Source organism: Xenorhabdus thuongxuanensis (genome assembly GCF_001908095.1).
Lineage (GTDB): Bacteria > Pseudomonadota > Gammaproteobacteria > Enterobacterales > Enterobacteriaceae > Xenorhabdus > Xenorhabdus thuongxuanensis.
Genome location: NZ_MKGR01000002.1, coordinates 141,282 through 197,232, shown reverse-complemented (window position 1 = coordinate 197,232; position 55,951 = coordinate 141,282). Strand labels below are relative to the sequence as shown.

The following is a 55,951-nucleotide window of genomic DNA, read 5'->3' as shown; positions in this document are numbered from 1 at the left end:
GCCTGAGCATCATAAGCCCCGTCTCCGGCCTGATTGGCTTTGTTCGCCACATTGCCTAAATCCGTGCCTTGCTGAACAACATAGAGAAAATAAGGCTGAGAGAAGTTATCGGGAAGAAGCGTGGCATCAATGCGGTTTGCCTGTATTTCGACAGGATTTTTGAGATTATCATCGGCCATATTTACTCCAGTCTAATCTGGCAACCGGTTAGCGTTACCGGTGATTTGGTAATGATACGCACCTTAAAGCCAATGTTTTTGCGTACCCTACCCACACGCCGCCACAAGATGCGTTTGTCATAGAGAAAGGGGGCGTTCTGACTCATCATCTGCTCCCGACCGTAGTTGATACCATCGGTAGTGGCAGACAGGAACAAGCGATCAGCGTATTGCGCAACGCCCGTCGAGGCTTCCAGTTCAAAATCAAATACCCTGGCATTATCCGCTTTGAACATGGGCGTATACAGCAAGTGTTCCTGCTGCTGGCCGTATTGCTCTGAAGAAGAAAAATTAAGCTGTCCGCTCACGCATTCTTTTTTATCCCCCACCGTGATTTGATTGCCCTCAAACATAAAATCAATACCACGGTAGATATCATCATATAACCCGGTCTTTAGGATGCTCCATTGTGGCGCATTCTGACTGGCAGCAGCGTCATAACACAACACATGGCGGGGAAGATGAATAATCAGTAGCTCATGTGCATCAAAGCGAACGGTTTCCATAACACCGACTGCCAGTTCATCAGCCGTGTATTCTCGCAGTATTTTCTCTATGGATGCTGTAGCAATGGAGGCAACTTGTCCTTGCCGGATCACATAAACAGAGGGTAATCCTGTCGCTTGATGGCTGATAATGGAGTGCGAGTCACCGAATACCGTTTTGCAATGTATGCCTGCAATACCCTTTTGTACCATCAGGGAAGGTTGAGCCACATAAATTGCTGCTTGCGCGTCAGTAGCCCCCGTCAGCGAAAAATACTCAATGGTGGAGGAGCCGAAACACACAACAAAATCCCGCCATGTATCAATGCCGATAATACCATCAGGCTGAGACTCAGCACGGTACAACGCGCGGTATCGGTCTGGGTGGGATTCATCTTCCAAATCGGTCACACCGAAAGTATCAGTACCCTCTTTCGCCCAGATGTAACGACCCCGGGATCGGCAAATATCACGCACGGAACCGATATCATATTGTGGGTACCCAGACGAAGCAGGCCAGTTCTCCAGTCGCTTAACCGTGCCATCATAACGATAAAGTGACATGACACCATTAGCAGAAACAGCCTGACTGTGATAGCTGTGCGCCATACTGACACGACCAGAACCGGAAACATTGCCGATAGTATCAGATCCTCTATACAGTTTATTCCCCAGAACGCGATACACTGCCGACTCCTTAGTATTGAACTCAGCACCGCGCGATACGCCTGCTACATCATCATTGCACTGAGTGATACCGGGGAAAGAGCGGAGATAGCCGGATGCACCTAATATTTCCTTCGGTGTGGCCAACATATTAACCGGCAGCAGATCAACATAATCAGCATCATGGTAGTTTTTACCATTCCCTTTCATCAGCGGGAGTTGTTGTATTGGCATCACTCACCTATGTAGTAGGGTTATTTTTTTCGATATAAAAGCGATCCCATGAAAAGGCTTTTCGATTGCCAGACCCTGTCGGCATATCATTGCGCCTTTCCAGTGGTGGAACCGCAGTCAGAGCAATGCAAATGGCCTGATAAGCTGAATCTGCCGCTGTCAGCAACGCATCTGATGGCTGGATCACGTTATCCATGCACATCTGCACAGCCAGCTTTAAAGAAACGCTATCATTAGCCCAGGCGGGTATCCCTGAATCATCATCCGGCATGGGCTGAACGCTATTGGCAGAGTCAGCAAACCGATAGCCTAATTCAATGCCTTTCACCTGCCATTGCGCCATCATGTCCTCTAAGTCTCCGATGGAATCTTCAACAGACTGCGGCTCTGCCTCCGTCAGCGTAGCATCAGAATACAGCCCGGCTTTTCTCAGTGCCTTAAGGACTAAATCACCCTTGGTTTTCGCCATCGTTTACCACCTCATTACGCTTAGGCTTCTCTACGGTTTCGTGTGGGTGTTTTACCCAGCCTTGCTTTAAGCTGCCTTCGATTTCTTCATTAGCAACAACAAGATAATCCAGTGAATAAGGGCCGCAGGTGATCATTGTGCCCTGTTTATACAGCATGGTTTTCATGTATCACCCCAAGATAATCCAATCGTTAGCTAAGAGATCAGTTTGACTAGCAAGCCATCCCACGACTAGCTTGTTATCAGCAGTTTTCATGCAAATTGAATCAACGAAAGCAGGTTCGCCTAGATATTCGCCATAGCCATATTCAAGTCCTCTTTGTAATTCAGTTCCTTTAATTAAATACAGTAACATCCCTTTTCCGTTCCAACCATTACGGGCGATACGCTTACCTTGTTTCAGGGCGTCTAATGCTTCATTAAATGTAATCATTGTAATTTTTCCAAAATCAGAAAGGGGCATAAGCCCCTCAGGTTACTGTCCCGCAATGACCAACCCGACATACTCCGGCACCAGTACGGAGCAACCATACAGCGTGGTGAAGCGGGTGGTGGTGACGCCTTTGATGTGGTCAAAGAAATAAGACATGATCAACGTTGCACCCTGTTCAGTGGTGGCGGTCATGACTTGTGGGCCTTGTCCGGTAGGAAAGGCCAGTTTGCCGTACATCAATTCGACAGAGCCATCAGCCCAGAACAGGTTAGTTGGCGCAGCATTCTTGTTCAGAAGAGTGATTGCCGCCCCGTTTGCCGCATTCGCATTAACGTTGGCATAAGGCTGGCTGGCCACATCAGCATTATCAGGCGGTAAAATCTGCGGAGAAATAGTCGCTGTAGAGCCACTGACAGCGAGAACACGGAAAACCTGTGGCTGATCGGTGGTGTCTTTTGTTATCTGATGCACGGAATACACATCAGCAATGGTGAAAACATCGCCAACCTGCAAGCCTTCACCGGACAATGTGATCTGCCCCTGACGGTTATCAACCGGCATATCATTCATATCTTTTGCCACGACTTTATGCTTGGGAGCGGCTGCCAGTGTTAATGCCGCTGATGTGCCTTTTGGCACACGGCCTGAGATATCGGTCTTATAGCTGTCAAAGCTGGCAACCGGGGGGATCTGGGCTTTTTCATAAGCCGTCAGCGTTGTGCCCTGCGCATAGGCACGCATCCCTAACTCACCTGCCAAGTCTTTATAGTTGAACGGGTTCCAGAAACTGCGGCGGTTAATGCCCTGTGGAACACCAATGGCGGTCATGGTGGCATCAATACCGGCTGCGCAGTTCCATAAATCACGTCCCTGGCCGCCAGACGTGTTATTCGTCATCGCAATCACATTAGTGGCGCGCTGGGTTGCCACCTGAATAAGATCAGAGTCAATTTGTGCCGCGAGACGTTGACCTGCTGCACGACCTGCCTCTGTTTTATGCTCCGGGTCACGCATCTCTCTTGCGTCCAGTGTGTACAGAATGTTTTTAGGTTCTTTGAACACAGACGGAACGAGACGCTGAACTAACGCCGTGGGTTGCTTATCGGAGAGATCAAGTCCTTCTTCTACGTTCATGTGGTAGTGCTGAGGGCGATAAATCACATCACCGGCCCGCTGCATGGCGGTATCGCCGGGGCGGAATTTCTTCGCATTACGGGAGACTACGCCAGCGGCTTCAAAGCCGTCCACGTAGTTTTCAAACATGATTTCTAAGTCTTTTGCTAATTGATTAGCCATATTTCATCTGCTCCGATGGATTATTTCCTGGCTCTTTTGGCGGCGAAGTATTTATCCCAATTGCCGCTTTCGAGTGCGTCTGATTTCAGTTTTTCTAGGTTATTCAGGGCAGCACCATTCCCGCCTTTAACTTCCGGCGTAGTGGCTGCGTTATTTTTGGGTTTTGGCATCATTCTCGCTTTTGATTCAATGGAACCAATCAAGCGACCAATTACCACGGGGTCAGTGGCATTTGCCATTTGCTGGCGCAGTTCTGCATTGCGTCCCAACGCTAAGACGACCATTTCCGGCTTCTCAGCAAAATGCAGGATCATGGCCTGAATCACTTCCGGCACATCATCAATCACTGCCTGTTCAGCTTGTTGATAGCTGGGCACTTTCAGCGATTTCACTCGCGCCTGATAAGTCGCCATTTTCTGCTGATGCGCTTGCTGCAATGCCTGCTGTTGCCGGTCTTGTTCTGCCTTTTGATTAAGATACTGGCTGTTTTTATCGGCCCATTCGGTCATCCTGGTTTGATAAATATCCTCATCCCAATCAATGCCTTCATCAGACAATTGCGGCATACGTGGCGGCTGGATAACTGGCTGTTGCAACTCAGGCTGCTGGGGCGGTTGCTGCTGGCGACGAAACGCTTTCAGCGCTTTATCTTTTTCCCTGATGGTGCTGCGCAGATGTTTAACTAACCCCTGATCCTTTTCTTCATCACTGGACGGCGAACCCAGCTCTTCTTCACCAAAATAAAATACCTGTTCTGAATCAATATCGTTAGCTTCAGCGCTGGTATCGACAGTGTTGTTATCGCCAACGTTGTTACTATCAGTATCATTCAGTACGTCGCCGCCCGGAATTTGCTCAGGCGCGGTGTTATTCAGATCATTTTCTGCTGGTGTGTTTTCTGCCGTATCAAACATAAATACCCCTTAGTTACTCGATATAAGCCCATCGGAAGGCAATAGACTGCCCGGCCTCATCAAGACGACCTGAGCGGGATTAGGTTGGTTATTGGTTAAGTTGTTGCGTAGTGGGTTGCATAGACTGGGCTAAATCCATGCTTTGGGTGTGATTTTGCGCTGTCCCTTTCAGCATCAGTTCAGCATCAGCACGGGCATTGTCTCCTTGCTGTTGCTGGAACTGAGAAAGCAGTTTGAGCGCTTCACGGATATCGGATTTTTGCTGACTATCTGCTGAGGCGAGGATCTTAACCACGTTTGCCGCTGCAACCTGAGCATCTGCCTGAGCCTTGAATGCTTTAACCTGTATCTCAGCCTGTTCATTCATGGCTTTCTGCATTTCTGCCTGTGCCAGCTTATCCTGCGCCATGGCTGCGATCATTGCCGGGTCAGGCTGTGATTGCTGTTGCTGAGCCTGAGCAACCCTTTGTTCTTCTTCGGGGTTTCTTGGCTTCACTACCCCGGACAAAAGAAGCTGCTGACGGTTGTACTCTTTCAGATCGTCCAGACCTTCACCATCCATGTTATCCAGCACAATGGAAGAAAGCAGATCATGCTTTGGCGTTCCCGGAGGCACAAGCGCAAGCATATCAAGCAGACTTTTAACCGTAGAATCCCGTCGATTAGCGAATGACTGACCCACATCCACGGTAACCTCATATTTGCCCTGAGAGAGGTCATTAAGCGCAACAGCCTCACCGGTTTGGCGGTCAATCACTTCACCGCTCATCAGGGCAACATCATCTGTGCCATCTTCATTCACAACCCGCATTGGCGTGTCGCTACCATAGACCTCCCGCGCCATTGAGAGCCAAATCACACCTGCTCGACGCAATGACTTAGCCATATTATCCATATAGATATAGCTCTGCGTATCCATCCGGTTAAAGATGCTATCAACGGTATCGGTGGCAATGTTGCTTGGCATATTCTCAAGCTGACTGGCGCCGGTGATTTGTTGGATAGCGGTGCCGGTGTATTGCAAAAGCCCGGCAAGCGCGGGCGGCATCTGAGTAGGCGGCGTATAACTACTGACTTGCGCCTGTGCAGTAATCTCCCCTGATTTGTTTTTTAAGCTCACCATGGGCAGATAGGCGGGACGCTTTTTATTACGTTCAGCCCAATGACTGGCAAGCGGTCCCGGTATCATATCCACATCAACGACCGGAATACCGTCTCCGCCTGCCTGCGTCGCGTTATCGGCAATCATGGACACCATCAGGTTCTCAAGGCGCTGGGCATCCATGGCTTTGGCGGCATGGCCCTCTATGCGTTCCTGATTATCCACAAACGAACGTCGACCGTAGACAGGCACCAAAGGGATATGCTCACCGGGAATTCTTTTCGGCTCTTCTAACCAGTCAGAACCGGACAACAATCCGCAGTAAACACGGCGTTTCTTAACCTGTCGCTCACCCAGCTTTTCAAAGTCACCCTCTGCCAGCTCATCAATAATGTCCTTGATTTGCTCTGAATCATAAACCGCCGTCGCACCCGTGATGGGATTACGCCATGCGCTAATCTGGGTTTTCTCTATGCGAACCTCGTAATAACGGGCTACATAGATAGCCTCTGGCGTTGACCAGTCATACTGTGTTCCGGTGTCATCCCGGTTAAGGCTGGCCATATTGGATGTAGGATACTCGGCTTTAAATGCCTCTGGCGTCATCGAGAACATTTCCAGCGCCCACATGGCATCACTCCGGTCATACTGCTTGCTGTCCTGATCGAAGAAAACACAAGTGGCCGGGTCGTAGATGGGCACTAAACTGATCCGGCGCTGCTCATTGCTGGGGTCCATCTCGTCTTCATAGTCAGCGCACAGACGAAAGCAACCAAAGCCACCGACGACAGCATCATCGAACGCATTATCACACGCCTCACCACCTGACGTTTCCTGATAATCAGCCCGGAACTTGCCGTTCATTTTTTCTGCTAATGCTTCAGAGGCCTGATTGTCTTTCGGCCTGAATTTCACGCTGATACGGTTCTGTCGGTATTCGCCAATAATGCGATCACATTCACGGGCGATTTTGTTTAATTCAAAGCGGGGATAATGCTCAAAGCGGCCTTCCTCAAATGAATAACCTGCATTGGTACTGCCTTCCCACTGAGCACCTGCAACACGCACAAAGCGCTGAGCCTCAACCACCTGCTCGCGCATACTCTGACTGCCGGCATAGGCTTTATCGAAATTACGCAAGACCTTCTGATGCCAGTCAGCCAATTCATTTGTTGTTTTACCTTCGTTTGCCATATCAACCTACACCACAAGGAATTTTGTAATCAGCGTAATCATGAGCCTTTGGCCTGCCGACTTCGCCATGACGGATAGCATAACGCCGCATCATGTAGGCATATCTGACGGCATCCAGAATGTCGTCCCGAACCTTTACAATCCTGCCTTTTTCATCACGATGATAAAAATTGTATTCTTCGAAGAAGTCACGCAGACCAGAGAAAACTTTCAATTTTCCCCGCCTCATCAGGTCGTATATTTCAAATAATCCCGGCTCGACTGAACGACTGCCATCTTCCCACTGGGCAGGCTCAAGCAACATATCGAAACCCGCTTCTTCATAGTATGATTTCTGCTGTAACCCTGAGCCTTTCTCGGTTTGTAATCCATCGTTAGGCCATGCCGTGGGAACGCCATCAGCCCATGGCTTAACGGCACTGAATGCCTCGGCGGGTGATACCTGCCTAGCTTTGTAAGCTCGGGTGACATAGAACGTTTCATTCTCAGTGTCCCATGCCAATTGCACGTGAGCTTGTGGGTGATCCCAGCCAAAATCCATACCATCAATCACAAACCAGTGTTCAGGGATAGGAAATGGGTCACATTTAATGTAATCCTCGCCTAAATCATAGATTCGACCATGACCCAGCATAGGAATACCTTTAGTTCGCATATCACGCTGATGAGGAGGAAATGAGGCTAACAAGTCCTCTTTAACCTTCTCACTCAAATGCGGCGCATCATCCCAACCCACATTCATACAAGTCTGGGCAACTGAAGGGTTATCCATGAAGCCGATAACTAAATCCGTTCTGCCGTTTTCGGGTGTAAAAGTCAGAATCCCCCTGCCACCCTGACCTTGGTCACCTGTCGCGGTACGGGTTAAAACCTGCGGATAAATCGTCGGGTCTTTTGGCTCTTCATCAATATGAAACCAATCAACACTGTCACCCATGAGGGCATGTTGGCCTTGTGAGTAGGACCAGAATTGAATTTTTGCCACACCACCAGATTTATGCCTGACGTAGGCTGTTCTTATTCCATTGGGCGTGCCTTGCATTGGCTCGGTATCAATAATCAATTCGCCGGGGATCAATCCGCCAGACCAACCAATATCAGTCTTCCTGCCAAGGATAGGGGTTTGGAGCAGATCCCGGCATTTCTCACCCGAGTAACCCAGGCACCAAATCAGCGGAGCATGGTCAAACTGATAGCCTGACCAATCATCAGGGTAATCACCCATGGCGTGAATGGCATCAACGTAAGTCGCTGTATCTGTCTTGCCAACACGGTTAGCCGCAATCAAAGCCACCTGAGAGTATTCAATGCTCAGTGCTATAAACTTTTTTTGCCAAGGGTAACGGGTTTCATAGTAGGATTTGTAACGATAGACTTTTGCTCGGCGTTCTTTCTCTTCAAGGAGCCTGAGAAGCTCAATTTTCTGCTCCCTTGTCATGGTTCAGCTCCTTAATACGCTTATCTATCTCATCGTCGGTTAAATCGGTCACCGTTTGGTTAACCACTTTTTTCTCGGCCAATCCTAAATCTCTAGCGATGATATTAGGGTTAAGGAGATCTGCCGCCGCTCCAGCGAATTTTTGGTCATATATCACCCTGTCAGCTCGCGAAACGACAGCAGATAAATCTTCTCTGACTCGGTATTGACGCCATGTTTCTTCAGTGATATCCAAAAACAAGCAAAGGCCGTTCAATGTCATCGCCCTCATCTTGGGTATCTTCTCTTGAGTCACTACACCTTGAAAGGCAAACGGCTTAACTTCCCATAATGGATTTTGCTCTACCCATTCGAAATATTCACAACATGCGGTCCATAATTGCTCCGGGCTTTCGAATTTAGGCTTGCATCCATGGCTACTTCTCATCTCCCAAAATCGATTTCCTTTTGGTGCTGCCATATCTCCTCCTTAATTCATTATTCAGCCCACTCGATGAATAGGCTGTGTGATGAACTAATTGAATAAGCTCAATGCCTCTTGAGCATTACGGACGGCTTTATCTGCTCTGGCCACAACACCGGATTCGGTTTGCACGAGTGTGTATTGATCTTTGAAGAGTTCAAACTTCAACGTGTTATCACCAATAAACTCTATAGCTTTCTGGGCGGCTGCCGTGTCATTCATCACGAGACGTAAGACATCCAGCCGCATTTGCTGTGACAAGGTAAGTTCTGTCATTTTTGGATTCCTTAAAAAAGAAAAACCACCACGAATGTGATGGTTGGGAGTATTCCTATCAGTACTCAAGAAATGGATGCGGTATAAAAACGCATAATTTCACGGGATAAAAAAGTAAAATATTTTTATTAATCTTTTAATGAACATACTTGAAGACCCAAAAACAATCACCATATAACAATTGTCACTTTATGGTGAAGTGACTCTGTAATCGTTTTAGGAGCATCAATATGTCTAAAAAACCCGGTTCTAATACCGGAAAAGATGGCGGCACTTACCAAGAAGTTGGTCCTCGTGGTGGTAAAAAAGATAATTACTCCACAGTAAAGGATAATGAGAAGCTACCTCCAACAACCAAGCCTGGGCATGAATGGGAACTCATTAATCGAACACCCGATAGCCCTCGTAAAAAATAATTAGTATTTAATTAAGGCTAGATTATGTCGTACTGGCCTTTTCGATTTGTTCCACCATATAGTTATTAACGTGTTCGGCTACCCATCCAGTAACATATGCCAAGGGTTCCTGATTTGCAAAGCTCACTTTGACTCTCACCAAATCCAAAACGTGCCAAGCCACATGCACACATTCATGAGCCAATATTTCAGTACCGTAGCTATCTAAATCTTTAAATGTAAGCGTTATGATATCAATGCCGGACTGGTCATCATTTACTACGCGGACTTGGGCAGCATAGTTATGGTAGAGATAGTCACCACCAAATCTTTCCCTTGCGTCTTCAGCTCTACTGAAAACCAGCACTTTTACTTTGTATAGAGGAACCGTTAATTCCAGAAATGATGTTTCATTCATTTCGTTACTCCGCATTCAGTCTTAACATAATCCTGCAAATACTTAGTTTGTCGTTCGTTCTCCGCCATCATTCGGAGGAGATCGTAATAATCTTGTTTAGCTGGTTCGGTAAGTTGTGGGGTTCCTGCATCGCCCACGCTGCCGGAGGAAGTGGACTCACGCACGGGGCAGGTGGCTTGGATGCGCAGCTTGCGACGACCAGCGGCAATATCAGCCCGAAGAGTGTTGATTTCAGTCTTGGCATTGGCGAGTTCCTGAGTGTGTTTGCTGTCTAGCTCATGCAGCATATCAATGTGCGTGTTTTGGTAGTTGATGGTGTCGGTCAGTTGCTGGATTTCGGTTAGCTGGTCGTTATTGATACCGAGCTGTTTCTTGTAGCCAGAGCGATAGAGGTAAGCGGCACCGGAAGCAACAATCAGCGCAATAACCACACCGTAGGTAACATTGAGCTTCATGACAAAAACATCTGGCGTTCAGATGCCCTGCGCTTAGTCAGACCGTTCATCACCTTACCCACTGCCTTATTCCATCTCTGGAATTCATCGGCTGTACCTTGATAGTCACCCGCATTGAGTTTCTTCAGCAAGGTAGAACGGACAAAGTTACCGGCACCACAATTGAAGATGAACGAGCACAGGGCATCAAACTGACCCTGACTCAGTGATACCTTCACGGCTAATTCAATCGTGATGTAGATAGGCTGAAGGTCATCATGCAGGAATGCTTCGGCTTGCTGTTCGGTGATAACTTGCCCCGGCTTGACGTCTTTTGTGTGACCGTAGCCAATCGTCCACGGAATGCCTCCAGTAGCCGGATCGGGATAAGCTTTCAGTTTCAAGCCTTCATATTGCTTAATGCACTCCAGACCTTTATTGCTAATTTCCATCAGAAGTGCCTCCTGCTTTCTTCTCTGCCGCCTTACGCAGCCACTGACCAATAAAGTCTGTTCCCAGATAACCAATCACCACACTACCGATGTAGGCTAAATCAGGATTCAAACCAAACAGATTTAATACATCACGAATGAACCAGGCGAACATGGCACACATAAAGGCATCGATGGAGACCTTTAACCACCCGCCGCCGTGATAGCGACCGCGAAGAAATGCCATCGTCCCGGCGAGGGTTGCTCCGATGCCTTGCTCTCTTATCGATATGAGCCAGTCACCGAGATGTACCCAGATATCAGGATTTTCTTTCATCTTCATATTCCACCCCATTAGAACAATGGGCGTCCATGGGGGTGAAATAGGTTCGCCCCTGAGAGTTGTAGTGAATAGTGCCCTAAGAATTTAGGGCGGAGATACGCATGGTGCGTAGCTTGTAGCAGGTCTAGCCTGCCTGTTTTCAGGTGTTAAATTGTGGTCCTGCCAATATGAGCGTTTGCGGTCGGCTGGAACAGGTAAATCCGCAACGCACCCAACACTTTCTCGGTAGTTGGCGACCAAAAACAAAAAGGCTGCATTAAGCAGCCTTGAATTAAATATGTAGATTTATTTCCAGTTGAAGCAGAAATGCAGTGTATTATTTATATTTTCTTTCAACAGAAAGCCTAAATTTCTTATGTCGTCATTATCAGATGTCCACCAACCATTATACGAACCGACGAATTCGTATTGTTGTTTGCCTTGGAAATAAATATCATCCGCACTACGACCAAGATTATAATTTGTATCATTAACAGTTATAATAAGATCTTTGTTAAATAATTCTACCATCTTCTGATAACCTGCTTGATTGTTATCGGAAGAGACTCTAATACTAATTGACATCCCATCATCATCCCATGAAAAATAAGAAAATTGAGCAATATCTGTTTCATTCTGGAAGTTAGTTAGTGTACCAAAAGGCCATGCATCTCGTAATTCCATATCAGCAAGATATCCAAACAAATGGATTTTAGCCGGCATTTCAGGACCTATATATGGAGGTGTAGCTCCTATATTAAGATCAAATGACAGCATGCAATTCTTTAGCTTATTAACATCAGACATAAACACCTCACTTTATTATTCGTTAAATGTAATTTCATCCTACTGCTAACTAGCCAGTTAATATTACTGAGGTCAGATTCTTATCTCAATTGAATAGCCTGTAACAGAATCAATACGCCTTAAAATAGGGTGGTGCATTATAAAGTTTATCTGTTAGTCGAGTGCGAGATTCAGTGCGGTGTAAACTCAAACTTTACTACTGACAGAAAGTATTTCGTTTATTTCCCGCTCGGTCTGCTTAAACCGGTCTTCTTCCAGCTCAACGCCCAAAACCCGACGATTGAGTTTCAACGCTGCTTTCAATGTTGCACCTGAACCCATAAAGAAATCAGCCACCAAATCCCCTTCACGGCTACTGGACTGGATAATATGTGCCATCAGCTCAGCGGGTTTTTCGCAGGGATGTTTGCCCGGATAATATTGGACGGGCGCAAATTGCCAGACATCGGTATAAGGCACGGCTGCGGTGACCGTGAACGAACGGCGCATTAAACCGTATTCCTGACGCAATTCTTCATATTGGCGCGATAACGTCAGGTGAGATCCCACCAGTTCATCATAGGGTTTGTTCAATTCGCCACACTGGTGCTTTTCGTTAGCGATACGGTCAAATAACACCTGCAGTTTTTGATAATCGACTTCATTGGGTAACTGCCATTGGCTATCGCTGAACCAGTGACTGGCCATCTGCTTTCCAGTGGCCTTGTGAATGTCTTTTGCCGTGATACCTAATGCTTTCCGTGCATCACGGAAATAATTTATTAGCGGTTTAAACACCGACTGTTTCAGCTCACGGCATTGTTTGAAATAGCCATCCCCTTTCGGGTGATACGGCCCTTGATAATGTTCGGCAAAAATGATGCGTTCTGTAGCCGGGAAATACATTCGCAGGCTTTCTTTGTTCTGCCTGCGCCATGGGCCAGAAGGCTTCGCCCAAATGATATGGTTCAACACGTTAAATCGTTCCCGTACCAGCAGCTCAGTATCAGAGGCCAGACGCGAACCACAGAACATATACAGGCTACCGTTGGGTTTCAGTACCCGCCAGAATTCAGCCAGGAGTTCATCCAGCCACGCGAGGTATGCCGTCACATCGTTCCACTGGTTATCCCAGCTGCAGTCTTTAACCCGAAAGTAAGGCGGGTCAGTCGCGATAAGGTCGATACAGTTATCCGGCAGGGTTTTGATAAATTTCAGAGAGTCGTCGTTAATTAATGTGGTACTACTTAAATTCACTGGCTATTCCATACATCGACGCTGACTGCTTCTCAGGAAAGCCACAGGGTGAAGGCTGGTGAAAGTACACCAGCCCCGCATTTCACCGCTTAAGACATTACCCCATCAAGGGCAACGTTTAAAAAACGTCTCATTGTCTCGGCTTTCCATCAGACCAGCCAGACAAAATTGAGTTAAAAGCAATTGGCAACGCGGCTTTGATAGTCCCGTTAAGGCAGAAATGTCTGAAACAGACGCCCAATCATACAGGGAAACTGTTTCTAAAACGCAGGAAGCTGTTGTTGTCATATCTTCATGTTTTAGCATGATAATTTTAACCTTTTGGTCAGTTAGTCGGCGTGAACACACATGTAACTCTGACCAAGCACAACAGCAAGTCTTATGTTTATTTAGGCATAAAAAAACCTGCTCTGGGCAGGTTCTTCTTTAATTTGGCCTTTCGCTTCTTGCGGATAGAACACCGCGAAGCTTATACGAAAATATTAACTCGATTGCTCAAAAAGTCAAACTTTTTTAATCGACATAACCTTTTGTCTTTCTAATTCATCACACATAGGCCGATATAACATAAATTCCGCTACCCTTAACCAGTTTTCAACCCGACGGCGACAGGTTGACAGTGACGTATCAGGATGGCGTTCGTGCATTTCAGAGGCAATGCCATAATAAGATTTCTTGTATATATAATGCTCTTTCAGAATATTCAACAAACCGCGATCATGTTCCATTACACGGCCAATCACAGTATCCATTTTTAACCCTTCCGCATCGGTACAGAACCATAAGCTACTGATCGCTTTTTTATCTTTCATCTGGCCAAAAATCTGCAATAACTCTTCTTTTGTCAGACCCGCCTGTTTCATTCTATTCATGGCCATACGTAAAGCTTTTTTGCTGATCACCGGCTCTGACAGTAAGCGGGAAAAAATACCTGCTGCCTGCGGCACTTTACGAATAGCGGACCAGTTTCCCCATACACTTAACTGACCCCGTATCCAAACGCTATCAAGGGTACGCAATCTCAAATGCTCTTCACCTTTTCCACATGTTGCCGGATAAATCATTCTGCGCCCCTTATTTTGATATTAACTGAAATCTTTACACCCGACATAACCGTACCTCTTTCACTTCCCTTTTAACCTGTGCTAACAATTCAATTTCTGTTCCATGGCTTGCCTGCCATGTTTTCGGTGCCGCATGGAATCCGGTTGGATAACACGCCCGATGATGGCGAGGACATAACGGCAGAACGGAGAAGTTTTCGGCGCGTTGTGCCATGCCCTGTCCGGTCCTCACATGATGAATTTCCGCTAGCGATGCACCTAGCCCCAGATTCCGGCAGGCAATACAACCGAGCGAGGCGACATCTGACAGCCACTGTTTTTCACTGTTGGTCATTGGTCTTGCCTCTCCCTTACGCAAAATCAAACAACTGAGCCGCCGCATTTTCAGCAGCGCCTCTGGTCGGGAAATTGCGATATAAGATGAAGTTCCACAGCACGTTCAGTGTGGATTGATAGAGTGCCTGAAATTCCAGCTCGTCCATTTTGGCGAAGCTGACTGAGCGGGGTTCTCGATACAAGCTGCCATCTGGCATTTCATAGGTGTCATAGTGACCGGATTCCACCGTCACCCAGCGCCTGAAAGCATCAAAAGATTTAGTGGCCGTAATGTTGTGAGCACGGTTTTTGGATAAGTCAGCAAGGTATTCATCAGCGGCAGATTGTAAAGCATCTTCATTGCCAGCGAAGTGAGCCAGAAATTGTACGTAGCCTCGCACAATCGCTTTTTCTTCGGGGGAGATCGTGCCGCCGGTAGGTTCCCAGTATTCAAAACCGAGATTCAGCAGGGCAAAGTATTTTCGGTGGAAACGGGGGTTACGGGCTTTCTTAAAATCAGCTTGCAGCACATCGCCGCATTTGATTTTCGAATGCAGGTATTCTCTGGCTGCTGGGGTAGCAGGCTGTAAGGTATTGTCGGAAATTTTGATAAAACTATGCTGCGCCATTACTGATCCCTTTATTAAGGTAATGGCACAGCAGCTTGTGTTTAGGTTCGGATGTTCAGACCGATAGGAATAGAATAACAGGTATGAGTATTATTTCCCAACTTTACTTTCCATTGAATAAGTTAACAACATTTGTATCTTGCTGTGTAGAGGATACATTAATACTATTTTTTAGCTGTATTCGGGACTTAAAATCAAGTACTTGTGATTCCGATAAGTACCCTTTAGGAACCGAACACAAATCCTCAAAATCTCCTTTTGGGAAACTAAATTCTTCAAGAAGTGTTTTTTTATTAAACACACCTGAATCCAGTAATAGATTCAGGCATCGAGGTAATAAGCGAACCGATTCTGGCTTTCTAAGATCATCAAGCGGCTCTCCTTTTCTCCAGCCTCTGGCAGAAATACTTTTATACAGCCTCTGATATTCTAACGGTGATATTAATTCCAAATTTCGCGCTCTCAAGATCATAGCTTGTGCAGACATCCCCCAACGACTTTTTAGCGCTAAAAAATTCTCTAATGTCGGATATGGTGGAAGCTCTACAGAAAATGATTCTTCCGGCAACATAAAACACGATGCAAACTTATGTGCCTGTTCTTCTATTGGAGTGAAATTAATATTATCAAATTTATTTATATATCGATGTAAAACTATATGGCCTAATTCATGAGCAGCATCAAATCGACTACGATAATAATTATCTTTGTCACTTGCTAATACAACATAAGGTCTAATCTCTATATCATTCCATTGAGAATAACCATCCATGACGGAGCTACCCTGTTCAAACCGAGAACAAACTATCCCTGCATTCTCCATTACAAGTAACAAATCATCTATCGGTGCAATACCCAACCCCCATGCTTTCCGGCATTCAAAAGCCATTTTCTCAATTAGCTGATCATCTATGGCTCTGTAGTCTTTTACATCAAGGTGAGGAATATTAATTTCTGGATAATCAATGTATTCTTGCATCTTACATGATAGTTCCTGGAACCATTCCATGTATCGCTTTGCAGTGATACATAAGTCTTTTGCCGTGCTTGAAAGTGTTCGGAAGAATACTGGTTTCTTTTCATACTGAACAATAGGCTTGGTAAACCAACTTACCGGGCAATTAAGAATTTGACTTAAGCTATGCAATACTTCAGCATCCGGGGAATGATTACCGTTCTCCCACTTGGTAATCGTCGATGGTGAACGTTCCACTAACCTGCCAAGGTTAATTTTCGATAATCCCCTCGCTTCTCTTATCTGTGTCAGCCTTTCGGGTTGGAAACCAGAAATTCCCACTCTCATAATGTCTCACCTATTTACTTTCCTGATCCTTCAGGCGCTGTTTAAGCTTAGGTACAACCATATCAGGAATAACTACCTTCTTCTCTCCAGTGTAGAGCATCAAAAGCTCCGTGACAGATTTATCGTAGTGATAACCTTTCATGTCAGTGAAAGGAACCACTATCCTTAAATCCATCATGCTGACCTGAGATTCATGATATGGTGGGTTAATATTTATTAACAACATACCTAACGTATTAATATCATTATGCTTACTATCAGTTTCCTTAAAAAGATCCGGCGTATATCCTTCAAGCTCTTCATTTAACTGAGCTATTAAAGAACGATGTTTAGCTTTTCTTACGCGGAATTCATCATGATTGATGCCGATTCGGCTAATTTTAACACCTTCTGACTCAATGATAATGTAACTCTCTCCTTTGGGATATGTGTCAGTATCGTAACAAATATGACCTGAATTAATTGCCGCCTTTCTTAGCGCAGAGTTGAGAGCATAGTGCCTAATCTGAGGTCTGAGTCTATACTGCTCCGGTTCTCCCAGCTTCAGAATATCACCTACAATAACTTCCTGCGCTGCAGCGTATGCAGCAGGCAATTCATCTTGGAGATTAAGCCAAAAATCGCGCCTGAAGGCATTCATAACTAAGTTGTTAATATCGTCTTGTATGTCGTTAATGCTCATTTAGATACCCTGATTTCGTTAAGCAGATTTCATGGTAGTTTTTTTTCGTTTTGAACGCAAGTAACAAGCTTAGTCTGTAAGCTGTATATTACAAATACAGCTTCAGCGTATGCCAGCCCAATGTATTCCAGCAGGCGGCTTCCCCTGAAAAACAGCATGCCATCACGGGTAACGATTCACCGCATTTTTCACAGCATTGTTGCTGTAGTTTGGTGAGCATCCTTTTTAATGAACGGTCATCCATTCGAATGAGCATTGTGAGATATTCATTGACGTCATAAGGCTCTCTGCCCGGTCTACGCAATGTACAATTGCGTTTAAGCATCTCCAGCTCTTGGTTGTCGAGCAACAATTCTACCTTAGTGACGCCAGCTTCCTGCTGGCGTTGACGTTGGGCGGCTTTACGTTCTGCAGAGGATTTAGCCATTGTTAGGCGTCCTGAGCTTGTAAACCGAATTGAGGGTTCGGATAAATCCATCAAAATTAAAAGAGTGAATATTCTGAACGGGAGACGTAATGATTTCAGCGCCATCAAACCAGCGCTGATGGACATCATGGTAAATACGCCCGCTAGCCCGAAAATCACAGTTGCCATAGAGAATAAACCCGGTCAGCTCGATTTCAGCCGTGTATGCCATGCTTTCTGTATTTAGTTTCATTGGTCTTGCCTCTCTTAGTTAGTCGAATTTCTCAATGCCCACAGTTTTTGTAATTGAATTAATCCCTTGCCCGTTACCAGTGAGGTGATACATTCCTGAATTCCACGTTCCGGATGTTCCCAGCTACCTAATTTCACATCCATCAAGCCAGCCTGTATTTTTTCCTGATACGGTTCATTGCGGCGAGTGATCCAGCCGATTTGTCGCAGGAACGTGAACAGCCGGGTTCTACCTGTACCTAAAACCTTAGCCGCCTGAGCGATACTGAGCGCACCATGTGACGCAGAGACTTGGTCATGAAATTCAACCTTCGGCGCATCTTCGAAGATCTGGTGTTCTAACTGATTCACTGCTAATGATAACCGCTCTTTTTCTTCCTCAGCTTGCAATACCATCATGGCCAATTGCTTGGCGTTGGGTAGTGCTGGTTGTGGTGTTGTCAACTTGCCAGAACGGTAGTCGATAAAAGTCTGGTTAACCTGCAGACGGAATTTTGGAGAAATCCAGCCAGCATACTCAATGGCTAAAAGTTCATGAGCGAAAGTGCCTCCAGATTTGCCCTCTGAACTAACTAGACAAATTTGTCCAGTTTGAATTTCTAACTCAGAAATCAAATCCTTAGCTGTTTTGTTACGAAAGAACTTAGCTGGTGCTTTCTCATCACCAAGTCCACTTGCCCTATGCAACGCATTCAAATTGAAGCGTCCTTCTGCATCGGTGGTAATTTCAACGCCTGCGATAACAGGCTGATTCTTTTCATTTATCACATTTAACATCACGTTATTCCTTTGTTTAGAGTTTCATTACATCACGCCAGTAATTCAGGCGGGTTTTAAAAAATGCTTGGTATTCGTTGGAAATTCGTTCAATTTCCCTAAAAATGATGACCCGATTTATCTTCCTCAGTTTGAGCTGTTTGATTAACCGACTGGCCCTTAAATCCAGATGTTCCAACTCACGATATTCTGGGGGCCATAATCCCCTGTTATGGGGTAATTCCGCAGGCAAATAATCAGACTGCCTGCTCATGGCTGCTCCTTAGATTCTGCCGAAAGACGTTTAATGATCGCTTTTTCAGTCGGTCTCGGTGCAGCCATGACCTGTTTGTAGATCCGCTTTTTCTTCGGCGTATCGCATACCAAATTACGCTGGACAGCATCGAGGGGCATTCTCAGCAAAACAGCAATACTTTCCGGCGTTCTGCCAAGACGGGATAACTCATAAATTCCTCTGACAATAGCTTGCCCATAGTGAATACGCTTACCGATACTGATACTGGGTTCAGATACCCTTGCAGGCTGGGAAACCTGAGTTAGTTCCGGTTTGGGTTGGAAGGGCTGACGACTGCGTGCCCGTGCAGCCTGATTCAGATTATCGATAATATTGGCTGAGTGGTCGCAGCCATCATCCGTAATATCACGCCGATCAAGGATCAATTTGTTGACATTGTTTTCGTTGTTCATAAGGTCTTGCCTCGTTTGGGTTTTTCCGCTTTTGGTCAGAAAGCGTTTTGACTATTGGTCAACATGTTGCTCTTTCGCTGCCTGTTCTGCGGCCTGTTTCCAGATCCCACGCCAAGCCGCTAGTGCAGGAACTTCACTCATCCTCCCTATCCCGGCTTTACGTGCCAATTGAGCTGCCAGTTCCTGAATCCGGTTCGCTGGATTCCAGCCGGTTGAAAACAAGAGCCGGAATGTGGCATCACGCTCCACGGTATCAATGGTGATGCCCGTTTCTCCGGCTTTCAGCCAGCGACCATTGACACAGGCAGGACGTCCCGCTTTGTCCCACTTGCACGCTTTATCGAAATACTCCGTACAGTTCTCCGGGCCAAACAGGGTCTTCGGGCGTAAGTAATCCCGCATCTTGCCATCATCCCGCCATTTGGTCGTCAGGTAGTCAGTGATGAGCTTCAGGTCGTCCACTGTATAACCATCGCCCAGTCGGGCACGGATATACCCCATTGTGGTTTTGCCATCACGGTAGTTAGAACCGGTCACCTGATTGAAATAAACCAAGACTTGTTGAGCTGGGTTGTGGTCGGGTTCCGTGGGAACCTGACAAGAAGAGTTAGTCTCTGTAGTAATCTCTGTAGTAATCTCTGTATTTGTCTTACGTTTCAACGTAGGGGCTATTACGTCTTGACGTAACCCCTCTTCCATTTCAACGTAACCCCTATTACGTTTCAACGTAACAGGGGGAGAAGAAACAGACTCATCTTTTGTTTGACAATCACTCAAAGCATTAGGGTTGATTATATTTATTAGTGTGTCCACTACCGGTTCGATGAATAATACATTGTTAACAATTCCATTAGCAGTATTAATCTTTCTGAGTTCCAGTGTAATGAATCCATGATCGCGAAGGCGTTTTAGTGCATCCGTAACTTCTCGCTTTGTAAAACCGAATTGATCCGAAAATGATTGATAAGAACGCTGTAATTTATCGCTATGAAAACGCTTTCTAAATCCCTTAAGCTCACCAGTGAGTTCATCTCTGATTTCGGTTGGTCGATACCAATACACAATTTCAGATAACAAAATAATTGCTGTGCTATCCGGTTTTCCTGATGGGAATTTTATAAATTGCCACCAAACAGCCGGAATAACGTTACCAGTGATATTTATTTTACCTATTTCACTCACTACAGGAGTAATGTTCTGCTTATCCATTACACTAATTCCTGTAATTCATAGGCACGAAAAGGCTCTGTTTTTACCTTTCCATCAGTGATGGTAAATATTTTTCTTACCTTTATAATACCATGATTTTCAAGGTTTTTAGTTTCTCTAAAAATAACCATGGAATGACAACAACAAAAATGTGCCATGTCTTCATGAGAAATGATCCTTTCTCCAATACCGTCCATATTTCCGCTATTGAGAATTTTCAGCAATATCAAACGATGAATAGGATTTTCAAATGAAAGCTGATTAATTTTTTCCAATATACTCATCTCAGCCTCCTCATTTTTTAGCGATAGCACAGCATGCCTTCTGATCTTCATCAGATGACAGATTTTCAGTGCTCAGTGTTGATTTATTTTTTTCATCATTGACTCGCGTCGCGAGAGCCGCTTCCTTACGGCTTTCATAGATGGGTAAAATTTCTTCACGTGTGGCGGGGTTACCGTTCAGACGAAAGCCGTCACGATAGGTAATCGTATCGATTATCATTGGTCTTGCCTCTTATGTTTTAAACGTTGGTCAGACGCGGTATTGCATTTAATGCTGTTATCGCATTCATTATTTGTCGTGACATGTCACGGCCTCCTAAAAGCGTTTCACTCATTGCCGCAGCAAATTCTTTAATCGCAATTGATGCAAGATAATTCAAATTATCTTCACTAGTCAACCTCGCTCGTCGTTCTATCGGTAATGCCGCTTCAATCGCTGGCAACAGTTCCGTGATCTTGCGTTGTGCCGCAGTCGAATCACTGCGCAACCAGCGGAAAATTTGCTGCCGGTTATTATTTATCGCTTTCCAATCAGCATTTCCTGTTGCGTCCTCAATCTGGCGTAACCGATGTTGGGAACAATCCGCACATAGCAGGAAATACATACGACTCACTTCAATGGCTACATGCTCCTGACCTCGCTCCATGGCCCAAGCCTCAACTTCGGCTCTGAGCGTATTGATATCTTGCTCCACGATTTGCGTCTCCTGTCGCAATGTTGATTATTGAAAATCAGATTTTTACTGATACCTCAGTTATATTCATTTCAGGCCATATTTTTTGCCAATCATGAGGACGAAGATCTTGCCTTGTTACTTTCCCATCAGTGGCCTTTTCAATATCAAAACATCTAGCAGGAGGAACTGGAGCATGCCCATGTGCCATTTGAGATAAGTAGGAACTGGACACTCCTAGTTTTTCGGCAAGGCGTTTAGCTTCGCCACGTTTCAAAGTGGAAATGTAATCATTAAGTTTCATAGATACCTCTTCATTGGAAATGACAAGAGTTTAATAAACACTAAACATTTGTCAAGTATTTGCTTGTTTAGTGAATACTAATCAAAATCTAGCAACACGTGGTGTTATTTTTCTTAATTTAGTAACACGTGGCGTTACTTTGTTTAATTTATATACATGGATCTTTAGAAAAAATGAGTATTAAAAATATCAGACAGCAACGTCTAAGAGATTGGTTTTCTGACAGAACTCTTCCTGAAAAAGAGAAGAGCTATCTGTCACAACTTATGAATGGCAAGGCATCTTTTGGAGAAAAGGCGGCAAGACGGTTAGAAAGGGACTACCACATGCCAGAAGGCTATCTGGATGTTGATTCGAACGACGCAGAGTTAATAAATCCGCTACAAGTTACATTAACACCTAGACAAAAAGTTTTGTTGGAATTATTTGAGGAATTGCCAGATAGTGAAGCCACTGCTCTGATAAAAAATCTTGAAGAGAAAAAACAGCACTATGATAATTTACTAGAAGAATTATTACATAAAAAGAAGCAAAAGAAAGCATAGGAAAGAGTCATTCACTGACTTTTTCCTTATTTATCAATTTAGTAATTATTATTCCAGATAATATCATCATCCAAACATCTCTACTCATAATTAATTAGATGAATAGATAGTCGTATCAGGCATACGTGCAACTATCTACAACTAAAATTACCCAATATTTTCCTTAACAAGGAAAAACCAAACTCTACCCTATATTCCAATAATAAAAATATAATCAATAAAATCAATTAATTAATCTTAAAACACCAACCAATCGCCCTCCTTTGTTTAATTTTTACTTTACTTTTAGTTTATTAATTACTAAACTTCATCCCATCAGCAAACAGGCAGGACGCCCACGAAGTAGCCGCTACCGGCATATGAAGAGGTAGATGATTTGCCCAGACAATACGGCACAGCAGCCGTTTAGGTTAAGTGTTCAAGATCGAATTTACCGTTTCAGTTGTCATAGAGGAGGAGAACCTCAGCGCTCATTGCGACCTGCCATGATTACCACTCGATGACGACTGATTTTATCCCAACACCAGGGAGCCAGTTGAAGAGACCAATCACCATAGAGTGAAGCGTAAGAGGCAACTAAACCGGTCGTCAACCTTGACCAGGGTAAAGCGACGCTGGATAGCGTAACCAGCACTTTTTAGTACGGAGACCACCATCAAATTGATGGTACGCAAGAGGCAATAATAAACCTGACAGCCTGGAAAGACAGGCTCTTTACAACAGACGTAAAAAAACCCACCAAAGTGGGTTCTTTCACCCCGAGTCGCCGACCAAAGCTATCGGGATTTCTTACGACGGAGACCAATCCGTCGAAGAGGCAAGACCAATGATAACTCATCGATCCATGACAATATATAGGAGTTGCTATGAAAGCACAACCCAAGACACTCAAAATTACCCTCTATGTTTATGCCAAAGAAGGTGTTGACAGACAGGTTGAGTTCACCACGTTTACCAATAAACCGGTTAACACTGCCTTTTGGGGGGCATTAGTTTCTCAGCATGACGTGGAAATCACACTCCCGTCAGTCAACAAGTCTGATCTCGTCCAGGCACAGATCAAAGGGCTCGAGGCTGAAAAAGAAAAGGTTCTGGCCAATGCGCAGGTAGAAGTGAACCGGATTGAAGACCACATCCAATCACTCTTATGCATTGAAGGTAAACCTGTTTCCACTTCCGATATGGAGCTGCCTTATTAAATCCAGGTGAATGATGCAAGATATCAATGATGCGATTGAAATGATTCTGGATGCAGGCTTAGCTGCTGTTGAGCACGAAAATAACAGTGATTTCGTGAAAGGGGTAACACATATCTCCATTCTTGGCGGAAAGCGACGGGTGGAATATTACCCGACTACGGGGATGGTTTACGCCAATCCCGTCAAGGATCTTTATTCCACTTTCCGACTGCCCAAAGCCGGCATTCGAAGAGCCATCAGACTGGCTAAAACAGGCAATTAACAAGAGGCAAGACCCATGACAACTTATGTTTGTGTATTTGAGCCGATCCAAGAGGCTCAACAGGACGGTGCGGTATCTTTAGCCATCGCCCTTGAAGCCAACTCCATCAAAATGGCTAAAGCATTAGCCATCGTTCATCTGGGTGATGAGTACCCGGAGAATATGGATAAATTTAACACCGATACCCCGATTATTTGTGAAGACCGGGTCGGTTCTCCTCGCCCATCCGTGGGTAAATTTGATGAGAAGTTTGCTGCTGAATATGAATTCAATGGCACAACATGGCAGGCCAGAAGCCCCAAATTTGCCCAAGACCCTGAAATTCATGAGCGTGGGTTTACCCACACTTATACCACTCTGGATTTAGAAATTGCGCTGGCATTAGTGGATGGGGATTTTTATTGCTGGGAGATCCGCTCAAGGGAAATGAGTGCCGCGAAAAAGCTGATGGCCGATAACGATGAGGTATGGCGTCGTTGGTCTACAGCATTTCGTATCAGAACCGACGCTTTGTCTATCCCACGCGAAACGATTTTCAAGGTCGTGCGCGAAGGTAAACAGCATCCTGAATTTCTGGCCGATGCTAACGCGATGAAAGCATTTTTAAACCATACCTTAGGTGACACTAGCATCGCTGAATTACAGGATAAGCCTAACGAGCCTGCATCAATACCAGAAACCTCAACAGAAAACATCACGGCCGATGAAGTTGAAACCCAGACAGTACCCGAAGTGAAAGCGGAAAAGAGCGAAACTAAACCCCGTAAAACCAGAAAGACCAAACCAGCCAAAAAGGAAACCGTACCGGAAACTGAAGAAATAGCGCCAGAAGCTAATGAAAACGAACCAGAAATAGAGAAAACCGTACCGAAAACTAAGAATACCGCACCAAAAACGGCGGCAAATGATGAAATCACCCCATTACCGTCAGTCGGTAGACAGAACGCCAGTAATGATAATTTCCAGCACCGTGCTGATCTGTTGGAAGAAACCATTAAGGCACAGGGTAATGAACAACAGGCCAACCTTCGCATCTGGAAAGCGGTTCAACGTACCGATCCCCGCTTTACCAAACCATTGGAAGGCGTAGGCTATACCGGCACCAGTATCAATAGTAACTATATGCTGATGCGAGCAACTGAGCAATTTGGCCCAGCAGGTGGTAGTTGGGGATATCAGGTTCTGGAAGACAAGATGCTGGACGGTGCTCCAATGACTGAACCTGTTTATGACGCCAATAACAAGCAAACGGGTTTTCGTTTACTGCGTGATGGCGATGGTACTTTAATATGTGAACAAAACCACTCTATCAAGATCTTATTGTGGTATCCACTTGGGGACGGCACCCGTGGTGAGATCGAAAGTTACGGTGCAACACCTTACCGCTATAAGACTAAAAATGGCATCAAAACAGATGGCGAAGTGATTAAAAAGAGCCTGACAGATGCCATTAAAAAAGCCTTATCCATGCTGGGATTCAGTGCCGATGTCTTTATGGGTATGTACGATAACCCAGAATACCAGGCTGAAAACAAGATTGAATTTGGTATCAAGGCCGCCAGTGACAAAGCCGAAGATCTCACCCGTCTGCGTAAGGAACTGGACGAAAAGTTTGCACGTAACACCGAGACCATGAAAACGGCGATCACTAAAAATGAGCTGAGGGGCATTGCATCCACCCTCACCCGTGAAATCGACGTGCATCTCAAGAACGCGAAGTCGCTTGGTGACAAAGAGTATGAACGTTACCTGTCGGGCCGCTTACGTCGTTTGACTGAAATCGAGAAAGATTGTTTAACCCAACTGGAAGAGGCAAACCAATGACCACCGCTATTGCATTAGCTGCTGATTATGATCAATTGCAAAAACTGATAGCCGCCGGTGAATTTTCACCGGAAGCCATCGCCGATACACTTGAAGGTATTGAAGGTGCTTTGGGTGACAAACTGGATGCGGTGATGACCCATGTCCGTAACCTTGAAGGACAGGCCAGAACGCTGGACGATGAGGCCAAGCGACTGACTGAGCGTAAAAAATCCTTTGAAGGTCAGGTCAAACACCTTAAGAAGTACATTCTGGATTGCTTACTGAAAGCAGAACTGAACGGCCTTAAGACCACGAAAAATACCTTTAGTGCGCGTCAGGGCGTCGCCAGGATCATTATCGATAATGAGATGTTACTGCCCGATGAATTAGTGGATGTTCAAACCATTACCGCACCGGACAAAAAAGCCATTAAAGAAGCGATTGAACGTGGTGAAGCCGTACCGGGTGCGCATATCGAAATCGGGGAAAGAAGTTTGCAGGTTCGTTAACCATCAGTTTATGCCCGATGATTCGGGCATTGAGGAGCATACAATGGCAGCAAGACTTGAAGTCAGTATCTTTTATAACGAAGAAATCAAGCAGTGTGAAGTCACTTGGTCAGCAGATGGTTCCGATGATCTCGCGCCAATGGAAAAATCGATATTGGAACAACTAACAACTACCCTGATGAACCAACTAAATTCCGGTACTCATCACGGTCAATTGCATTAAGAGGACCAGTACGATGAAAAACAATCTGGAAGATCTGCACAATCATCTGTTTGCTCAGTTAGAACGTCTCTCTGATGAAGAGCTGAAAGGTGAAGAACTCAAATCTGAAATTGCCCGTGCGAAGGCTGTTTCGGACGTTGCCAACCAAATCGTGGAAAACGGCAAGCTGGCACTCACGGTGCAAAAAATGTTGGGTGATAACGAAATTCAATCCGCCCCCAAATATCTGGAGGTTAAATAATGGCGCATTTTGTCTATACTCCTGAAATGGAAGGTTGGATGCGGCAACATTATTTATTGCGGCTGGATAAACTCACCTTCGCCTTTAACCAGCAATTTAATGTAACCCGTTCCTCTGAGGCCATTAATGCGTTACGGAAACGCTTAAAATTGAAAACAGGCCGCAGCGGTTGTTTTGTGAAAGGCCACTCTCCGGCCAATAAAGGCACAAAAGGATTAACCAGTTCAAATTCAGGATCATTTAAGAAAAATAACCGTCCCCATAACTATCTGGCTATCGGTAGTGAAGCCGTGACCAAGGACGGTTATATCAAAATAAAAGTGGCTGAACCCAATAAATGGAAACTGAAACATCGGGTAGTTTGGGAACAACATTATGGCCAAATACCCAAAGGCGGCGTGATTAAATTTATCGATGACAATAAACAAAACTGTGTCATTGAAAACCTGATGCTGATATCGCAACAAGAAAACGCCGTCATTAACCGATATTATGCGAATGCCCCCGCTGAATATAAGCCGACCACTGTTCAGCTCGCACGTATAAAGATGACCATTAGAGATAAAACAAGAGGCAAGACCCATGCTTAAACATCAACATAAACGCTACCAGCCTATCAGGCTCATTCTGCCCGATGGTACAAGCGGCCAAATCATCACTGACCGCCGCTGCGCCGTCTTCTACGACTTCCCGCCCGAAGTAAAAATCGAGCCGGTTGACAACCCCCAGAAGGCAGAGGCCGACAGTTTATTCCTTGTCCGTAAACTTGATTAAGCGTAATCAGATATTTAGCCACGTAATCACTAGCATGATGGTACATCCACAGAACGGAGCACCATCATGCAACCCTGGCAACCGGGACAACAACTATTAACTAACTTCGATATCAAGCTGGGACGATTAGCGGCCAGTGTCAAAAACACGCCCTGTGATCAGGTCGATATTATTCGCGCCTGTGACATCGCTGATCTGCTCATTTTATCGATGATGAGGCAAGACCAAGACCATGAAAACAAATCGCGGAACTATTTCACATGATAAATTAATGAAAGCCAGCGCGTGGGGTAACAGAGAATTTGAAATAGGATCAATACCTGATAACCGAACCATTAAACGATGGATAGAGATAGGTCAATTAAGAGGGAAAATTGTCGATGGTTCGGCATGGGTTTATTCATCAGAAAGATGGGGCGTTGATTCTCTTATTTCATCACAAGTAAACAAGTTAATAAAAGATTCATAAAATGGCTGGACGTCCAAGAAAAAAAGAATTCAGGCACTTACCTGACTATCTTTATTTTGATAAATCCAAAAATGAATATCGGTTAACCCTTGTTAATGGAAAGCGTAAGTTTATTGGTGGCGACAAAGCAGTCGCTATCGCTATTGCCAGAGAATACAACAATGTGATGAGACCGGAACAATCCGTCTGTATTTCTTCCTTACTGAAGGAGTCAGGCGGTAAATTTGGTGAATCATTACCTTTCTCTGATCATGTTGATAAACTCTTCGACAGAATTATTTTGGATGAAAAACCCGCAGCAAATACCCTTGCTGACTGGAATAACAATATTGAAAGAATCAAAGAGTTTTTTACTGATATTCCCTGCATGGAAATATCGCTTGAGCATGTTAACGAATATCTTAATAAGTACCATACAGATGCGTCTGCTAATGTCCAAAACAGAAAGGTATCTTTTTTAAAGAAACTCTTTAGCTATGCTGTTGATGAATCTTTGATGCTTGATAATCCGGCAGAACGCAAGAAACGTAAACGGACAGATAAAAAAATGCGCCGCCGATTATCACTGGAAGACTTTAAAAAGATACGTATCGCTGCAGAACCGTGGTTACGAACAGCAATGGATCTAGCACTGCAAACTACTCAGGCCAGATTAGAGGTTTCGCGTATCAGATACAACATCAAATCCCCACAAGAAGGTGTTTGTGGTTGTATGTGGTATCCAGAACCGCAAAATGGCATTTATGGGATGCTTTATATTCACAGGCAAAAAATTCAGGATAAAGAAGCGTCTCACGTTGCTATTCCTATCGGAGAGAAGTTAAAACAGATTATTGATGATAGCCGGGATTCTATTGCTAGCCCGTATGTTGTTCATCGCTTGCCAATCAAGCGTCCGAACAAGATTAGCTCAGAAGTCCATCATCCTACTCAAGTTGCACCAGACTATCTGAGCCGGGCATTTTCGGCGTTGAGAGATAAAGTGGGTGTTACTGCACATTTGCCGATTGCAGAAAGGCCGACATTTCACGAGATCCGTGCACTGGCTGCACACATGTTTAAAACTAATGGATTAGACCCACAAGCACGTATGGCACACAGTGATGCAAAATCGACAAAAGTCTATACTCAGAACCATGTTGAATGGGTAGAAGTTCCTCACGGAGAGATAGCCATTTAGTATGGTAAAATAGATCCTAACTCATTGATGTATAAAGTACGAATTTTGCAGATTATGCACTGTTTGCAAAACCAGTTAAAACGCCTTAACTCCTTGCTACATAAGGCTTTGAGAGTGAAATAATCGCATTCATGGGGTGTCGGGGGTCGTAGGTTCAAATCCTATCATGCCGACCAAATTTCCCTAGAAAAACCAACCTGTTACGGTTGGTTTTTTTATACCTCAAATTTGCCATTGGTAAAATTCTGGTTAAATGGCCGACGGAAAGTGGCAAAGATCCACTAACTTTTGAATGAGTTTTATTTCTGTTTAAAGATGTGTGAAACTTCTTTTTTTTGCTGTTTTTTTCAATGATTTCAAATTAAAATTTATTAGAATAATTGTTTATTTATTCACTCCTATACATTTTCAGAACAAAAAGACACTCCTTTGAGCAGAAAAGAAGTAGAAGACATCCGTGGCAACAGCACATTCATAGCTGTTCCTTACAGAATATAAATAAAGTTCAGGGAGAGGAAGAGGTTACCCTGACATGGCTTTTGAACATGTGTGGAAAGGCTGGCAGGAATATTTAACCCTGTGATATTAGGGTCGTTTAATAACTATACAGTATTACTATATTAATGAATAAAATAGATTTTCGATATAACATCAATGAATTGCGAGCCATTATTGTTCTTGGCATTCTGATATTTTTCCATGTTGTCAGGTGAATTTATAGAAGTTGATATATTTTTTGAACTGATGTCACGATCGATAATTCTCCATCCAATATACTGCATAATTCAATATCTCTTTAGCAGGTACAAGCAGTGTATTAGCAGATCCAATAATACCTTCGATAATCACCTCTGAATGCGCATGACAAAAATGCCCAACAATATCTTTAAAATAATCTTGATTAAATTGTTCACAAACAGGATCTACAGTATCAAATTCTTCTAACATCACCCATTCTACTTGGTTATTTTGCAATAGTGGGATCTCCATTTTTCTAATACGCTTGTTTGGAATATTTGCCAAATGTTCAGCATGATGCAAAAGGCTCATGGTTTCATATGGAGCGCCAACCATAAGAACTTTTCCCTGACGCTCCACCAATTTTGCAAATGGTGAATCATTACCATAGCCATAATCTAATGAATGATTCTCTACAAAATACTCAGCATTATTTCCAATAGCGACTACAGAAGCGCCAGGGTTTTGACTTCGAATAGCTCCTTTGGTTGTCCTGACACACTCAGAGAATACACCATGATCTCTGCTTGCTCGTGAAAATAATCGATCATATGGCATGATTTCAGATTTTAATTCTGATGGAACATGACCTCTTACATCAAAACTATCTTCATAATTTTGTTCCCAATTTGTATAACACAATAATACTCCTCCAACTCCCAAAACAGTTAAAATAGCTTGGATAAGATCATCTGCACCATTCAAACAGTTGCCAACAGATCGCATAGCAACATGAGCCATAACAACATCACCTTGTTTTATGCCTATCTTTTGTAGCTGCTGAACAAGTATCGATTTTGTCCAATATTTATCTTCACCCACTTGGATCATATCTCTAACCCTATGTTGATTTTGAGACTGTTCATATATCACTCTCACTCTTTGTTTAAGTTTGGTTTATTGCATATTATTCAATTTGGAGCTACCTTATTTAGGTGTACTCAAAATCCTACTTGTTTAGTACACCCTCATTTGCTTCTTATTTTGCTCTTCCCCTCCCTGAATTCAGGGAGGGATTTTTGTTTTTAAAAATACTTTCTAAAACAGAATCTTTCCTACCATATGTCATTGTGTCAGAATCAATGACAATTATATCTCTCAATAATATCTTTCTGGCATACCTCTATCATAAATTAAGTATTTATAATCATATAATTTTGTTATAAATATTTCCATGTACTTCCATTATAAGAAATTTAAATTTCATCAATGATTAATATAATAATAAGAAAATAAATTCACTTATTTTACAGTCAAGTAAGGAAAAAATAGGAAATTCATCATGAATATTAAAAAGTCTCTACTTTTGGCGGGATTGACGGCTTTTAGTTCTATCCCATTCTCTAGTATTGCTGAACCAGATTCAAATCATGGATATGTCGACACACCACCAAGCAGGGCACTTTTATGCCAAAAAAGCATCAATAAAAACTGCGGGCCTGTCACGTACGAACCACAATCGGTTGAAGGCCCCAAAGGCTTCCCACAAGGGGGGCCACCAGACGGACAAATCGCAAGTGGTGGTGTTGGTCAGTTCAAACAACTCAATGAACAAAGTACAGACCGCTGGCATCATGTCGCTATCAATAAAGGAATCAACAAATTTAATTGGACAATAACAGCCCGGCATAGCACTACTTCATGGCAATTCTATATTACCAAACCTGGCTGGGATCCAAACAAACCTCTAACACGCTCTCAATTTGATCTAAAGCCTTTCTGTGAGCGTTTTGATAATGGAAAAAGGCCAGGCCAAACTGTCTCTCTGAACTGTGATATTCCCGATCGTTCAGGCTACCATGTTATTCTCGGTGTGTGGACAATTGCTGATACCACTAATGCCTTCTATCAAGTTATTGATGTTGATATTAAATAATATTTTTAATCATACTAAAATTTTATTTATAAATATTATCTGAGTACAAAAAGTGCTGGCAAATGACCAGCACTTTTGTCTAAAAAATTAAAATACTTTTCAGATAATATATATTCACCTAACACAACTCTACACATAGAAAAATATGAAAAAATCAACTATTCTTAGGATTGCCAGACCAACAGATAATCTTACTAAAATTGCAGAAATGTATTGTCATGGCTTAGATTTTATCGTACTAGGAGAATTCAAAGATCACGATGGTTTTGATGGTATTATGCTAGGGCATCCCAACCATTCCTGGCATCTTGAATTTACTCATCACCACAATACACATGTTGGTAAAGCCCCAACTAAAGATAATTTATTAGTATTTTATATAGAAGATGAACTTGAATGGCAAGAGCACGTACAATTAATGCAAAATGCCGGGTTTATTCTCGTTCCTTCTTATAATCCTTATTGGGATAAGAACGGAAAAACTTTCGAAGATATCGATGGTTATCGTGTTATATTACAACATGGTACTTCAGAAATTTAGTTATTTATTTTACAGTTAATTTCTTATCAAAAGGATTACATCCTTACCATATTGATCGTTTATTCATTAGGCTATTAGTGATAATTTGATTAAACTTCTACTTTTTATTTCTGATAGCCTAAAAAACCACCACAACATTTATTTGATCATGTTATTGATAAGAATGTTTTCTGCGCAGATTCACTTCGCATACGCAAAGCTACTAATTCTTTCCCATTGACACTATTCCATTTCACAAACTCCTTTGCTGCACCTTGGTAATCACCTGTATTCAATTTTTTCAACAATGTTGAATGAGTAAAATTACCTATCCCTAAATTGAAAATAAGCGAACATAAAGCATCAAATTGCCCTTGTGTTAGAGGTACCTTAACTAACTGCTGAATAGCTGCATAAACAGGGATAAAATCTTGATGTAAAAACTCCTCAGCCTGTTGCGTAGTTATCACTTGTCCAGACTCAACTCCTTTTGTATGACCATATCCAATTGTCCATGGTGCTGCTCCAGTGGCAGGATCTGGATACGCTTTCAATTTCAAGCCTTCATAATTTTTGAGTTTATTAATACCGCTTTCACTGATTTTCATTCATTTTTCCCGCTACCAGATTGAGCACCAAGATTATTTTTGGTTTAAAAAATAATCCAGAGATCAAGTGTAGATGAAAAAACAATCAATAAAGCTACAATTATACTGGGTGATAAAATCTCTACAAAAAACAAAATAAAAAATAATACTTTAAATATCAATAAATTATTATTTTATGCAAATTTTTTTTAATTTTTAAAAAAATATTTTAATAAATATCTTGACTCTTTTGCTTTTGAGCATAAAATCCTCCTCAGAATTTAGATTTTCGTGAAGTAAATCACAATTTATAACCCTCAAAGGAAATCATCATGAAATCTGTAAAATCTTTCCTCTCAAATGTACACTGCGTTGTTATCCGGTTATCAGCAACTCGTTTTATGTAAGAGCTGCTATAATATAAAAATAAGCCAGTCGAAAACTGGCTTTTTTATCGTCGCTACAGACCTAAGGTAAATGCTTTCTTGCCTGTTTCATTATTTACATGCTATTCATTGAACTTCTGTTCCGAAAAATTTGTCTTAATATGCCTAATAAATTTCAAGTCGCAATACTGCGACAAGGCAATGGCACCTCACTAGCATAGATAATTCTATGTAACTGAATAGTTATCAGGCGAGAAAACAACCAACAAAGCAGCAACCTGCAAAATCAAAATGAAGGCATAGATTTCATAAATTTTCTATGCTGACTGACTTGCAATATTTATTTAAATATCAGGAGAACACTATGAACTTAATGGACTTTCGTAGTCTGAAGTTAAAATCAGAATTAGGGATACTTGAGATTATTTTACATCTCGTCATCTGGTTTCTGATTATTTTATTTACATTAGGTTTAGGTGCCTTCGTGTTTCCCTACTATATGACTCGTTTTATCATTAACAAAACGCATGTTATAGACCGAGATAGTGGACAAATCATCGGCAAATTAAATTGTGAGATCAGTTTAGTTCAAATAATTGGATATGTTGTGATTTGGGCTATTCTCTCTTTTATTACATTTGGTCTTTTATATTTTGTATATCTTTACAAAATTATAGCGCATTGCATTAATCATACACGTGTGATCTCTGCATAAAAATTAGCAGAATACATAATCACAGGCATAATCCTCTTATGCCTGTCATCATTTTTTCGTTTAAGATCTCAAAAATTGTATGTTCAGATGATTCTCAATTCTTCATAAGAAACCATGACATATTCTCTAAAAGCGTGTCTTTCAGTTAATCTATCGTAATAATTAATAATTTCAGGATGCATTGGACGATTAATTTTTATATCAAAATACCGATAGAGTATGTGGCCAAATTGTATATCTGCAAGAGTAAAATAATCACCAGCAATAAATTTATGTTTCTCAAGCTGCATTTCAGCAATATTTAACATATTGCCTAATTTATAAATTGCTTTAGCTATTTCTTCCTGATCTTGATGCTGTGGTGCAGTACGAACTACTCGCCAGAATATAGGAGCAGTAAAATTAAGAGCTATATTTATTTTCGACCATTCAGCCCACTTATCTATATGGGTACGAGCTACAAAATCTTCCGGCCAAAAAGGCGCTTTAGCATATCGATTAGCAAGATAGCGTAAAATGGCTCCTGTTTCCCAAATTGGTGCGCTATCACCATCCTTGATAACCGGTACCGTTCCATTCGGATTCATGGACAAAAATTCTGCTGTGTTATTACCACCATATTTATGCCCAATATCATAGCGAGTAAAAGGAAGCCCTAATTCACCAATACACCACATTAATGCCTGAACATTAGATGAAGTTTTTCGCCCCCAAACCTTTATCATTTAATTATTCCCCATCAATAGTAACCAATTAAATCATAATTAAAATTATTTCTATACTATATTTTCTTCATCTTTCAAATTGCAGCTCAATTAACAAACTGCAATCTGGCATCTATAAAATATATTTCATTAGAAATTAGGATTTATTATCAAAGTATTTTTCAACCAAGGCATATAAAATGGCGATGGTTTCTATATCTGGTACACCGTCATAATATGATTGACGGAAGTGCATTTGGAATGCTTTAACTAAGGATTGAAAATTTTCTTCTTTTTCTGCACCTGTGATGTCATAACCATAACACTTAAACTTTTCTAAAATCTCGGTGGTATCTGGTAGGCAATGCCCGAATTGTTCAATATATTTCTGCTTAGTTTCTTCGTCATACCATGCACCAACTCCTGCATCATATAATTCTTTCCACGGAAAAGATGGACCTGGATCAGTTTTTCTTTGCCATGAAATATCTGAATGTCCTACAACATGAGTCGGTTTAATATCTGGGTAACGTTGTAATATATTGATGGCTAACTCTTTAAGAGCAGAAATTTGATCAGGGTGATAAGGAGGGAAAGTGAAAACGCCATGATCATCACTGGCCTCATTCACAATCTCAATACCTATGGATGTATCATTCAACCCTTCTCGCCCAGCCCAACAACTGATTCCTGCATGCCAGGCTCTTTCAAGTTCATCGACTAAATTGAATATGCGAACTTTATCAAATCCAGCTGCTTGATAAGTCGGATCATCTGGGGTGGGAACTAGGTAATGAGCACTGACAAGCTCTCCAGTCAATGCCTGAATAGATTTCTCAAAATTCAATACAGTATAGTGCATAACTAAAAAACAGGAACGTCTGTTAAAACTTTTGGCCGAACGATATGAATTATAATCAATTTTATACATCATTGTTCTCCTTCATTTATTTTGCTGGGTAAAACTGTAAGTATCAAATCACCTCTAATCCGTTGTTGCCAACAGCATAAAAGGAACAAACATAGCAATAAAGGTTTTGTTTATTTATTTTTGGAATATCGTGAAGAGATAAGTGGAAAAATGGTGGGAATATGGACATACCGTCGTGATGATCGATATGTCCACAATCAAGAATAATTCGAGGTCTGTTGCAGCAGTAATAGGATTGGCTAATTTAAGAGAAATTAAAGCTCAATTTCAATATCCGTCAGTGGATAACAACTACAGGGTAAAATTTCCCCTTCATTAACAAACGCCAATGGCTTACAAGGATAACCAACCTTCCCTTTGACCAGACGAACACGACAAGAACCGCAATATCCCTGCCGACATTGGTATTCAGGCTGAACTTTGCCGTGCTCCAGTGCTGCCAACAAATTGTCGTGCAAACCAGAAGAATAATGGATATATAACCCCTGCCGTGACGGCAGGGTGACTTTGTAATCAGCCATATCAGAGTTCGAAACCACTGAGATCCTCAGTATTGACTTCCGAATCAATCTGACCAACCAAGTAAGAGCTGACTTCAACTTCCTGTGGAGCCACTTGAACATTATCAGAAACCAGCCATGAATTAATCCATGGGATCGGATTAGAACGGGTTTCAAATGGTAACTTCAAGCCAACTGCCTGCATACGAATATTGGTGATATATTCAACATACTGACACAGAATATCTTTATTCAGTCCGATCATGGAGCCATCTTTAAACAAGTAATCAGCCCACTCTTTTTCCTGCTCTGCTGCCTGTACAAACAGATCGTAGCACTCTTGTTCACACTCTTTGGCAATTTCCGCCATTTCAGGATCATCCTGACCAGAGCGCAACAGGTTCAACATGTGCTGCGTTCCCGTTAAATGCAGTGCTTCATCACGAGCAATCAGTTTAATAATTTTGGCGTTACCTTCCATCAATTCACGTTCAGCAAAAGCAAATGAGCAAGCGAAACTGACATAGAAGCGGATAGCCTCTAGGGCGTTAACGCTCATCAAACATAAGTAAAGTTGCTTTTTCAATCCACGCAGATTAACGGTAATTGTTTTACCTGCAACATCATGCTTTCCTTCACCGAACAGATGATAATAGTTGGTCATCTCGATCAGATCATCGTAATACGCGGAAATGTCTTTTGCGCGTTTTAAAATCTGCTCGTTCTCCACAATATCATCAAATACGATAGAAGGATCATTCACAATATTACGGATAATATGTGTGTAAGAACGCGAGTGGATTGTTTCTGAAAACGACCACGTTTCGACCCATGTTTCCAATTCAGGAATGGAAATCAATGGCAGAAAAGCCACATTCGGACTACGGCCCTGAATGGAATCCAATAACGTCTGGTATTTTAGATTGCTAATGAAAATGTGCTTTTCATGATCCGGCAATGCGTTATAGTCAATGCGATCACGAGCAACATCTACTTCTTCTGGACGCCAAAAGAAGGAGAGTTGTTTTTCAATCAGCTTCTCAAAAATAGGATATTTTTGCTGATCAAAACGCGCCACATTAACAGACTGACCGAAAAACATCGGTTCTTGTAGCTGATCATTTTTTACTTGTGAAAAAGTGGTATAGGACATAGTTTCCTCAAATTAAATCTTACACGCGCCGCCTTCACAATCGGAATCTGTTGACTCAACAACTTCTTCCAGATCACCCTGAACGTCTTCTGCCCCATCACGGGTGTTGTGGTAATACAATGTTTTCACGCCATATTTGTAAGCGAGCAGCAAATCTTTCAGCAATTGATTCATCGGAACCTTGCCATTAGGGAAACGCGCCGGATCATAGTTAGTATTGGCAGAAATCGACTGATCGATGAATTTCTGCATGATCCCTACCAACTGTAGGTAGCCATCGTTGCTCGGCATTTGCCACAGCAGCTCGTAAGCACCTTTCAGAAGCTCGTAATCGGGTACAACCTGACGCAAGATACCGTCTTTAGATGCTTTCACACTGATATAACCACGCGGTGGTTCAATGCCATTGGTTGCATTAGAGATCTGCGACGAAGTCTCTGATGGCATCAATGCAGACAATGTTGAGTTACGCAGGCCGTATTGTTGAATGTCACGGCGCAGAGCTTCCCAATCCATGTGCAAAGGCTCGCTGGTCAGGGTATCCAGTGTCTTTTTGTAAGTATCAATCGGCAAAATACCTTGTGAATAAGTGGTTTCACCAAACCACGGACAAGCACCTTTCTCTTTTGCTAGTTCGTTTGAGGCTCTTAGCAGGTAATACTGAATAGCTTCAAATGTTTTGTGGGTCAGGCTGTTAGCGCTGCCATCAGAGTAACGTACACCGTGTTTCGCCAGATAATAAGCGAAGTTAATTACGCCAATACCCAGAGTTCGACGTCCCATTGAGCCTTGTTTTGCGGCGACAATTGGATAATCTTGATAATCTAGCAAGGAATCCAGCGCGCGAACTGCCAACTCCGATAGCTCTTCCAATTCATTCAGATTTTCGATGGCGCCCAAGTTGAAAGCAGACAGCGTACACAGCGCAATTTCGCCGTTTTCATCGTTAATATTGTCCAACGGTTTAGTTGGTAATGCAATTTCTAAGCACAGGTTAGATTGACGCACAGGTGCAATAGCCGGATTAAACGGGCTGTGAGTATTGCAGTGGTCAACGTTCTGAATGTAAATACGACCTGTTGAAGCACGCTCTTGCATCATCAAAGAGAACAATTCAACCGCTTTAATGCTCTCTTTACGGATACTGCTGTCATTTTCATACTGAGTGTACAGGCGCTCAAATTCTTCCTGATCTTCAAAGAATGCATCGTACAATCCCGGAACATCAGACGGGCTGAATAGAGAAATGTCTCCGCCTTTAATCAGACGCTCATACATCAGTTTGTTAACTTGTACACCGTAGTCCATGTGACGAACACGGTTACCTTCAACACCACGGTTGTTCTTCAGTACCAGCAGGCTTTCAACTTCCAGATGCCACAGCGGATAGAACAGCGTTGCTGCACCGCCACGAACACCACCTTGGGAACAAGATTTCACCGCAGTCTGGAAATGTTTGTAGAATGGGATACAGCCTGTGTGGAAAGCTTCACCACCACGAATTGGGCTACCCAATGCACGGATACGACCCGCATTTATGCCAATGCCGGCACGCTGCGAAACATATTTAACAATCGCGCTAGATGTCGCGTTGATAGAATCCAGGCTGTCACCACACTCAATCAAGACACAGGAACTAAATTGGCGAGTGGGTGTGCGAACCCCCGCCATGATCGGCGTTGGCAGCGAAATTTTAAAGGTAGACACTGCATCATAGAAACGACGGATATAGTCCAAACGCGTTTCTTTTGAATAAGTGGAAAACAAGCACGCAGCAACCAGCATGTAGAGGAATTGGGCACTCTCATAAATTTCGCCAGTCACACGGTTTTGTACTAAATACTTCCCTTCCAGCTGCTTGACCGCTGCATAAGAAAAATCCATATCACGCAAATGATCAATAAAACTATCCATTTGTTCGAATTCTTCTTTGGAATAGTCTTCCAGCAAATGTTTGTCGTATTTACCCAGGTTGACCATTTTTACGACATGGTCATACAGTGCAGGTGGCTCAAACTGACCATAGGCTTTTTTACGCAGGTGGAAAATCGCCAGGCGTGCCGCCAGATACTGATAATCAGGAGCATCACCGGAGATCAGGTCAGCCGCAGCTTTGATCATGGTTTCATGGATATCCGATGTTTTGATGCCATCGTAAAATTGAATCTGGGAACGCAGTTCTACTTGTGACACTGAGACATTTTTCAGACCTTCAGCAGCCCAGGTAACAACCCGGTGAATTTTATCAAGATCAATTTGTTCTTTATGTCCATCACGTTTAGTAACTAGCAGACTCTGGTTCATGGGGAAATACACCTTCTCTCTTTTCGTACTCCGCCTATATTGTTCCTTGACCTCTTGACAGCACGATACCCCCAAGGTGGCTGAAAGCCAATTGGGGATTAGCTACAATTCATTACTGTTTCGCTACTGCTTATTATAACTTGCTACTACATACTTGCTACTTCACAAGTTGCTACTACAAGGTGACAAGAAACACAATATATAGGGGGTAATTAAAACGGTAATAACAAGATAATGTTATTTTCGGGTTTTATCAAGTGTACAAGATCGGGAAGTTTTGTGGATAACTTGAGGATTAATTTTGGCAAAAAGCCGATAACCTGCGTAGTTACTTGATGTTACTTTCATAAGGCTATCGGCGAAACAGGGAAAATAAAATCTTAAAAATAATATCTAGTTGCCGTTTTATTAATCCCTTAGCTGCCTTTGTCAGACAGATCGTGTGTGCAGCATATAATTCACGTCTACATTATGTCCAAGTCGAAATTTGTCTGTTAACGGATTGTAATGTAAACCAATAATATGTTGCTCTTTCAGAGCAGTCTTATCAATCCAACTGATCAGTTCAGAAGGTCGAATAAATTTTTTCGCATCATGTGTTCCTTTTGGCACCATGTTCAATATATATTCAGCACCGACAACTGCCATCAACCAGGCTTTTCGGTTGCGGTTAATCGTTGAAAAGAAAACATGACCACCAGGTTTGACCAATTTTGCACAGGCATGAACTACAGACTCTGGATCTGGCACATGTTCAAGCATTTCCAGGCAAGTTACCACATCATAAGTATGTTGGTGCTGTTCTGCGTGACTTTCTACCGTTTCCTGAATATAAGAAACGGAAACACCGGATTCCAATGCATGCAAACGGGCAACTTGCAAGGGTTCAAAACCCATATCCAACCCTGTCACTTCCGCACCTTCACGCGCCATGCTTTCCGACAAGATACCGCCACCACATCCAACATCCAGCACTTTTTTGCCAAAAAGACCATCAGCATGTTGCAAAATGTAGTTCAAACGCAGTGGATTGATTCGGTGCAATGGCTTGAATTCGCCTTCAAGATCCCACCAACGAGAAGCAACTGCTTCAAATTTTTCTATTTCCTGCTGATCCACATTGGAATGGGATTGGATGTGTGAATCGGGGGTTTTGACGTTCATCAGCAATATCGCTCCTAGGCACTGCTTCACAGTAAACTGGTTCACAGCAAACTGATTCACAGAAAATGTAACAGTATTATGGGGATGTGTGATAAGAAACTATTATACATGCCTTAATCTTGAAATACCCGCGTCAGATTTTTATAAAACTGCCATTTTGTGGTATAATTCTAAGCCTTTGAATTCGGAGTATGAGGGACAGTGGCTCCATGAGCGACATTGCCAGAGAAATCACACCGGTCAATATCGAAGAAGAGCTGAAGAGCTCGTATCTGGATTACGCGATGTCCGTTATTGTTGGACGCGCACTGCCAGATGTTCGGGACGGACTGAAGCCAGTACACCGCCGCGTACTTTTCGCGATGAATGTATTGGGAAATGATTGGAATAAACCTTATAAAAAATCTGCCCGCGTTGTTGGGGATGTTATCGGTAAATACCATCCACATGGTGACAGCGCTGTTTATGACACGATTGTTCGTCTGGCACAACCATTCTCCATGCGCTATATGCTGGTTGACGGTCAGGGGAACTTTGGATCAGTAGATGGCGATTCTGCGGCAGCGATGCGTTATACCGAAGTACGCATGGCAAAAATTGCCCATGAATTGCTGGCAGACTTGGAAAAAGAAACTGTCGACTTTGTGCCCAACTATGATGGCACAGAGCAAATTCCCGAGGTAATGCCAACCCGTATCCCCAATTTACTGGTGAATGGTTCATCAGGGATTGCAGTCGGTATGGCAACCAACATTCCACCTCATAATTTATCTGAGGTGATCGACGGTTGTCTGGCTTATATCGATGATGAAAACATCAGCATCGAAGGCTTGATGGAACATATCCCAGGCCCTGACTTCCCGACGGCTGCTATCATCAACGGACGCCGTGGCATTCAGGAAGCCTACCGTACAGGTCGTGGTAAAATTTACATCCGCGCCCGCGCAAAAATTGAAACTGATGAAAAAAATGGCCGCGAAACCATTATCGTCAGTGAAATCCCTTATCAGGTTAATAAAGCCCGCCTGATCGAAAAGATAGCTGAACTGGTAAAAGAGAAGCGCATTGAAGGGATCAGTGCACTACGTGATGAATCCGATAAAGATGGAATGCGCATTGTTATCGAAGTAAAACGTGATGCCGTTGGTGAAGTTGTCCTAAATAACCTGTATTCACTGACCCAACTACAGGTTTCATTTGGTATCAACATGGTTGCTCTGCATCAGGGACAACCTAAATTACTTAACCTGAAAGATATTCTTTCTGCTTTTGTTTGCCACCGCCGTGAAGTCGTTACACGCCGGACAATTTTTGAACTACGTAAAGCTCGTGAACGTGCCCATATCCTTGAAGCATTGGCTATTGCCCTGGCAAACATCGATCCTGTCATCGAATTGATCCGCAAAGCTTCCACGCCTGCTGAAGCGAAAGCCAGCTTGATTTCCCAGGCGTGGGAATTGGGCAATGTTGCCTCTATGCTGGCACAAGCGGGTGATGATGCTGCCCGTCCTGAATGGTTGGAACCACAGTATGGTATTCGTGACGGTAAATATTACCTGACCGAACCACAAGCACAGGCTATTTTGGATCTGCGTCTGCAAAAACTGACCGGCCTTGAGCATGAAAAACTGCTTGATGAGTATCGTGACTTGCTGAAAGTTATCGCGGAATTGCTGTTCATTTTGGAAAGCCCAGAACGTTTGATGGAAGTCATTCGTGAAGAATTGCTGGTTATCAAAGGACAATATAACGATATCCGCCGGACTGAGCTGACTGAGAATTCAGCAGACATCAATATTGAAGACCTGATTAATCAGGAAGATGTTGTTGTTACACTGTCCCATCAAGGATATGTCAAATATCAGCCACTGTCCGATTATGAAGCTCAGCGTCGTGGCGGCAAAGGCAAATCAGCCGCACGTACCAAAGAAGAAGATTTCATTGAGCGTTTGTTGGTAGCCAATACCCACGACACTATCCTCTGCTTCTCAAATAAGGGCAAGATGTACTGGATGAAAGTATATCAATTGCCGGAAGCGAGCCGTGGTGCCCGCGGTCGCCCCATTGTCAACCTTCTGCCATTGGATCAAAACGAACGTATTACAGCTATTTTACCAGTGCGTGAATATGAAGATGGGCTGAATATTTTCATGGCAACAGCGAGTGGTGTTGTTAAGAAAACCAAGCTCAGCGAATTTAGCCGTCCACGCAGTGCCGGTATCATTGCCGTGAATCTGAATGAAGGGGATGAATTAATCGGCGTTGATCTGACAGATGGCAGCAATGAGGTCATGCTGTTCTCTGCACAGGGTAAAGTCGTTCGTTTCCTTGAAGAAGAGGAAGAAACGCTAGAAGATGGCACTGTTCGCATAAAAGGCGTACGGGCAATGGGACGTACTGCAACTGGGGTTCGTGGTATCAAACTCAGTGAAGGCGATAAAGTTGTTTCCCTGATCATTCCTCGTGGGCAAGGAGAAATCCTGACCGTCACTGAAAATGGTTACGGCAAGCGTACCGCTGAAAGTGAATATCCGACGAAATCCAGGGCTACCCAAGGCGTCATTTCCATCAAAGTCAGCGAACGTAACGGCAATGTGATCGGCGCAATTCAAGTAGAACCCACTGATCAGATCATGATGATTACTAATGGAGGAACATTAGTACGAACCCGTGTTTCTGAGGTCAGTGTTGTTGGCCGCAATACCCAAGGTGTCACCTTGATCCGCACAGCCGAAAACGAAGAAGTCGTTGGCTTACAGCGCGTAGCTGAACCAGATGATGATGACGAAAATGACAACGTAGCAACACCTTCTGATGAAGGAAATAGTGAATAAAAAAGTAGCGAGCTAAAAGAGAGTAAATAACAATAGCAGGCATTTAAGTGCCTGCTTTTTTTGTTCAATTTTTTGACGAAGAATTAGCAAGATGCAAATGCTACTTTGTATTCCCTGCTACACTAGTATATGCTGTAATCAGTTATTATTAATCATATATTTCATCAGGCGATCTCTTGAGATATTTATCTTCTTTTCGGACGTCATTAAAGATATCACGTTATCTTTTTCGGGTGCTTGGATTTATGCTATGGGCGCTTGGAGCCTTATTAACCAGCTTTTATTTGACAAGTCTTTTTAATGCACTCAAATCTGATATTCGTCAAGAATATAATGCCAACTACGATATAGCCTTTTCACATATACGACATATCGCTAATATCTTGCGAGATATTCAATTTATGGCGGAAAAGCGTTTATCACAAGATAATGATAAAAATCAAACAATCGTCCCGCATAATAACGATATTCTCTCGTACATTCCTTTGAATGAGAGTTCTGATTGTGAACTATTACGTAGAACCTCACATAATAATTTATATTCATTAGACCAGTTGATTGCATTTTGGAGAGAAAATGTTGCCGCTATACGCAGTATAAATCAGACTTTTTTCATTGGAGTAAAAAGCCAATGCATGGTGAATTTTTTCCCTCATAACAATATCACAGAACCTGATGCACTAAAAAAAATGATCTACGAGAATACCCGCAGGTTGATCAACATGAGAGAACAAAACAATGAAAGAGCGCTCTTTTGGATCCAACCTAACCCCAAAGCTGATGGTGGTAATCTTTATGTTTTTACGCCTATTTATATTAATGGACACATGACAGGGATCATAGGTATCGAAAAATCTATCAGGATAGAATCTTTTTTACAAAAAAGGGAACGGCCTGTTACAGTCATGATGTTAAACGAATCAAATCAGCCCGAATTGCAATTTCCGATAAAAACTAATAATAAACCACTCGTTGTAAATCCCAACTCACAGCCGATGTATTTTGGTTACGATGAAAATTTTACCAGCCTGGTATTAATGCGGAATTTATCCCCCTCTTCATTACGTATTATCTATTCATTGCCACTAAAACATATTTATGATGAACTGAAAATCAGTGCAATTAATAGTATTATCTTGAATATTATTTCTGCGATTGCGATTATCTTTTTCGTTTGGCTGTTCGAACGTAAAATGTTTTCTCCAGCCGAAGAGAATGCTATTCGCCTTGAAGAACATGAGCAGTTTAACCATAAAATTGTCGCTTCTGCCCCTGTGGGAATAAGTATTTTAAGGATCAGTGATGGCGTTAATATCTTGAGTAATGAGTTAGCACATAATTACATTCGTATGTTGACGTATGAAGATCAAAAACGCATTGTCGATATTATTTGCGATAAAACCAGCAGCTATATTGATGTCGTCACCAGCAATAATAATCACCTGCAAATTAGTTTCGTACACTCACGTTATCGTAATGAAGAAGTCGCAATCTGTGTACTGATAGATGTCAGCACCCGTGTAAAAATGGAAAAATCTTTGCAAGAGATGGCCTCAGCGGCAGAACAAGCTAACCAAGCAAAATCAATGTTTCTTGCCACAGTCAGCCATGAATTAAGGACACCACTTTATGGCATTATTGGTAATCTGGAGTTAATACAGTCTCATACATTACCTCCAGAATCTGCCCGATTGCTGGCAACAATGAATAATTCATCATCACTATTGCTGAAAATTATCAGTGATATTCTCGACTTCTCGAAGATAGAATCCAAACAATTGAAAATTGAACCTAAAGATTTCAGTTGCAAAGAGATCCTATCACATGTGATTTCAAACTACCTTCCCCTGATTGCCAAAAAAAGCTTAGGTTTGTACTGCTATATTGCACCAGATGTCCCTGATATCATCCGTAATGATCCTGTAAGGTTACAACAAATTATCTCCAATTTACTGAACAATGCGATCAAATTTACAACATCTGGCTATGTTGTTATTGAAATCAGCTCAAGGCATGGCTATCTGTATATCAGCATTAAAGATACCGGACTTGGGATCGAGGATAAGTTACAACTTCAATTATTCGAGCCTTTTTTCCAAATCAGTGCCAATAAAGAAAGTTCCTCACAAGGTACAGGATTGGGACTGGCTATTTGTGAAAAACTTATCAATTTGATGGATGGTGATATTGAATTCGTCTCGCAAAAATATGTTGGCAGTATCTTTTCTATCCGTCTCCCTTTATATGGTACGAAATACTATGCTAAACAATTATCCAGCCAGCGGACACAAAAAAGGATTCTGTTAAATATTTGCAATGATTTTCTGGAAAAGTATTTGCAAAATTTTCTTACACAAAATCATTTCCAAGTTGCCCTCTATAACGAAAATCAACTAGATGGCACAGAAATACTAATTAGCGATCAAGCTAATAAATCAAATATTTCTGTATGTTACTTTATAGAAATATCAGAAAAACATATTGGCTCACCAAAACAAATTAGAGAAAATTATTGGCTATATAACACTTATGAACTAAATGAACTGGATAGTATGCTGGATAACCTCCTGTCAGAACATGGTTTCTTGCCAGTCATTTCTGTATCAACAATCCCTATTACAGATAAAATCATCAAAAATGATATTTTCTTAAATACAGTTAAAGTATTGGTCGTTGATGATCACCCTATTAATCAGAATTTACTGGTCGACCAATTAAATTCAATAGGGTTTAGTGCATCAACAGCTAATGATGGTATTGAAGCTATTGAATACCTGAAAAACAACACAATGGATATTATTCTAACGGATGTGAATATGCCCAATATGGATGGCTATGAACTTGCCCAATACTTGAGGGATGAAGGTTATACCAAACCCATTATCGGCATTACGGCCAATGCACTGGCAGAAGAAAAACAACGTTGTATTAATATGGGTATGAATGACTGTCTATCAAAACCTGTATCACTGGCTATTTTAAAAGAAGCATTAATTAAACACAGTGATATTTAAACTCATACACATTGAACCATGAATGATGGATAATCGGTAACCACTGCTACCGATTATCCATTAAAAAAGATAACACATTGGTTAGTTACCAATATCTTTGTCGATAGTGACGGAAGATAAATAGTTAAGCAATGCAATATCGTTATCGACTCCCAGTTTTATCATGGCTGATTTCTTCTGGCTACTAATTGTCTTAATACTGCGATTAAGTTTTTTAGCAATATCAGTAACAAGAAGGCCTTCAGCAAATAAACGCAGGACCTCGCTCTCTTTAGGAGATAAACGTTTATCTCCATATCCATTGGCATTAACCTTTTCAAGTAACTTAGACACACTTTCAGGTGTAAATGGCTTCCCCTTTTGCAAGGCAGAAAGTGCTTTGGGCAAATCTGTTGGTGCTCCTTGCTTTAACACGATCCCCTCAATATCAAGCTCAAGTATAGCGCTTAAAATAGCCGGATTATTGTTCATTGTAAGAACAACGATTGCCAATGTTGGGTAATGACGTTTAATATATTTTATCAGGGTGATACCATCACCATATTTATCCCCAGGCATTGACAAGTCTGTTATGAGAACATCTGCTTCTATATGTGGCAAGCTATTAATGAGCGTCGTTGAATTTTCAAATTCACCGACCACATTAATCCACTCAATTTGTTCAAGTGACTTGCGGATGCCAAACAAAACAATGGGATGGTCATCGGCAATAATGACATTAAGGTTATTCATATTATTGGTTACCTTGCTGCAACAGCTTTGTGATAAAGGAATCAATGAGGCTGATGCTATTTTTGATTTCTACTTCATTATTGTCTGCTATGTGTTTTTCCAACGCCTCACATGATGACCTAAGAAATTTCAAATCCAACATAGCAAACGCACCCTTAAGGCGGTGTACCGTTTGCGAAAGTGATATCAAATCATGTCGTTCTATATCAGAATACAGTCTGGTAATGTCCATAGGTACTGTCTCTATAAACAATTTCCTGTAGTCACTGTCTGCCAACTGAGTTTGATAACTTTTGAGGATATTGCCAATACTGCTATCAATATTCTCAATTAAATCAATATGTTTATCTAAATCACCTGCTGATTTAGAGATTTCAATAATTTCTCTGGATCCATCTAAACTGAAAATTTCTTCAACCAGAAACGATATTGCATTGATGATATCATCAGCAAGATTGTAATTGCACTGAACCATTCCTGACTTCAACTGCTTAAATCCTGCTAAGCTCCCCACTAATAATATAGTTGGTTTTTCCTGTTTGTACTGCTTTTCTTCTTTATACTGCCTATCCGTAAGGATAATGTCGTACTCTTCCCTAATGCCCTCTTTTCTTTTATCAAAATATGCTGCACCATAATTATTGAGATAAGTATGGACGATTTTGCTAATTTCAGGGTTATGGATATCAATTAAAACCGTGATCCCTTCCAAAAGTTGAGGTGTTTCGTTATTTTCATCATGTTGCGATAAGGGCAAATTGATAACATAATGTGTTCCCAATCCCAATTTGCTTTTAATATCAAGGCTTCCTCCCATTCTTTTACTCAACTGATTACATAAATAAAAAGTCATGTCAGAATGGGTAGAGTACTTATCTTCCACTGATTGGTTCAGAAAAGGATAATTTAAGCTAGTTAGATCTCTTTCACTTAAACCAGTGCCACTATCCATCAATTCAATCTGAATATGGTTGTCATATTTACCTGAGCTATTAACAACCAATGATATTTTACCATAGCTGGTCGTCGTTATTGCATAATTAAACAACAATGTAACAATTTTACTTAATGCTACCCCATCCCCTAGGAATAAAGATTCACGAGAAATATTAAAGTGATAATAAACCTTCAAACCTTTTGCATTTAATATCGGTAAAGAGGCTTTCAAAATATCTTCCAACCGTGAAGATAGAGAAAATATTTCATTATCTGGCTGCCAATCCCCCAGCTCTAATTCATTGAGTAACGAAATGTTTTCAAGCCATTCGGTGATATATTTTGATTCATCTAATAACTTATCCAATAACTCTTGCTCATTTTCATCTTGTGATAATCGCTGCAATTGGTTGGCAATATCATTAATATTATTAATGGGATTTTTTATTTCATTATTAATGTTTGAAAACATGGAATGCCTGATCTGAATACTTTTATCATATTCCTGATGGGCAAATTGCAATCGCTTATTTGCCATGAATTCCTGATCTTTATCTTGTAGTAAAAATAGGTAAGTTTCTGGTAAAAAGCTATTGTTATAAATTTTTACTTCATAAACTGCTTCATCAATGGATGCCTGAATTACACCATGATGTTGTTGTGCCATTACCATGACTTTATTCAAATCCAGGTGAGGCATCAGCTTCTCTGCAACTTTATTAATTATCATTATCTGATTTGATTCAAAATCATAAACCACGACTCCAATAGGAATATTAGAGATAATATCCCTATTTAGGGCATCTTTAATTTTCAGTTCATGATCCATGGAAGCATTCGGTGCAATATATCGCCTACGGATATAAAATAAACCACTCAAAGAAAACAGAAAGAAAAGCAATATAGAAAGCAAAAGCCAGACATTTCTGAGCAACAAATCTACAATCAGTGCCTTCAGTGAGACTTGGTAAATCAATTTATACGGCACGACATCAAGAGGCTGAGAAAATTCTAGCCAAAAACCGTTCAATGAAACCTCAACTTTATCGGAAGCCTCAGGTTCATGTAAATTGAGCGTATTCAAACGGAAATTTGCTGGTGACATATCAACCGGCAAAAGGTTATTAATGGGTAAATCAAAAGCAATAATAGTGGTTAATTGCCCTGTTGCATTAAATGCAGCTTTATAGGTGTAGAAATAAATACTTTCACTACGCAATACATTAATGGAGGAAATGCTCTCTTTTTCCTCCAATGCGGAGGATTGATCCAACATCTCAGTGCGTTTGGTTTCAGGATTCAAAGTCAGATAGCTCTCTTTGAACCTGATTTCTGGTTTTAGAATCGGATAGGTCGTTATCAATAATAAATTATTGTCCTGTCCATTGAGATAGTACATAGACAAATATTCATTATGAGACCCCCAAAGAATATCCAAATAACTGGATAAGTGCTGAGCAAGTTGGACACTCGAGTTGTTATATTGACCAAAAATAATTGCATCAACAGACTGATAACGATTTTCTAGCCAATAGACATTAGAACGCAATTTAAACAATGGCGTATTCTCCTGAGAGGAGATTGGCAGAGTATTTGATTGCTCAAAAATATGATTTGCATGGTAACGATAATCTTTAATCTGCAATCTCATCTTAGCTGTTACACTACTGATAGCATATTTTTTCTCCATCAGCCAAATATCAAAATAGTTATACCCGAATAAAAATAGAGACGTAAAAAGCAAAGTAACAAATAACGCGTAAAGATGATGAATAGAGGATGGCTTGATAGGTGGTTGTTTATACATTCTTTGGATAGTTGCCTTTAGTATGAATATATTTTGGTCAATGAGACATCAACCCGTCGATAAATAAGCCGGTGTGCTGTACTTAATATTAGCAGGTTAGCCAATGAAAAGACCATTATAGATCGAAGATTGAGCAAACAGTAAAAAAATACAATTTTTTTTCTTTAGGGACTAGACACATCAAAACGATATAGGCATAATCTCGCGCCATGGAAGGATGGCCGAGCGGTCGAAGGCAGCGGTCTTGAAAACCGCCGATGGGAAACCATCCTAGAGTTCGAATCTCTATCCTTCCGCCAAATTTCGCCGGCTTAGCTCAGTTGGTAGAGCAACTGACTTGTAATCAGTAGGTCACCAGTTCGACTCCGGTAGCCGGCACCATACAAGAACCCGTTATTTCCCGTAACCAATCGGTGAAATAGCGGGTTTTTACTTTATACACCCGACAAAATTTTCCGCATATATCCACTTTCTTTTCTACTCTACCTTCTCAATTTACTACTTTATTAACCTGGTTAACTAACCCCTCATATCCAAACTACAAAGTTATTTGACATACTAATAAATTATGTTACTCAACAAAGAAGTTTCTGGTTATTTTTTGACTTAATATGATTCCGCTTTCTTAGTTATTTTCTCGGAATTACATAGCTTGATAACGAATCATCCAACACCGCCACAAAGTGTAATTATTTATTTACATTTTGTGTATTGTAAATTTGACAGATATAAATCAATCATTTAACCTGCTGGTCTTATAACTATTTCTCAACATATTCAGAAACGAGGATCGCGTGAAAAATCGCACTATTGGTAGTATTTTTATCGTTGCTGGAACGACGATTGGCGCAGGGATGTTAGCAATGCCATTGGCAACGGCAGGTGTGGGATTTGGAACTACATTTGCTATGTTAATCGTCCTGTGGGCTTTGATGAGTTATACAGCACTCTTGCTCGTGGAAGTGTATCAATATAGTAAGTTTAATGCTGGGTTAGGAACCGTCGCGAAACGCTATCTTGGGTTAGGTGGACAGGTGCTAACTGGCTTCAGTATGCTTTTCCTTATGTATGCCCTAACAACGGCTTATATTAGTGGTGCGGGTGAGTTACTGGCGACTTCCCTCTCTTCTTGGTTGGATAAACCTATTTCTGTCTCTGCCGGGATCAGCATTTTTACCATTATTGGTGGTGGGATAGTCTGTATTGGAACCCAATCTGTCGATTTTATTAACCGCCTGCTGTTTACCGCTAAAATTGTTTTTCTGGTGATCGTACTCAGCGTAATGATGCCTCATGTTGACAAAATCAACCTGATTTCCATGCCTATTGAGCAAGGATTAGCACTCTCTGCCATCCCAGTTATTTTTACTTCATTCGGATTTCACGGTAGTGTGCCAAGCATCGTTACCTATATGCAGGGAGATACTAAAAAGCTACGGAAAATCTTTATCATCGGTAGCGCCATTCCTCTGTTAGCCTATATCCTGTGGCAATTGGTGACACTCGGCGCTATTTCTTCAAATACATTTGTAGGTATTCTTGCACAAGAATCTGGCCTAAATGGGTTATTGAAAGCGGTGAGAGAAATTGTCGCTTCACCTAAAGTGGAGTTTGCCGTTCATCTGTTTGCCGATCTTGCGCTAGCCACCTCATTTCTCGGTGTTGCCTTAGGGTTGTTTGATTACCTTGCTGACCTTTTTAAGCGCAGCAATCACGCCAAAGGGCGTTTACAAACAGGGTTAATGACTTTTGCTCCACCATTGCTCTGTGCACTGTATTACCCTAATTTTGTTATGGCACTGACATTTGCAGCTGTTGCCCTCTCCATTCTCGCATTGTTATTGCCTTGCCTACTGGTTTGGCGTAGCCGTAAAGAAAACAAGGAAGGTTATCGTGTCAAAGGAGGTAAGCCTGCATTAGTCTTTGTGTTCCTGTGCGGGCTTGCAGTTATTGCCATTCAGATTGGCATTGTTACAGGTGCGCTGCCAAACGTAGGGTAAAAGTTTATCTTGTCTAAGGTTATTCGCATCAATGTTAATGCGGATAACCTTGCAGCATTTTGGTCTAATTAAAAACTCAAACCAGCACCAAAGTAAAAACTATCGGAAACTTTATTACTACGATTACCATGACTACCCCGTATATCCATGACACGGTAGCCAATATCTACACTTAGGGGTTTGAAAAATGTATAACGCACTCCCCCTGTAGCTTCAGTATAAGAATCCATTCCTGACGTTAAGCCTGATGGCGAACCGTAAGCCTCACCATACAGGGATAAAGAAGAAGTCACGGCCCAACTAAGGCCAGCGCCAACAGCCAATGCAGCCCCATCCTTCCCATCTTTGGGAGACAAATAAAGCCCTTTCGCACCGACGTTTGCAGCCAATGGGCCAAATGGCAGACCGAAGCCTAAACCTAAACTACCTAGCTGACCATTGTGATCACTACGAGTCCAGTTACCCGTCAGAGATAGACCAGCATATTTATCACCAATCCCCACTGATGTGCTTGTGCTGTGTTTTCCCACCTGAGTATCTATAGAGAGAGCATTTGCTGAGCCAGCTATAAAGAGCAAACTAGCGGCACCAATAGCAATAAAGCCTTTCATAATCTTGTCCTTTAATTAATAAATTCCCACATGGGCTAAGATATTGTACTTAAACCAGAACAGCGATATAGATGATAAAAGTAAGTAAGCGTTTATATTTATAAAGATATGTAAACAACATTATCATTTATAATATTGATTATTTATCTCCGTTACCCATTGCTTAACTTGTTGGCGCGAAACCTTTATTCCCCCATTTTTCAGTTGGGCAGGTAACACATAACAGGCAACAGGCCGCTGAAAAGACGCGGTTTTATCCGCAAGCCAATCAATAAGTGCTTCTGTTAGCACAGGATATTGAGTTTCAATTACCGCTACTGGCCGATGACCGAATTCAATATCAGGAATGGGAACAACAAAACTCTGTTCAATTTGAGGATGTTGGTTAATGATCCGCTCAATATCTTCTGGCTGGATACCCTCCCCACCACTGAAAAATTGGTTGTCGAGGCGTCCTAATATCCGTAACTCTCCCTGTTCAAATACACCTCGATCCCGAGTCGAAAACCATCCTTCATTATCTGCCAATGGCTGCAATTTCCCATTAGACCAATAGCCACTCGCAATGCTATCAGCGCGAATTTGAATTTCTTCATCGACTAAGCGAATGGACTTTCCAGGGAGTGGATTACCTACCCCAGGCAGCTCATCAGCCCGTTTTGCGCAAACAGTTGATGCCATTTCTGTCAGTCCATAGCCACACCAGCAATGAATACCTAATTCCTCAGCTCGTTGGGTCAGCGACGTCGGTATCATGGCGCCTCCCAATAGTACTTTTTTTAACGTCAATGGGTAGTTATAGGGTTGTTCCAGTAGACGCCACAGTTGAGTAGGTACAAGTGATGCATGGGTACACCCAGATAGCGCACGACCCAGTAGCTGTAAATCCCGCAGCACTAATATTGCGCCTGTTTGTAACCAGCGCCAAAGTATCCCTTGGCCTGAAACATGAAACAGCGGCAATGACAGTAACCAACTATCATCTGGCTGAAAATCCATGCAGGAAAGAATGCCTTGCGCACTGGCAAGATGAGCACCAATGGAATGTACCGCAGCCTTGGGCAATCCAGAAGAACCAGATGTCAGGATCATACTGGCAGGACGTTGACTTTCCCACAACACCACTAGGTTGTTTTTCAACCGTGCATTATGTTTCACCGGAAACTTTTGTTGCCATTCAAGTTCTTTTACTTGAATGACGGGTGAAGGTGAGTCTGTGAAATCCACCCCATAATCCATATTGAGGTGAGGCAATAGTTCCGTCAGCAATCGATCAGGTAATTGAGGATTAAGAGGTAACGCTCTTGCGCCACATCGCAGGGCAGCCAGATAACACAAGAGAAGTTCCGCACTGTTCTTGCCTCTCAGGAGCACACCACTACCTTCCACAACACCCTGTTGGTGGAAATGAGCAGCAATGGCATTGATTCTTTGCGTTAATTCATGCCAGGTGAATTGCTCATCATATAACTGAATGGCCTGTTTTTCAGGCAAGGCAGCAGCCCAATGCTGCCATGGCCATTGAGTCCACTCTATTACTGACATTCATGACTCCACACCATTGCCAGCTTATCCAACATGACACACGGAATATGACTATCGGGCCAACAACGGATAAGTTGTGACTGTATAAGATCCAAAGTATCCAAACCCGGAAGTGAATCAGGTGTGAGCCATTGTGCAAGACGAGCCAATTGCGTCAAGCCAAAGCTACTTTCAATGCTGGAACTTATCACTGCCTCTACCCCTAACTGATGAGCCTTGGTAATTAATTGACGGCAACGATCAATACTGCCTATCAATGTCGGTTTGATGATAATGGCAGAGACTCCCTCTTGGGCTTCTAGCGTAAAATCAGCTTCACGGACACTTTCATCCCATGCAATGGCAATACCCGTTTCACGAGCAAATACCAGAGATTCTTCTTGGGTTTTGCAGGGCTCTTCGATAAAAGTAATTCGGTGCCGATAATCAGGATTGACATATTTAGCGAAACCCTCTGCTTTTGTGCGTGTCCAACTGCGGTTAGCATCTAATCGCAACCGAAGATCAGGCACCGCTTCAAGCATTACATTGGCTACCATGCCATCCCGTACAGCTTCATACATCCCCACTTTCACTTTGGCAATCTTCTGGCCTGTCATGTATCCCAAACGCCGGATCACATCATCAGGATCGCCCGTACATAACGGCACCTTGCGATAACTGGTTGTTTCAGGTAATTCTCCCCGCAATTCAGCCAATGCACAGCTTATGCCAAACGCAACGGAAGGAAGATCGCTCTCTTCTGGCTGCATGCCCAAACACCATTGTTGCAGCCACTCCACAGCCGATTCTTTAGCTTGTTCAAGCGTTTCATGGCTAAATTCAGGCAATGGAGAAATTTCTCCCCAACCGTCTCGTCCATTTTCCTGCAAGTGCACCAAAAAACCGTCACGGGTTTTCAGGCGCTGATAACGCAAAATAATGCCCGCCTCCATTGGCAGACTGAATTGGTATAAGGTTGCTTTACGCATAATGGGTGACAACTTACGGATTACGCTTGAATTTACTGAAATCAGGATGGCGTTTTTCGTTGAACGCATTGCGCCCTTCCTGTCCTTCTTCGGTCATGTAAAACAGCATGGTGGCATTGCCCGCCAATTCCTGTAAACCAGCCTGACCATCACAATCTGCGTTCAATGCCGCTTTCAGGCAACGCAACGCCATTGGGCTGTTTTCCAGCATTTCACGACACCAACGCACAGTTTCTTTTTCCAGTTCAGCATAAGACACGACAGTGTTAACCAATCCCATATCCAATGCTTCTTTGGCATTGTATTGGCGGCACAGGAACCAGATTTCACGCGCTTTTTTCTGTCCTACGATCCGCGCCATATACGATGCTCCCCAGCCGCCATCGAAAGAACCGACTTTAGGGCCTGTTTGACCGAAAATGGCGTTATCAGCCGCGATAGTCAAATCACACATCAAATGCAGCACGTGACCACCGCCAATTGCATACCCTGCAACCATAGCAACGACAGGTTTTGGACAAGTACGGATCTGCCGCTGAAAATCTAATACATTCAGATGGTGTACTCCGCTGTCATCTTGATAACCACCATAATCGCCACGGATCTTTTGGTCACCTCCAGCACAAAAAGCTTTTTCACCCATTCCCGTCAGAATAATCGTACCAATTGCCTCGTCATAACGAGCATCTGCCAACGCCTGAATCATCTCTTTGACGGTCAGGGGACGGAACGCATTACGTACCTGTGGGCGATTAATCGTAATCTTGGCAATGCCGTCTCCAGATTTATGGTAGAGAATATCTTCAAACCCTTGGGAACAATCTTGCCATTCAATAGGGGAATACAATTTTTCTTCGCTTGGGTAACGCATTATTATGTTTCCTTAACCAAAAAGTGA

At 42.5% G+C, this 55,951-nt stretch carries 67 protein-coding genes and 2 tRNA genes (2 of these 69 only partly in view); 21 read left to right on the top strand and 48 right to left on the bottom strand.

Annotation, left to right across the window (positions count from 1 at the left end; genetic code table 11):
* From Xentx_RS02410 to Xentx_RS02360, 11 genes are all read right to left on the bottom strand, one after another.
* Window positions 1–179, bottom strand: partial view of a phage tail protein gene (locus tag Xentx_RS02410; protein ID WP_074018681.1) — the 5' end (the start) only. Its footprint begins 499 nt before the window's first position; the window shows 179 of its 678 coding nt (coding positions 1–179); its start codon is at window positions 177–179; its stop codon lies beyond the left edge, outside the window.
* A 2-nt stretch (window positions 180–181) separates the two neighbouring features.
* Complete coding sequence (locus Xentx_RS02405; RefSeq protein ID WP_074018679.1) at window positions 182–1,603, bottom strand: packaged DNA stabilization protein; 1,422 nt, start codon at window positions 1,601–1,603, stop codon at window positions 182–184.
* Between the two features lie 7 nt (window positions 1,604–1,610).
* A complete protein-coding gene (locus Xentx_RS02400; RefSeq protein ID WP_074018677.1) occupies window positions 1,611–2,072 on the bottom strand; it encodes a packaged DNA stabilization gp4 family protein in 462 nt (153 codons plus the stop codon).
* Complete coding sequence (locus tag Xentx_RS02395) at window positions 2,053–2,238, bottom strand: hypothetical protein (protein WP_074018676.1); 186 nt, start codon at window positions 2,236–2,238, stop codon at window positions 2,053–2,055. The genes Xentx_RS02400 and Xentx_RS02395 overlap by 20 nt, the downstream gene beginning before the upstream one ends.
* 3 nt (window positions 2,239–2,241) lie before the next feature.
* The gene (locus Xentx_RS02390; RefSeq protein WP_208607530.1) at window positions 2,242–2,505 is read right to left on the bottom strand and encodes a DUF2829 domain-containing protein; all 264 of its coding nucleotides are present in this window, start codon (window positions 2,503–2,505) and stop codon (window positions 2,242–2,244) included.
* A 42-nt stretch (window positions 2,506–2,547) separates the two neighbouring features.
* Entirely contained in the window at window positions 2,548–3,801 is a 1,254-nt protein-coding gene (locus Xentx_RS02385; protein WP_074018674.1) for a P22 phage major capsid protein family protein, read from the bottom strand.
* Window positions 3,802–3,821: 20 nt separating this feature from the next.
* On the bottom strand, window positions 3,822–4,715 hold the full coding sequence (locus Xentx_RS02380; protein WP_074018673.1) for a scaffolding protein: 894 nt from the start codon (window positions 4,713–4,715) through the stop codon (window positions 3,822–3,824).
* 88 nt (window positions 4,716–4,803) lie between these two features.
* Window positions 4,804–7,011: a portal protein gene (locus Xentx_RS02375; protein ID WP_074018671.1), complete on the bottom strand. Its 2,208-nt coding sequence runs from the start codon at window positions 7,009–7,011 to the stop codon at window positions 4,804–4,806.
* 1 nt (window position 7,012) lies between these two features.
* On the bottom strand, window positions 7,013–8,449 hold the full coding sequence (locus Xentx_RS02370) for a phage terminase large subunit family protein (RefSeq protein WP_074018670.1): 1,437 nt from the start codon (window positions 8,447–8,449) through the stop codon (window positions 7,013–7,015).
* The gene (locus Xentx_RS02365) at window positions 8,427–8,909 is read right to left on the bottom strand and encodes a DNA-packaging protein (RefSeq protein WP_074018669.1); all 483 of its coding nucleotides are present in this window, start codon (window positions 8,907–8,909) and stop codon (window positions 8,427–8,429) included. Before Xentx_RS02365 ends, Xentx_RS02370 begins: the two co-directional genes overlap by 23 nt.
* 54 nt (window positions 8,910–8,963) lie before the next feature.
* A complete protein-coding gene (locus Xentx_RS02360; protein WP_074018668.1) occupies window positions 8,964–9,188 on the bottom strand; it encodes a DUF2560 family protein in 225 nt (74 codons plus the stop codon).
* A 230-nt stretch (window positions 9,189–9,418) separates the two neighbouring features.
* Here Xentx_RS02360 and Xentx_RS02355 point away from each other — a divergent pair, with 230 nt between their 5' ends.
* Window positions 9,419–9,604 (top strand): hypothetical protein, encoded by a 186-nt coding sequence (locus Xentx_RS02355; protein ID WP_074018667.1) that lies wholly within the window; start codon window positions 9,419–9,421, stop codon window positions 9,602–9,604.
* Window positions 9,605–9,626: 22 nt separating this feature from the next.
* Here the strand turns inward: Xentx_RS02355 and Xentx_RS02350 are convergent, their stop codons facing one another.
* From Xentx_RS02350 to Xentx_RS02245, 22 genes are all read right to left on the bottom strand, one after another.
* Complete coding sequence (locus Xentx_RS02350; protein ID WP_074018666.1) at window positions 9,627–10,001, bottom strand: hypothetical protein; 375 nt, start codon at window positions 9,999–10,001, stop codon at window positions 9,627–9,629.
* A complete protein-coding gene (locus Xentx_RS18430; protein WP_083600848.1) occupies window positions 9,998–10,456 on the bottom strand; it encodes a lysis protein in 459 nt (152 codons plus the stop codon). The genes Xentx_RS02350 and Xentx_RS18430 overlap by 4 nt, the downstream gene beginning before the upstream one ends.
* Window positions 10,453–10,887: a lysozyme gene (locus Xentx_RS02340; protein WP_074018664.1), complete on the bottom strand. Its 435-nt coding sequence runs from the start codon at window positions 10,885–10,887 to the stop codon at window positions 10,453–10,455. Before Xentx_RS02340 ends, Xentx_RS18430 begins: the two co-directional genes overlap by 4 nt.
* The gene (locus Xentx_RS02335; protein ID WP_208607529.1) at window positions 10,877–11,203 is read right to left on the bottom strand and encodes a phage holin, lambda family; all 327 of its coding nucleotides are present in this window, start codon (window positions 11,201–11,203) and stop codon (window positions 10,877–10,879) included. Before Xentx_RS02335 ends, Xentx_RS02340 begins: the two co-directional genes overlap by 11 nt.
* Window positions 11,204–11,494: 291 nt before the next feature.
* Complete coding sequence (locus Xentx_RS02330; protein WP_139292413.1) at window positions 11,495–11,995, bottom strand: DUF7823 domain-containing protein; 501 nt, start codon at window positions 11,993–11,995, stop codon at window positions 11,495–11,497.
* Between the two features lie 186 nt (window positions 11,996–12,181).
* Window positions 12,182–13,231 carry a DNA-methyltransferase gene (locus Xentx_RS02325; protein ID WP_074018661.1) on the bottom strand — a complete coding sequence of 350 codons (1,050 nt, stop codon included), beginning with the start codon at window positions 13,229–13,231 and terminating at the stop codon, window positions 12,182–12,184.
* 105 nt (window positions 13,232–13,336) lie between these two features.
* Complete coding sequence (locus tag Xentx_RS02320; RefSeq protein ID WP_074018660.1) at window positions 13,337–13,537, bottom strand: MarR family transcriptional regulator; 201 nt, start codon at window positions 13,535–13,537, stop codon at window positions 13,337–13,339.
* A 197-nt stretch (window positions 13,538–13,734) separates the two neighbouring features.
* On the bottom strand, window positions 13,735–14,295 hold the full coding sequence (locus Xentx_RS02315; protein ID WP_074018659.1) for a DUF1133 family protein: 561 nt from the start codon (window positions 14,293–14,295) through the stop codon (window positions 13,735–13,737).
* Window positions 14,296–14,329: 34 nt separating this feature from the next.
* Window positions 14,330–14,629 carry a Ref family recombination enhancement nuclease gene (locus Xentx_RS02310; RefSeq protein ID WP_074018658.1) on the bottom strand — a complete coding sequence of 100 codons (300 nt, stop codon included), beginning with the start codon at window positions 14,627–14,629 and terminating at the stop codon, window positions 14,330–14,332.
* Between the two features lie 16 nt (window positions 14,630–14,645).
* Complete coding sequence (locus Xentx_RS02305; protein WP_074018657.1) at window positions 14,646–15,239, bottom strand: DUF1367 family protein; 594 nt, start codon at window positions 15,237–15,239, stop codon at window positions 14,646–14,648.
* 103 nt (window positions 15,240–15,342) lie between these two features.
* Entirely contained in the window at window positions 15,343–16,542 is a 1,200-nt protein-coding gene (locus tag Xentx_RS02300) for a helix-turn-helix domain-containing protein (protein ID WP_074018656.1), read from the bottom strand.
* Between the two features lie 10 nt (window positions 16,543–16,552).
* A complete protein-coding gene (locus Xentx_RS02295; protein ID WP_074018655.1) occupies window positions 16,553–17,224 on the bottom strand; it encodes a hypothetical protein in 672 nt (223 codons plus the stop codon).
* 88 nt (window positions 17,225–17,312) lie between these two features.
* Window positions 17,313–17,651 carry a hypothetical protein gene (locus tag Xentx_RS02290; protein ID WP_074018654.1) on the bottom strand — a complete coding sequence of 113 codons (339 nt, stop codon included), beginning with the start codon at window positions 17,649–17,651 and terminating at the stop codon, window positions 17,313–17,315.
* Window positions 17,644–17,883, bottom strand: coding sequence for a hypothetical protein (locus Xentx_RS02285; protein ID WP_074018653.1), 240 nt, complete (start codon window positions 17,881–17,883; stop codon window positions 17,644–17,646). Before Xentx_RS02285 ends, Xentx_RS02290 begins: the two co-directional genes overlap by 8 nt.
* 14 nt (window positions 17,884–17,897) lie before the next feature.
* A complete protein-coding gene (locus Xentx_RS02280) occupies window positions 17,898–18,659 on the bottom strand; it encodes a phage antirepressor KilAC domain-containing protein (RefSeq protein WP_074018652.1) in 762 nt (253 codons plus the stop codon).
* A gap of 16 nt (window positions 18,660–18,675) precedes the next feature.
* Window positions 18,676–18,912, bottom strand: coding sequence for a hypothetical protein (locus Xentx_RS02275; RefSeq protein WP_074018651.1), 237 nt, complete (start codon window positions 18,910–18,912; stop codon window positions 18,676–18,678).
* Window positions 18,909–19,346, bottom strand: a complete 438-nt coding sequence (locus tag Xentx_RS02270) for a hypothetical protein (RefSeq protein ID WP_074018650.1) — start codon at window positions 19,344–19,346, stop codon at window positions 18,909–18,911. The genes Xentx_RS02275 and Xentx_RS02270 overlap by 4 nt, the downstream gene beginning before the upstream one ends.
* 51 nt (window positions 19,347–19,397) lie before the next feature.
* Window positions 19,398–20,555: a conserved phage C-terminal domain-containing protein gene (locus Xentx_RS19490; RefSeq protein ID WP_074018648.1), complete on the bottom strand. Its 1,158-nt coding sequence runs from the start codon at window positions 20,553–20,555 to the stop codon at window positions 19,398–19,400.
* The gene (locus tag Xentx_RS02260) at window positions 20,555–20,839 is read right to left on the bottom strand and encodes a hypothetical protein (RefSeq protein ID WP_074018647.1); all 285 of its coding nucleotides are present in this window, start codon (window positions 20,837–20,839) and stop codon (window positions 20,555–20,557) included. Before Xentx_RS02260 ends, Xentx_RS19490 begins: the two co-directional genes overlap by 1 nt.
* A gap of 10 nt (window positions 20,840–20,849) precedes the next feature.
* A complete protein-coding gene (locus tag Xentx_RS02255; RefSeq protein WP_074018646.1) occupies window positions 20,850–21,059 on the bottom strand; it encodes a hypothetical protein in 210 nt (69 codons plus the stop codon).
* A 19-nt stretch (window positions 21,060–21,078) separates the two neighbouring features.
* Complete coding sequence (locus Xentx_RS02250; protein WP_139292412.1) at window positions 21,079–21,534, bottom strand: toxin YdaT family protein; 456 nt, start codon at window positions 21,532–21,534, stop codon at window positions 21,079–21,081.
* Between the two features lie 37 nt (window positions 21,535–21,571).
* Complete coding sequence (locus Xentx_RS02245; RefSeq protein ID WP_074018645.1) at window positions 21,572–21,817, bottom strand: transcriptional regulator; 246 nt, start codon at window positions 21,815–21,817, stop codon at window positions 21,572–21,574.
* Window positions 21,818–21,990: 173 nt separating this feature from the next.
* Here Xentx_RS02245 and Xentx_RS02240 point away from each other — a divergent pair, with 173 nt between their 5' ends.
* The 12 genes from Xentx_RS02240 (at window position 21,991) to Xentx_RS02185 (ending at window position 29,025) form a co-directional block, all read left to right on the top strand.
* Entirely contained in the window at window positions 21,991–22,362 is a 372-nt protein-coding gene (locus tag Xentx_RS02240; RefSeq protein WP_074018644.1) for a hypothetical protein, read from the top strand.
* 866 nt (window positions 22,363–23,228) lie between these two features.
* Window positions 23,229–23,561, top strand: a complete 333-nt coding sequence (locus Xentx_RS02235) for a hypothetical protein (protein WP_074018643.1) — start codon at window positions 23,229–23,231, stop codon at window positions 23,559–23,561.
* Window positions 23,562–23,574: 13 nt separating this feature from the next.
* Window positions 23,575–23,823, top strand: coding sequence for a hypothetical protein (locus Xentx_RS02230; RefSeq protein WP_244149805.1), 249 nt, complete (start codon window positions 23,575–23,577; stop codon window positions 23,821–23,823).
* Between the two features lie 15 nt (window positions 23,824–23,838).
* On the top strand, window positions 23,839–25,647 hold the full coding sequence (locus Xentx_RS02225; protein WP_074018641.1) for an energy transducer TonB: 1,809 nt from the start codon (window positions 23,839–23,841) through the stop codon (window positions 25,645–25,647).
* Entirely contained in the window at window positions 25,644–26,138 is a 495-nt protein-coding gene (locus Xentx_RS02220; protein ID WP_074018640.1) for a siphovirus Gp157 family protein, read from the top strand. Before Xentx_RS02225 ends, Xentx_RS02220 begins: the two co-directional genes overlap by 4 nt.
* 43 nt (window positions 26,139–26,181) lie before the next feature.
* Window positions 26,182–26,361, top strand: a complete 180-nt coding sequence (locus Xentx_RS02215; protein ID WP_074018638.1) for a hypothetical protein — start codon at window positions 26,182–26,184, stop codon at window positions 26,359–26,361.
* A gap of 13 nt (window positions 26,362–26,374) precedes the next feature.
* Entirely contained in the window at window positions 26,375–26,602 is a 228-nt protein-coding gene (locus Xentx_RS02210) for a hypothetical protein (protein WP_074018636.1), read from the top strand.
* Complete coding sequence (locus Xentx_RS02205; RefSeq protein ID WP_074018634.1) at window positions 26,602–27,192, top strand: HNH endonuclease signature motif containing protein; 591 nt, start codon at window positions 26,602–26,604, stop codon at window positions 27,190–27,192. Before Xentx_RS02210 ends, Xentx_RS02205 begins: the two co-directional genes overlap by 1 nt.
* Window positions 27,185–27,376, top strand: coding sequence for a hypothetical protein (locus tag Xentx_RS02200; RefSeq protein WP_074018633.1), 192 nt, complete (start codon window positions 27,185–27,187; stop codon window positions 27,374–27,376). The genes Xentx_RS02205 and Xentx_RS02200 overlap by 8 nt, the downstream gene beginning before the upstream one ends.
* Before the next feature lie 66 nt (window positions 27,377–27,442).
* Window positions 27,443–27,640 carry a hypothetical protein gene (locus Xentx_RS02195; RefSeq protein ID WP_074018632.1) on the top strand — a complete coding sequence of 66 codons (198 nt, stop codon included), beginning with the start codon at window positions 27,443–27,445 and terminating at the stop codon, window positions 27,638–27,640.
* Window positions 27,609–27,845, top strand: a complete 237-nt coding sequence (locus tag Xentx_RS02190; RefSeq protein WP_074018631.1) for a hypothetical protein — start codon at window positions 27,609–27,611, stop codon at window positions 27,843–27,845. The genes Xentx_RS02195 and Xentx_RS02190 overlap by 32 nt, the downstream gene beginning before the upstream one ends.
* 1 nt (window position 27,846) lies before the next feature.
* Window positions 27,847–29,025: a tyrosine-type recombinase/integrase gene (locus Xentx_RS02185; protein WP_074018630.1), complete on the top strand. Its 1,179-nt coding sequence runs from the start codon at window positions 27,847–27,849 to the stop codon at window positions 29,023–29,025.
* 747 nt (window positions 29,026–29,772) lie between these two features.
* On the opposite strand, the gene aac(3) is transcribed toward Xentx_RS02185, so the two are convergent.
* A complete protein-coding gene (gene aac(3), locus Xentx_RS02180; protein ID WP_074018629.1) occupies window positions 29,773–30,594 on the bottom strand; it encodes an aminoglycoside 3-N-acetyltransferase in 822 nt (273 codons plus the stop codon).
* A gap of 451 nt (window positions 30,595–31,045) precedes the next feature.
* Here aac(3) and Xentx_RS02175 point away from each other — a divergent pair, with 451 nt between their 5' ends.
* Both Xentx_RS02175 and Xentx_RS02170 read left to right on the top strand, forming a co-directional pair.
* Entirely contained in the window at window positions 31,046–31,639 is a 594-nt protein-coding gene (locus Xentx_RS02175) for a lytic polysaccharide monooxygenase (RefSeq protein ID WP_074018627.1), read from the top strand.
* A gap of 145 nt (window positions 31,640–31,784) precedes the next feature.
* The gene (locus tag Xentx_RS02170; RefSeq protein WP_074018626.1) at window positions 31,785–32,180 is read left to right on the top strand and encodes a VOC family protein; all 396 of its coding nucleotides are present in this window, start codon (window positions 31,785–31,787) and stop codon (window positions 32,178–32,180) included.
* Between the two features lie 146 nt (window positions 32,181–32,326).
* On the opposite strand, the gene Xentx_RS02165 is transcribed toward Xentx_RS02170, so the two are convergent.
* Window positions 32,327–32,767, bottom strand: a complete 441-nt coding sequence (locus Xentx_RS02165) for a lysozyme (protein ID WP_074018625.1) — start codon at window positions 32,765–32,767, stop codon at window positions 32,327–32,329.
* Window positions 32,768–33,451: 684 nt separating this feature from the next.
* On the opposite strand from Xentx_RS02165, the gene Xentx_RS20055 reads away from it, so the two are divergent.
* Complete coding sequence (locus tag Xentx_RS20055) at window positions 33,452–33,847, top strand: DUF6693 family protein (RefSeq protein WP_415843314.1); 396 nt, start codon at window positions 33,452–33,454, stop codon at window positions 33,845–33,847.
* An 83-nt stretch (window positions 33,848–33,930) separates the two neighbouring features.
* Here Xentx_RS20055 and Xentx_RS02155 read toward each other — a convergent pair whose 3' ends face one another.
* The 6 genes from Xentx_RS02155 to ubiG form a co-directional block, all read right to left on the bottom strand.
* Window positions 33,931–34,572 carry a glutathione S-transferase family protein gene (locus tag Xentx_RS02155; RefSeq protein ID WP_074018624.1) on the bottom strand — a complete coding sequence of 214 codons (642 nt, stop codon included), beginning with the start codon at window positions 34,570–34,572 and terminating at the stop codon, window positions 33,931–33,933.
* Between the two features lie 136 nt (window positions 34,573–34,708).
* A complete protein-coding gene (locus Xentx_RS02150) occupies window positions 34,709–35,482 on the bottom strand; it encodes an N-acetylmuramoyl-L-alanine amidase (protein ID WP_074018622.1) in 774 nt (257 codons plus the stop codon).
* Window positions 35,483–35,736: 254 nt separating this feature from the next.
* Window positions 35,737–36,003, bottom strand: coding sequence for a class I ribonucleotide reductase maintenance protein YfaE (gene yfaE, locus Xentx_RS02145; RefSeq protein ID WP_074018621.1), 267 nt, complete (start codon window positions 36,001–36,003; stop codon window positions 35,737–35,739).
* 1 nt (window position 36,004) lies between these two features.
* Window positions 36,005–37,135, bottom strand: coding sequence for a class Ia ribonucleoside-diphosphate reductase subunit beta (gene nrdB / locus Xentx_RS02140; protein ID WP_074018620.1), 1,131 nt, complete (start codon window positions 37,133–37,135; stop codon window positions 36,005–36,007).
* A 12-nt stretch (window positions 37,136–37,147) separates the two neighbouring features.
* On the bottom strand, window positions 37,148–39,439 hold the full coding sequence (gene nrdA, locus Xentx_RS02135; RefSeq protein WP_074018618.1) for a class 1a ribonucleoside-diphosphate reductase subunit alpha: 2,292 nt from the start codon (window positions 39,437–39,439) through the stop codon (window positions 37,148–37,150).
* Window positions 39,440–39,868: 429 nt separating this feature from the next.
* Window positions 39,869–40,603, bottom strand: a complete 735-nt coding sequence (gene ubiG / locus Xentx_RS02130; protein ID WP_074018617.1) for a bifunctional 2-polyprenyl-6-hydroxyphenol methylase/3-demethylubiquinol 3-O-methyltransferase UbiG — start codon at window positions 40,601–40,603, stop codon at window positions 39,869–39,871.
* 209 nt (window positions 40,604–40,812) lie between these two features.
* Here ubiG and gyrA point away from each other — a divergent pair, with 209 nt between their 5' ends.
* Complete coding sequence (gyrA, locus tag Xentx_RS02125) at window positions 40,813–43,437, top strand: DNA topoisomerase (ATP-hydrolyzing) subunit A (protein ID WP_074018616.1); 2,625 nt, start codon at window positions 40,813–40,815, stop codon at window positions 43,435–43,437.
* Window positions 43,438–43,613: 176 nt separating this feature from the next.
* Window positions 43,614–46,451 (top strand): two-component system sensor histidine kinase RcsC, encoded by a 2,838-nt coding sequence (gene rcsC, locus Xentx_RS02120; protein ID WP_074018615.1) that lies wholly within the window; start codon window positions 43,614–43,616, stop codon window positions 46,449–46,451.
* Between the two features lie 81 nt (window positions 46,452–46,532).
* Here rcsC and rcsB read toward each other — a convergent pair whose 3' ends face one another.
* Together rcsB and rcsD are read right to left on the bottom strand one after the other, a co-directional pair.
* The gene (rcsB, locus tag Xentx_RS02115; RefSeq protein WP_074018613.1) at window positions 46,533–47,183 is read right to left on the bottom strand and encodes a response regulator transcription factor RcsB; all 651 of its coding nucleotides are present in this window, start codon (window positions 47,181–47,183) and stop codon (window positions 46,533–46,535) included.
* 1 nt (window position 47,184) lies between these two features.
* Window positions 47,185–49,926, bottom strand: a complete 2,742-nt coding sequence (gene rcsD / locus Xentx_RS02110) for a phosphotransferase RcsD (protein WP_074018611.1) — start codon at window positions 49,924–49,926, stop codon at window positions 47,185–47,187.
* A 211-nt stretch (window positions 49,927–50,137) separates the two neighbouring features.
* Here rcsD and Xentx_RS02105 point away from each other — a divergent pair.
* The 3 genes from Xentx_RS02105 (at window position 50,138) to tyrP (ending at window position 51,926) form a co-directional block, all read left to right on the top strand.
* Window positions 50,138–50,225: transfer RNA gene (locus tag Xentx_RS02105), tRNA-Ser, on the top strand.
* A 6-nt stretch (window positions 50,226–50,231) separates the two neighbouring features.
* Window positions 50,232–50,307, top strand: a tRNA-Thr gene (locus Xentx_RS02100).
* A 473-nt stretch (window positions 50,308–50,780) separates the two neighbouring features.
* Window positions 50,781–51,926, top strand: coding sequence for a tyrosine transporter TyrP (gene tyrP, locus Xentx_RS02095; RefSeq protein WP_415843316.1), 1,146 nt, complete (start codon window positions 50,781–50,783; stop codon window positions 51,924–51,926).
* 68 nt (window positions 51,927–51,994) lie between these two features.
* Here the strand turns inward: tyrP and Xentx_RS02090 are convergent, their stop codons facing one another.
* The 5 genes from Xentx_RS02090 to menH form a co-directional block, all read right to left on the bottom strand.
* Entirely contained in the window at window positions 51,995–52,537 is a 543-nt protein-coding gene (locus Xentx_RS02090; RefSeq protein ID WP_074018608.1) for a YfaZ family outer membrane protein, read from the bottom strand.
* Between the two features lie 123 nt (window positions 52,538–52,660).
* Window positions 52,661–54,082, bottom strand: a complete 1,422-nt coding sequence (gene menE, locus Xentx_RS02085) for an o-succinylbenzoate--CoA ligase (RefSeq protein ID WP_074018607.1) — start codon at window positions 54,080–54,082, stop codon at window positions 52,661–52,663.
* Window positions 54,073–55,053 (bottom strand): o-succinylbenzoate synthase, encoded by a 981-nt coding sequence (gene menC, locus Xentx_RS02080; RefSeq protein WP_074018769.1) that lies wholly within the window; start codon window positions 55,051–55,053, stop codon window positions 54,073–54,075. The genes menE and menC overlap by 10 nt, the downstream gene beginning before the upstream one ends.
* Window positions 55,054–55,066: 13 nt before the next feature.
* Window positions 55,067–55,924: a 1,4-dihydroxy-2-naphthoyl-CoA synthase gene (gene menB / locus Xentx_RS02075; protein WP_074018605.1), complete on the bottom strand. Its 858-nt coding sequence runs from the start codon at window positions 55,922–55,924 to the stop codon at window positions 55,067–55,069.
* 12 nt (window positions 55,925–55,936) lie between these two features.
* Window positions 55,937–55,951, bottom strand: the end of a protein-coding gene (gene menH / locus Xentx_RS02070; protein ID WP_074018604.1) for a 2-succinyl-6-hydroxy-2,4-cyclohexadiene-1-carboxylate synthase. It continues 792 nt past the right edge of the window; only the last 15 of its 807 coding nucleotides appear in the window; its start codon lies beyond the right edge, outside the window — the gene reads right to left on this strand; its stop codon occupies window positions 55,937–55,939.

What these genes read in the sequence shown, in the direction of transcription:
- Xentx_RS02355 (WP_074018667.1), top strand. Translation starts at nt 9,419, where the DNA reads ATGTCTAAAAAACCCGGTTCTAATACCGGAAAAGATGGCGGCACTTAC.
- Xentx_RS02190 (WP_074018631.1), top strand. Translation starts at nt 27,609, where the DNA reads ATGAAAACAAATCGCGGAACTATTTCACATGATAAATTAATGAAAGCC.
- Xentx_RS02155 (WP_074018624.1), bottom strand. Translation starts at nt 34,572, where the DNA reads ATGATAAAGGTTTGGGGGCGAAAAACTTCATCTAATGTTCAGGCATTA.
- Xentx_RS02225 (WP_074018641.1), top strand. Translation starts at nt 23,839, where the DNA reads ATGACAACTTATGTTTGTGTATTTGAGCCGATCCAAGAGGCTCAACAG.
- Xentx_RS02230 (WP_244149805.1), top strand. Translation starts at nt 23,575, where the DNA reads ATGCAAGATATCAATGATGCGATTGAAATGATTCTGGATGCAGGCTTA.
- Xentx_RS02255 (WP_074018646.1), bottom strand. Translation starts at nt 21,059, where the DNA reads ATGATAATCGATACGATTACCTATCGTGACGGCTTTCGTCTGAACGGT.
- Xentx_RS20055 (WP_415843314.1), top strand. Translation starts at nt 33,452, where the DNA reads ATGCTGACTGACTTGCAATATTTATTTAAATATCAGGAGAACACTATG.
- Xentx_RS02210 (WP_074018636.1), top strand. Translation starts at nt 26,375, where the DNA reads ATGAAAAACAATCTGGAAGATCTGCACAATCATCTGTTTGCTCAGTTA.
- Xentx_RS02290 (WP_074018654.1), bottom strand. Translation starts at nt 17,651, where the DNA reads ATGGCTAAATCCTCTGCAGAACGTAAAGCCGCCCAACGTCAACGCCAG.
- Xentx_RS02235 (WP_074018643.1), top strand. Translation starts at nt 23,229, where the DNA reads ATGAAAGCACAACCCAAGACACTCAAAATTACCCTCTATGTTTATGCC.
- Xentx_RS02380 (WP_074018673.1), bottom strand. Translation starts at nt 4,715, where the DNA reads ATGTTTGATACGGCAGAAAACACACCAGCAGAAAATGATCTGAATAAC.
- rcsB (WP_074018613.1), bottom strand. Translation starts at nt 47,183, where the DNA reads ATGAATAACCTTAATGTCATTATTGCCGATGACCATCCCATTGTTTTG.
- Xentx_RS02330 (WP_139292413.1), bottom strand. Translation starts at nt 11,995, where the DNA reads ATGTCTGATGTTAATAAGCTAAAGAATTGCATGCTGTCATTTGATCTT.
- Xentx_RS02245 (WP_074018645.1), bottom strand. Translation starts at nt 21,817, where the DNA reads ATGAAACTTAATGATTACATTTCCACTTTGAAACGTGGCGAAGCTAAA.
- Xentx_RS02195 (WP_074018632.1), top strand. Translation starts at nt 27,443, where the DNA reads ATGCAACCCTGGCAACCGGGACAACAACTATTAACTAACTTCGATATC.
- Xentx_RS02280 (WP_074018652.1), bottom strand. Translation starts at nt 18,659, where the DNA reads ATGTTAAATGTGATAAATGAAAAGAATCAGCCTGTTATCGCAGGCGTT.
- Xentx_RS02150 (WP_074018622.1), bottom strand. Translation starts at nt 35,482, where the DNA reads ATGTATAAAATTGATTATAATTCATATCGTTCGGCCAAAAGTTTTAAC.
- nrdA (WP_074018618.1), bottom strand. Translation starts at nt 39,439, where the DNA reads ATGAACCAGAGTCTGCTAGTTACTAAACGTGATGGACATAAAGAACAA.
- Xentx_RS02215 (WP_074018638.1), top strand. Translation starts at nt 26,182, where the DNA reads ATGGCAGCAAGACTTGAAGTCAGTATCTTTTATAACGAAGAAATCAAG.
- Xentx_RS02350 (WP_074018666.1), bottom strand. Translation starts at nt 10,001, where the DNA reads ATGAATGAAACATCATTTCTGGAATTAACGGTTCCTCTATACAAAGTA.
- Xentx_RS02395 (WP_074018676.1), bottom strand. Translation starts at nt 2,238, where the DNA reads ATGAAAACCATGCTGTATAAACAGGGCACAATGATCACCTGCGGCCCT.
- Xentx_RS02385 (WP_074018674.1), bottom strand. Translation starts at nt 3,801, where the DNA reads ATGGCTAATCAATTAGCAAAAGACTTAGAAATCATGTTTGAAAACTAC.
- Xentx_RS02340 (WP_074018664.1), bottom strand. Translation starts at nt 10,887, where the DNA reads ATGGAAATTAGCAATAAAGGTCTGGAGTGCATTAAGCAATATGAAGGC.
- yfaE (WP_074018621.1), bottom strand. Translation starts at nt 36,003, where the DNA reads ATGGCTGATTACAAAGTCACCCTGCCGTCACGGCAGGGGTTATATATC.
- Xentx_RS02165 (WP_074018625.1), bottom strand. Translation starts at nt 32,767, where the DNA reads ATGAAAATCAGTGAAAGCGGTATTAATAAACTCAAAAATTATGAAGGC.
- Xentx_RS19490 (WP_074018648.1), bottom strand. Translation starts at nt 20,555, where the DNA reads ATGGATAAGCAGAACATTACTCCTGTAGTGAGTGAAATAGGTAAAATA.
- Xentx_RS02170 (WP_074018626.1), top strand. Translation starts at nt 31,785, where the DNA reads ATGAAAAAATCAACTATTCTTAGGATTGCCAGACCAACAGATAATCTT.
- Xentx_RS02090 (WP_074018608.1), bottom strand. Translation starts at nt 52,537, where the DNA reads ATGAAAGGCTTTATTGCTATTGGTGCCGCTAGTTTGCTCTTTATAGCT.
- Xentx_RS02185 (WP_074018630.1), top strand. Translation starts at nt 27,847, where the DNA reads ATGGCTGGACGTCCAAGAAAAAAAGAATTCAGGCACTTACCTGACTAT.
- Xentx_RS02390 (WP_208607530.1), bottom strand. Translation starts at nt 2,505, where the DNA reads ATGATTACATTTAATGAAGCATTAGACGCCCTGAAACAAGGTAAGCGT.
- menE (WP_074018607.1), bottom strand. Translation starts at nt 54,082, where the DNA reads ATGTCAGTAATAGAGTGGACTCAATGGCCATGGCAGCATTGGGCTGCT.
- gyrA (WP_074018616.1), top strand. Translation starts at nt 40,813, where the DNA reads ATGAGCGACATTGCCAGAGAAATCACACCGGTCAATATCGAAGAAGAG.
- Xentx_RS02175 (WP_074018627.1), top strand. Translation starts at nt 31,046, where the DNA reads ATGAATATTAAAAAGTCTCTACTTTTGGCGGGATTGACGGCTTTTAGT.
- menB (WP_074018605.1), bottom strand. Translation starts at nt 55,924, where the DNA reads ATGCGTTACCCAAGCGAAGAAAAATTGTATTCCCCTATTGAATGGCAA.
- Xentx_RS02220 (WP_074018640.1), top strand. Translation starts at nt 25,644, where the DNA reads ATGACCACCGCTATTGCATTAGCTGCTGATTATGATCAATTGCAAAAA.
- Xentx_RS02370 (WP_074018670.1), bottom strand. Translation starts at nt 8,449, where the DNA reads ATGACAAGGGAGCAGAAAATTGAGCTTCTCAGGCTCCTTGAAGAGAAA.
- Xentx_RS02200 (WP_074018633.1), top strand. Translation starts at nt 27,185, where the DNA reads ATGCTTAAACATCAACATAAACGCTACCAGCCTATCAGGCTCATTCTG.
- Xentx_RS02270 (WP_074018650.1), bottom strand. Translation starts at nt 19,346, where the DNA reads ATGAACAACGAAAACAATGTCAACAAATTGATCCTTGATCGGCGTGAT.
- ubiG (WP_074018617.1), bottom strand. Translation starts at nt 40,603, where the DNA reads ATGAACGTCAAAACCCCCGATTCACACATCCAATCCCATTCCAATGTG.
- rcsD (WP_074018611.1), bottom strand. Translation starts at nt 49,926, where the DNA reads ATGTATAAACAACCACCTATCAAGCCATCCTCTATTCATCATCTTTAC.
- tyrP (WP_415843316.1), top strand. Translation starts at nt 50,781, where the DNA reads ATGTTAGCAATGCCATTGGCAACGGCAGGTGTGGGATTTGGAACTACA.
- Xentx_RS02315 (WP_074018659.1), bottom strand. Translation starts at nt 14,295, where the DNA reads ATGATTTATCCGGCAACATGTGGAAAAGGTGAAGAGCATTTGAGATTG.
- Xentx_RS02285 (WP_074018653.1), bottom strand. Translation starts at nt 17,883, where the DNA reads ATGAAACTAAATACAGAAAGCATGGCATACACGGCTGAAATCGAGCTG.
- Xentx_RS02300 (WP_074018656.1), bottom strand. Translation starts at nt 16,542, where the DNA reads ATGAGAGTGGGAATTTCTGGTTTCCAACCCGAAAGGCTGACACAGATA.
- nrdB (WP_074018620.1), bottom strand. Translation starts at nt 37,135, where the DNA reads ATGTCCTATACCACTTTTTCACAAGTAAAAAATGATCAGCTACAAGAA.
- Xentx_RS02240 (WP_074018644.1), top strand. Translation starts at nt 21,991, where the DNA reads ATGAGTATTAAAAATATCAGACAGCAACGTCTAAGAGATTGGTTTTCT.
- Xentx_RS02400 (WP_074018677.1), bottom strand. Translation starts at nt 2,072, where the DNA reads ATGGCGAAAACCAAGGGTGATTTAGTCCTTAAGGCACTGAGAAAAGCC.
- Xentx_RS02310 (WP_074018658.1), bottom strand. Translation starts at nt 14,629, where the DNA reads ATGACCAACAGTGAAAAACAGTGGCTGTCAGATGTCGCCTCGCTCGGT.
- Xentx_RS02360 (WP_074018668.1), bottom strand. Translation starts at nt 9,188, where the DNA reads ATGACAGAACTTACCTTGTCACAGCAAATGCGGCTGGATGTCTTACGT.
- Xentx_RS02320 (WP_074018660.1), bottom strand. Translation starts at nt 13,537, where the DNA reads ATGCTAAAACATGAAGATATGACAACAACAGCTTCCTGCGTTTTAGAA.
- Xentx_RS02295 (WP_074018655.1), bottom strand. Translation starts at nt 17,224, where the DNA reads ATGAGCATTAACGACATACAAGACGATATTAACAACTTAGTTATGAAT.
- Xentx_RS02375 (WP_074018671.1), bottom strand. Translation starts at nt 7,011, where the DNA reads ATGGCAAACGAAGGTAAAACAACAAATGAATTGGCTGACTGGCATCAG.
- Xentx_RS02335 (WP_208607529.1), bottom strand. Translation starts at nt 11,203, where the DNA reads ATGAAAGAAAATCCTGATATCTGGGTACATCTCGGTGACTGGCTCATA.
- Xentx_RS02275 (WP_074018651.1), bottom strand. Translation starts at nt 18,912, where the DNA reads ATGAGCAGGCAGTCTGATTATTTGCCTGCGGAATTACCCCATAACAGG.
- menC (WP_074018769.1), bottom strand. Translation starts at nt 55,053, where the DNA reads ATGCGTAAAGCAACCTTATACCAATTCAGTCTGCCAATGGAGGCGGGC.
- Xentx_RS02365 (WP_074018669.1), bottom strand. Translation starts at nt 8,909, where the DNA reads ATGGCAGCACCAAAAGGAAATCGATTTTGGGAGATGAGAAGTAGCCAT.
- Xentx_RS02405 (WP_074018679.1), bottom strand. Translation starts at nt 1,603, where the DNA reads ATGCCAATACAACAACTCCCGCTGATGAAAGGGAATGGTAAAAACTAC.
- Xentx_RS18430 (WP_083600848.1), bottom strand. Translation starts at nt 10,456, where the DNA reads ATGAAGCTCAATGTTACCTACGGTGTGGTTATTGCGCTGATTGTTGCT.
- Xentx_RS02205 (WP_074018634.1), top strand. Translation starts at nt 26,602, where the DNA reads ATGGCGCATTTTGTCTATACTCCTGAAATGGAAGGTTGGATGCGGCAA.
- Xentx_RS02305 (WP_074018657.1), bottom strand. Translation starts at nt 15,239, where the DNA reads ATGGCGCAGCATAGTTTTATCAAAATTTCCGACAATACCTTACAGCCT.
- Xentx_RS02260 (WP_074018647.1), bottom strand. Translation starts at nt 20,839, where the DNA reads ATGAGTATATTGGAAAAAATTAATCAGCTTTCATTTGAAAATCCTATT.